The organism is Methanolobus sp., from assembly GCF_016278385.1.
Taxonomy (GTDB): Archaea; Halobacteriota; Methanosarcinia; order Methanosarcinales; family Methanosarcinaceae; genus Methanolobus.
Genome location: NZ_JADQBY010000009.1, coordinates 1 through 42,705 on the forward strand (window position 1 = coordinate 1; position 42,705 = coordinate 42,705).

Annotated in this window: 32 protein-coding genes and 3 pseudogenes; 23 read left to right on the plus strand and 12 right to left on the minus strand. The window is 38.4% G+C overall.

Annotated elements, in window-relative coordinates; translation table 11 throughout:
- Positions 1 to 723 precede the first annotated feature (723 nt).
- Together QZZ23_RS04460 and QZZ23_RS04465 are read right to left on the minus strand one after the other, a co-directional pair.
- The gene (locus QZZ23_RS04460) at positions 724 to 1,257 is read right to left on the minus strand and encodes a tRNA (cytidine(56)-2'-O)-methyltransferase (RefSeq protein WP_292467209.1); all 534 of its coding nucleotides are present in this window, start codon (positions 1,255 to 1,257) and stop codon (positions 724 to 726) included.
- Positions 1,258 to 1,262: 5 nt separating this feature from the next.
- Positions 1,263 to 2,783 (minus strand): AMP phosphorylase, encoded by a 1,521-nt coding sequence (locus tag QZZ23_RS04465; protein ID WP_292467210.1) that lies wholly within the window; start codon positions 2,781 to 2,783, stop codon positions 1,263 to 1,265.
- Positions 2,784 to 3,190: 407 nt separating this feature from the next.
- Here QZZ23_RS04465 and QZZ23_RS04470 point away from each other — a divergent pair, with 407 nt between their 5' ends.
- Positions 3,191 to 3,517: a hypothetical protein gene (locus QZZ23_RS04470; protein ID WP_292467211.1), complete on the plus strand. Its 327-nt coding sequence runs from the start codon at positions 3,191 to 3,193 to the stop codon at positions 3,515 to 3,517.
- Positions 3,518 to 5,100: 1,583 nt separating this feature from the next.
- On the plus strand, positions 5,101 to 5,547 hold the full coding sequence (locus tag QZZ23_RS04475; protein WP_292467212.1) for a nucleoside deaminase: 447 nt from the start codon (positions 5,101 to 5,103) through the stop codon (positions 5,545 to 5,547).
- A 186-nt stretch (positions 5,548 to 5,733) separates the two neighbouring features.
- Here the strand turns inward: QZZ23_RS04475 and QZZ23_RS04480 are convergent, their stop codons facing one another.
- The gene (locus QZZ23_RS04480) at positions 5,734 to 9,849 is read right to left on the minus strand and encodes a GLUG motif-containing protein (RefSeq protein ID WP_292467213.1); all 4,116 of its coding nucleotides are present in this window, start codon (positions 9,847 to 9,849) and stop codon (positions 5,734 to 5,736) included.
- 480 nt (positions 9,850 to 10,329) lie between these two features.
- Here QZZ23_RS04480 and QZZ23_RS04485 point away from each other — a divergent pair, with 480 nt between their 5' ends.
- From QZZ23_RS04485 to QZZ23_RS04550, 14 genes and pseudogenes are all read left to right on the plus strand, one after another.
- Positions 10,330 to 11,508 (plus strand): mechanosensitive ion channel domain-containing protein, encoded by a 1,179-nt coding sequence (locus QZZ23_RS04485; RefSeq protein WP_292467214.1) that lies wholly within the window; start codon positions 10,330 to 10,332, stop codon positions 11,506 to 11,508.
- 36 nt (positions 11,509 to 11,544) lie between these two features.
- Positions 11,545 to 12,420 carry a prephenate dehydratase gene (pheA, locus tag QZZ23_RS04490; protein ID WP_292467215.1) on the plus strand — a complete coding sequence of 292 codons (876 nt, stop codon included), beginning with the start codon at positions 11,545 to 11,547 and terminating at the stop codon, positions 12,418 to 12,420.
- Between the two features lie 17 nt (positions 12,421 to 12,437).
- On the plus strand, positions 12,438 to 13,355 hold the full coding sequence (locus QZZ23_RS04495) for a hypothetical protein (RefSeq protein ID WP_292467216.1): 918 nt from the start codon (positions 12,438 to 12,440) through the stop codon (positions 13,353 to 13,355).
- A 64-nt stretch (positions 13,356 to 13,419) separates the two neighbouring features.
- Positions 13,420 to 14,376, plus strand: coding sequence for a MoxR family ATPase (locus QZZ23_RS04500; RefSeq protein WP_292467218.1), 957 nt, complete (start codon positions 13,420 to 13,422; stop codon positions 14,374 to 14,376).
- Between the two features lie 39 nt (positions 14,377 to 14,415).
- A complete protein-coding gene (locus QZZ23_RS04505) occupies positions 14,416 to 15,300 on the plus strand; it encodes a DUF58 domain-containing protein (protein ID WP_292467220.1) in 885 nt (294 codons plus the stop codon).
- On the plus strand, positions 15,300 to 17,174 hold the full coding sequence (locus QZZ23_RS04510; RefSeq protein ID WP_292467221.1) for a BatA and WFA domain-containing protein: 1,875 nt from the start codon (positions 15,300 to 15,302) through the stop codon (positions 17,172 to 17,174). The genes QZZ23_RS04505 and QZZ23_RS04510 overlap by 1 nt, the downstream gene beginning before the upstream one ends.
- A complete protein-coding gene (locus QZZ23_RS04515) occupies positions 17,174 to 19,624 on the plus strand; it encodes a VWA domain-containing protein (RefSeq protein ID WP_292467223.1) in 2,451 nt (816 codons plus the stop codon). Before QZZ23_RS04510 ends, QZZ23_RS04515 begins: the two co-directional genes overlap by 1 nt.
- A gap of 201 nt (positions 19,625 to 19,825) precedes the next feature.
- Positions 19,826 to 20,299, plus strand: a pseudogene (locus QZZ23_RS04520) (PAS domain S-box protein); the annotation flags it as partial.
- A complete protein-coding gene (locus QZZ23_RS04525; RefSeq protein ID WP_292467254.1) occupies positions 20,282 to 20,527 on the plus strand; it encodes a PAS domain S-box protein in 246 nt (81 codons plus the stop codon). The pseudogene QZZ23_RS04520 and the gene QZZ23_RS04525, both read left to right, overlap by 18 nt.
- 188 nt (positions 20,528 to 20,715) lie before the next feature.
- Complete coding sequence (locus tag QZZ23_RS04530; protein WP_292467224.1) at positions 20,716 to 21,300, plus strand: GTP-binding protein; 585 nt, start codon at positions 20,716 to 20,718, stop codon at positions 21,298 to 21,300.
- 281 nt (positions 21,301 to 21,581) lie between these two features.
- A complete protein-coding gene (locus QZZ23_RS04535) occupies positions 21,582 to 22,886 on the plus strand; it encodes an O-acetylhomoserine aminocarboxypropyltransferase/cysteine synthase family protein (protein WP_292467256.1) in 1,305 nt (434 codons plus the stop codon).
- Positions 22,883 to 24,355 carry a homoserine O-acetyltransferase gene (locus QZZ23_RS04540; protein WP_292467226.1) on the plus strand — a complete coding sequence of 491 codons (1,473 nt, stop codon included), beginning with the start codon at positions 22,883 to 22,885 and terminating at the stop codon, positions 24,353 to 24,355. Before QZZ23_RS04535 ends, QZZ23_RS04540 begins: the two co-directional genes overlap by 4 nt.
- Positions 24,356 to 24,473: 118 nt before the next feature.
- On the plus strand, positions 24,474 to 24,836 hold the full coding sequence (locus QZZ23_RS04545) for an HTH domain-containing protein (RefSeq protein WP_292467227.1): 363 nt from the start codon (positions 24,474 to 24,476) through the stop codon (positions 24,834 to 24,836).
- A gap of 75 nt (positions 24,837 to 24,911) precedes the next feature.
- The gene (locus QZZ23_RS04550; RefSeq protein ID WP_292467229.1) at positions 24,912 to 25,526 is read left to right on the plus strand and encodes a 4Fe-4S binding protein; all 615 of its coding nucleotides are present in this window, start codon (positions 24,912 to 24,914) and stop codon (positions 25,524 to 25,526) included.
- Positions 25,527 to 25,998: 472 nt separating this feature from the next.
- Here QZZ23_RS04550 and QZZ23_RS04555 read toward each other — a convergent pair whose 3' ends face one another.
- The 5 genes from QZZ23_RS04555 to QZZ23_RS04575 form a co-directional block, all read right to left on the minus strand.
- Positions 25,999 to 26,493, minus strand: a complete 495-nt coding sequence (locus tag QZZ23_RS04555) for a DUF2115 family protein (protein ID WP_292467231.1) — start codon at positions 26,491 to 26,493, stop codon at positions 25,999 to 26,001.
- A 388-nt stretch (positions 26,494 to 26,881) separates the two neighbouring features.
- Complete coding sequence (locus tag QZZ23_RS04560; protein WP_292467233.1) at positions 26,882 to 28,330, minus strand: saccharopine dehydrogenase C-terminal domain-containing protein; 1,449 nt, start codon at positions 28,328 to 28,330, stop codon at positions 26,882 to 26,884.
- A gap of 464 nt (positions 28,331 to 28,794) precedes the next feature.
- Entirely contained in the window at positions 28,795 to 29,208 is a 414-nt protein-coding gene (locus QZZ23_RS04565) for an ATP-binding protein (protein ID WP_292467234.1), read from the minus strand.
- A gap of 20 nt (positions 29,209 to 29,228) precedes the next feature.
- Entirely contained in the window at positions 29,229 to 29,876 is a 648-nt protein-coding gene (locus QZZ23_RS04570) for a histidine kinase dimerization/phospho-acceptor domain-containing protein (RefSeq protein WP_292467236.1), read from the minus strand.
- Between the two features lie 1,169 nt (positions 29,877 to 31,045).
- Complete coding sequence (locus QZZ23_RS04575; protein ID WP_292467237.1) at positions 31,046 to 31,606, minus strand: YkgJ family cysteine cluster protein; 561 nt, start codon at positions 31,604 to 31,606, stop codon at positions 31,046 to 31,048.
- Positions 31,607 to 31,687: 81 nt separating this feature from the next.
- Here QZZ23_RS04575 and QZZ23_RS04580 point away from each other — a divergent pair, with 81 nt between their 5' ends.
- The 5 genes and pseudogenes from QZZ23_RS04580 to QZZ23_RS04600 all read left to right on the plus strand — a co-directional run bounded on the left by QZZ23_RS04580 (position 31,688) and on the right by QZZ23_RS04600 (position 34,963).
- Entirely contained in the window at positions 31,688 to 31,969 is a 282-nt protein-coding gene (locus tag QZZ23_RS04580; protein WP_366931316.1) for a CRISPR-associated endonuclease Cas1, read from the plus strand.
- Between the two features lie 271 nt (positions 31,970 to 32,240).
- Positions 32,241 to 32,864: a DUF998 domain-containing protein gene (locus QZZ23_RS04585; protein ID WP_292467238.1), complete on the plus strand. Its 624-nt coding sequence runs from the start codon at positions 32,241 to 32,243 to the stop codon at positions 32,862 to 32,864.
- Positions 32,865 to 32,945: 81 nt separating this feature from the next.
- Positions 32,946 to 33,083 (plus strand): annotated as a pseudogene (locus tag QZZ23_RS04590) (CRISPR-associated endonuclease Cas1); the annotation flags it as partial.
- Between the two features lie 352 nt (positions 33,084 to 33,435).
- Positions 33,436 to 34,497 carry a M12 family metallo-peptidase gene (locus QZZ23_RS04595; RefSeq protein WP_292467239.1) on the plus strand — a complete coding sequence of 354 codons (1,062 nt, stop codon included), beginning with the start codon at positions 33,436 to 33,438 and terminating at the stop codon, positions 34,495 to 34,497.
- Positions 34,498 to 34,546: 49 nt separating this feature from the next.
- A complete protein-coding gene (locus QZZ23_RS04600; RefSeq protein WP_292467242.1) occupies positions 34,547 to 34,963 on the plus strand; it encodes a hypothetical protein in 417 nt (138 codons plus the stop codon).
- A gap of 330 nt (positions 34,964 to 35,293) precedes the next feature.
- Here QZZ23_RS04600 and QZZ23_RS04605 read toward each other — a convergent pair whose 3' ends face one another.
- Entirely contained in the window at positions 35,294 to 35,485 is a 192-nt protein-coding gene (locus tag QZZ23_RS04605; RefSeq protein WP_292467244.1) for a hypothetical protein, read from the minus strand.
- Positions 35,486 to 35,888: 403 nt separating this feature from the next.
- Here QZZ23_RS04605 and QZZ23_RS04610 point away from each other — a divergent pair, with 403 nt between their 5' ends.
- Positions 35,889 to 36,251, plus strand: a complete 363-nt coding sequence (locus QZZ23_RS04610; protein WP_292467246.1) for a nucleotide pyrophosphohydrolase — start codon at positions 35,889 to 35,891, stop codon at positions 36,249 to 36,251.
- A 2-nt stretch (positions 36,252 to 36,253) separates the two neighbouring features.
- The gene (locus QZZ23_RS04615; RefSeq protein WP_292467248.1) at positions 36,254 to 37,921 is read left to right on the plus strand and encodes a DNA polymerase domain-containing protein; all 1,668 of its coding nucleotides are present in this window, start codon (positions 36,254 to 36,256) and stop codon (positions 37,919 to 37,921) included.
- A 78-nt stretch (positions 37,922 to 37,999) separates the two neighbouring features.
- Here QZZ23_RS04615 and QZZ23_RS04620 read toward each other — a convergent pair whose 3' ends face one another.
- The 3 genes and pseudogenes from QZZ23_RS04620 to QZZ23_RS04630 all read right to left on the minus strand — a co-directional run.
- Positions 38,000 to 39,346: a serpin family protein gene (locus tag QZZ23_RS04620; protein ID WP_292467250.1), complete on the minus strand. Its 1,347-nt coding sequence runs from the start codon at positions 39,344 to 39,346 to the stop codon at positions 38,000 to 38,002.
- Positions 39,347 to 39,578: 232 nt separating this feature from the next.
- Complete coding sequence (locus QZZ23_RS04625) at positions 39,579 to 40,994, minus strand: SEC-C metal-binding domain-containing protein (RefSeq protein WP_292467252.1); 1,416 nt, start codon at positions 40,992 to 40,994, stop codon at positions 39,579 to 39,581.
- Positions 40,995 to 41,071: 77 nt separating this feature from the next.
- Positions 41,072 to 42,705: pseudogene (locus QZZ23_RS04630) on the minus strand (hypothetical protein); the annotation flags it as partial.

Consider the following 42,705-nt stretch of genomic DNA (forward strand, 5'->3'; position numbering starts at 1 on the left):
ATCGATTCAAACAGAACTAAGAACACTTTTATTACTTTTGACTGTCAAACTTGGGATCTAACAGAATAATAAAATTGTTAGATTTTAAAATTTGGGTTTTTAGAGACTGTCGGAAAAGTCGTCTAGTATGAAAATTAGAAGTAATTATAGCAACAATAGCTAAGAACACACCCTTTCTATTTTTCTTTAAGGTACTCATTGATACTGGTTCCATAATTGGTTATAACTATTTAATTCGACACGCATTGCAAAAATTGCCTTGTACTGGGACTTTTCCGACAGTCTCTTTTAAGTTATAAAAGTTCAAAATCAGAGGATTTTTATAATCATCTTCGTTAGATTTATTATGTAATAGGAATGTTGAAAGAAATACTTAATATAACCTCAAAACAATAAAATGAAGTATCAATATTAAAGGTGGTGAAAAAAGATTATCACAGAAGAAATGTTAAGGGAAATTGTTGGAGCAATAACCCTGTACATATCCGTTAATGCAATTGTGCATCTATTAGATGTCGTCAATCACCTAACATAACGTAACATTTTATGATTAGGTATTGACAATATATAAATTTTGCCGGATTCATTTTTTCCGGTACTTTTTTTTTCAGTTTACTATTAAAATAGTGAAATTAAATTCTTATTTATATCTACCATTCATATCTATGGTAAAGGTACTTATGTTTCTATTCCTTCTGTGAAGAGGGACCCTTGATCCATGATTTATTCACGATTGTCAATAACCTTCTTACCGCATCTCTCAGGAACTATTGTTAATTCCCCGCCTTCGAACTTCGAATCCAGAGGGTCACTTTCGGCGATCCTGTCCAGAGTGATAGCTACAGCAGCTACCTCTGAATGAGGCTGGTTGCCAACAGCAACATTCCAGTCAGCCATTTCATATATCTCAAAGGGTACCTTTTCAGCACCCACAACTACCATGAGCTTATCGTATTGCTTTATCTCAGGAACCGCATCGGGTAGATTAATTCCGTACATGGACAAATGACAGACTTTTCCACCATCTTCTTTCCATTTCCTGATCTCTTCCTTCCAGCTGACATTATTCTTAACGTAGAAATCCCCGCCCCATCTTGTTGAAACATCGGCTATATTATCAGCAAGTTTCTGGTCTTCAGATGCCAGAAGCATACCTTCGGCACCAAGGGCCCTTGCTGTCAAACCTACATGAGTTGTTATTCTCTTGTCTCTCTGTGGACGGTGGCCAAGTCTTAATATGACTATTTTTTTGGGCATAGCTATCAGACTTCTTTAATATCTGCTACCCGCTCAAGAAGCATGCCTTCAACAACAATTGGGAGATCTTCCCTTGCACTTTTGATAGCCGCGTTCAATTTATCCTCTTTTTCGGCATATATTGTCAAAACCGGCTGACCTTCTTCAACTGCTTGCCCACGTTTCTTGTGTATCATAACACCTGCTCCCTTATCATTCGGTGCACCTGCAAGCCTTGCTATCTGAACGATGCGCTTGTTATAGAACTCAAGAATATAGCCATTGGTCGGAGCCTTTAGATCAGCCGTGAATTCGCCCACTTTAATATCCTTGTGAGTTACATCCGGATTGCCACCCTGGATCTCTATTATTTCTTTTAGTTTTGCCAGTGCTTTACCATTCTTCAGTGTCTCAATTGCAAGCTCACGACCCTGTCCTTTTGCAGCCACTCCACCCATCTCAAGCAGCATACCTGCGAGAACAGCACTCTTTTCGATAAGACTATTCGGACCTTCCATTGTTTCAAGAACCTTGAGAGCTTCTATGACCTCAAGTGCAGGACCAACTGTTCTTCCCACAGGAGATGCACCATATGTGAGTGCACAGTCAACTTCCATACCAAGACGTTCACCAAGACTTATGAGATCCCTTGCAAGTTTTCTTCCGGCCTTTACATCAGGTAGTTTAGTACCTGCACCTGTAGGGAGATCCATAACTACTTTCTGAGCGCCAACTGCACCTTTTTTAGCCATTATGGAAGCCAGCAGCTGGCAATGTGGATCAATGGAGAGGGGATACTCAATTCTAATGAGCTTGTCATCAGCAGGTGCAATATTTGTAGCTCCGCCCCATACAATGACACCACCTACCTTTTCTGTCATCTCTTTTATCTGTTGGGCAGTGAATTCCACCGGAGCCAGTATCTCCATAAGATCAGCTGTGCCACCAGCACCGGTTATTGCACGGGAACTGGTCTTTGGTATAAGCAGTCCATTGGCTGCAACGATTGGAACAATGAGCAGGGATATCTTGTTGCCAGGCACGCCACCTATTGAATGTTTGTCCATTATAGGAGAAGTGCTGAACTCTATACGCTCACCGGTATCGATCATTGCCTTTGTGAGCCATACAGTTTCGTCTTCGCTAAGATCCTTGATGTAAGTAGCAGTGAGGAAAGCTGCAAGTTCGATGTCATTGAGATTCTCCTCAACTATGTCCTTTACAAGCTCATATATCTCGTCCCTTTCAAGCTTGATACCATCCATCACTTTCCTGATGATATGGATGGATGTTGGTTTTTCTGCAGGTTCAACTTCCACAGTTTCGGTCCATTCCTTCTGTAGCTGTTCCTGTACCTCGTGATACAGCCCAACCATTCCCGGAGAGATCATATCCTCTGTAAAATCAACAATTGCTGTAAGGGTTGTGTGGTTCTTAATTCTCACCCTATCGCCTTCGTTAACTCCCATTTCCTTGGCGTCAATTGTATTCAACACCACTTTATATTTGCCGACTTTGATATCAATAGGCTGTACTTTTAGCTGCATTGTTCCACCTTTTATTCTTATACTGTCAAGAGCACTATCGGATAAATAGGTTAACCTCTGGTTAATAGGGAATATAACCCAAACCCTTTAATATGTATAAAAGTAGAGGTTCGAGTTTAGAAATGCGCATTTCTACCCCCTATAAAAGAAACACCACGAGGTAAATATGTGAGTAACAAAACAAATACAAAAAACGAACATACATCCTCTTTAGTTGAATGTTCCTTGAAATCAATAACTGAATTACCATTCAATGCATAAAGGCCGAAGGAGTTTGCTTTTAGCCTGGTTGTGTTTTTGAAGATAACGGGGTTGCATTGTGCGAAACACTTAAATAAACTCAACATTCATATCATAAAATGTAAAATGAATAATATCATATCTAAAATAAACGTGGAGTGATAGTTGTGAAGGATAAAAGTAAAAAATCCAACAGTTCAGAGTGCATTAAGGGTGAAGGCGATACTCTTGAAAAACTTGGGTGCGTTGTAGACGAAGGCAAAACTCTTGAAGGTCTTGGGGGCATCAAGAGCGAAAGCAAGACTCTTGAAGATCTTGGGGACATCAAGGATAAAAGAGAAATTTCCAAAAGTTCAGAGTGCATTAAGGGCGAAGGCGATACTCTTGAAAAACTTGGGTGCGTTGTAGACGAAGGCAAAACTCTCGAAGATCTTGGGGGCATTAAGAACAAAGGCGGGACAGTCACGTCACCCAACCGGGGCTCAGATAAGTAGGCATTTGGGTATATTTCCCAGGCAAAACTATTCTTAAACCTTGTTTTTGAAACCGATTTGATCTTTCCAACATAACCTTGGCAAGTATACCAAGGTTATACTTGTTATTTAAAAGAGGATTTCTACAGAACTGAATACTATTTTTTCAGAAGAATTTCCTAATCTGGTGATGATATCCTTTGTAGAATATGTAAAGAAATAGTCGATTTTAATAAGAAAAAAAGAATTTCAATTCAAAAGAAGTAAAAAAAGCATTAACAGAGACATTATGTTATTTCAAGTCTTAAATCAGAGATTAGATTCTCCTCTGGCATATAGTGAACAACTGTTACACATAATCAATTATAAAGAATCAAAAATCGTAGTTATATTTCTAAAATCGTTTGTCAATTATATCACATAATTTTTGACCAGGTACGCTGATTTTATTATGAAAATTCAGGAAAAGTTAGGCTTATTGGGCAATAATAGGCTAATATATTTTATCCATAAATAGTACAAAGTAATGGTTGTTTGGAGTGAACTGAATCTATAATTCCTAGATATTTAGAAAGAATATCAGTTATAATCATATTTTCCTAATCAGTAGAAGCTGGAATCTAATAACAGGTACAAACTTTTTATGATAAGTAATAACAACCTCATTCATTTTTGTGTCGTCACCTTGCAAGTGCCGAAGGCACAACCCTGCCTTACACTAAGAACCAACAAAACCCTAGGAATATGCTTATGATTTTAGTGCTTTCTTTTTCATAGGCACTATGATTTGAATCCCATTCCTCAGTTTATTAAGATGTGACTCCTGGTTTTTCGAACCAGATCAATGAAACAAGAAAATAAGCAAAATAAATCGGTATGATATTCATAAACACGTTTTATGAAACTGGGAACTTATAGAGAAGAGATATAATCTCTTTCGATGAGTGTAGTAAAAAGCAAATATCTAATTGGAGAAAAGCTTTACTTAATAGAGCGGACGGAGTATCTGTGGAAATACTCCTAAAATCTTCACAAATCACCTTCAGATTACTTTTAGCTGTAGTTGCGCCATCTCTCCCATCCTGTGTACATCAGACTAACAGAACTAATGTATAGAGGTTGTAAAAGGATTGAATTGATGATACATGATTTATATTTGAATTAAATTTGTTAAAAACAGTTAAATCACTCCTTTCTTTCCATTGGAACTTAAAAATGAATCGGATATGCTTTAGAGTACCGAATATTAGGTAGTTACTTAGCTTTAAAATGGCGTCTCAGTCAGTTACATTATAATAGTAAGTTGGGACTGATACACGTATAATCCCTCCTTCAGAATCCGTTATAAAGCCTCCATTGAATTTTCAGGGTTATTGATGTTGATACATCTTCATTTCTTAATTCACGGCAGAAGTCGTTATTTTAATATGGAAATGATTCTTTTATTTACACCTTCTATTTCTTCACTTATTGATTTTGGAATGTTTTGAAAATATAATAGGAATATTGAACTCGGAAACTTGCTTTTATGCCAAGCCTTTACACCCACCACTGTACTTAAAACCCATAAATTATGATATTGCTTCATGAACGCCTTTATGCAAATGGCAATAAAAGAAGCACGTCACGGCATGGAACACAATCACGGAGGACCATTCGGGGCAATTATCGTGAAGGACGGCAAGGTATTGTCCAGAACCCATAATGAAGTACTGAGAAGCAATGACCCTACTGCCCATGCAGAGATACTCGCCATAAGACAGGCATCTGCGGTCCTGGAAAGATTTGACCTTTCGGACTGTGTGATATATACGAGTTCGCAGCCATGTCCCATGTGTCTTGCAGCAATTTACTGGGCACGCATAAAGACCGTGTATTACGGCTCCGACAAAGATGATATTGCCCTTGTTGGTTTTGATGACAGTCTATTTTATGAGTATGTTCGGGGAGAAAGTCAGGATAGTGGACTGAAGCTGATTAATATTGAAAGAGATGAAGCTCTTAAGTTGCTTAAGGACTGGTCTGAAAAGGAAGATAAACAAATGTATTGATCAGTACATCCTAAAGTAGCATTCTGTGATAAGTTACAGCTCACTTATACCCATTTTCATATTGTTGATGATTTTTAATGTAATCTACGCAATATAATGCAAAGACTATGAGTCTTAACATTCAACAACAAAAAGAACACATAAAATAAAAATAAAAAAAGTAAAAAATGCCGTATCAATACGGCATTACTCCTTCTTCTTTACCTGTGTAATATAGTACCCGGCTCCTCCGACAATCACCAGAAGTAAAAGGACCCACAGCCAGGACATGGACATACCCTGCTTATCAGTATCCTGAGTTTCTGTCACAGTTTCTCCGGTGTCATCACCAAAGAGTGCATACGTACTGAAATGGGATACCTGGATGGTAATGGTCCTTGTACCGGCATCTGCTGTTCCCTGAATGATCTCCCATTCACCGGTATCATCATTGTACCAGCCGACCTTTGCGCTTTCTCCGTATTGCTTCCATTCTTCCTCACTTAGTGTAAATGTAAGGCGAATAGCCGGAGAGAATATTGTACCGTCAGGTGTACATTTATAGGCATGCAAGGCCATCGCATCATCCATCTCAGGAACATCCCTTGCTGCCGGAACATCAAATACAGGAATATCCACTATTCTTATACTGCTGCCAGAATTACCTGAAGCATCAGTGACCTTTGTGCCGGTGCTGATACTGATATATGCGGTCTCTTCACTTGACCAGACAGTTACATCACTCAGGGTTTCGCCGTTTGCGTCTGCTTCAAAACTCACGGATTCGATATGTTTTGTGCTTTTTTCTTCTGTACTGTCTTCACCTTGACTCTCAGCAGATTCGTCCGTATCTGTTTCACGGATGACTAGACTTCCAGAGCTTCCACTTCCTCCTGAACTTGATGATCCTGAACTTGGTGCTGTTGTCACTGTGATGGTCATGTTACTACTGAGATTGCTTCCAGCAAAATTGCTTGCATTCAGGTTTACATTATAGGTTCCTGTTGCACTGTAGGTATGAGCAGGATTCTGCAGAGTGGAATTAGCTCCATCTCCAAAGTCCCAGAACCATGCTGTTGGAATGTTGCTGGAGTTGTCAGTGAACACCACACTCAGAGAAGCATAACCTGATTCAGTGCTTGCAGTGAAGTTGGCAACCGGAATTATGGTGTCGTTTATGGTGATTGTCATTACCTGAGAATCGACTGATCCATAACCATCACTTACATTGAATTCAACGTAGTAGGTTCCTGCATCACTGAGATCAGTGACCCATAAACCTTCACCAGTGCTGGTGTTGAAAGTATCGAACAGAGCACTATTGTTGCAGCCAAATACCTCTGTATCGCCGTCTGCATCTGTGGAGTTGATGCTAAAGGTGACATTTTCTCCTTCATAGACTGTGATGTCAGTTACATTGAGAATGCTGACAGCGTTGTTAGAAACCTGAACGTTGTCACTGACTCCTGCTGAAAGTATGGAATCAGTGGCATTGTATGCATAGACTGTGATGTTGGACCATGCATGAGCAGTGAGTCCGGTATGATTGAAACTATCTGTTGTACCGTTCAGCCAATTTTCGTTATAACTTACGTTATAGGAATCGCTAACATCTCCTGTACCTGCATTCCAGCTATGGTTCACCCAGAAATTACCGGTTGTGTTTGTGAAACTTTCTGGTGTTCCTGGTATGAAAAGTGATTGAACTGTAAAGTTCTTCGCTATTGAGGTCTGTCCGTCCGGGTTGATGACATACAGTGACCAGTCACCTGCAATAGCCTGTGTAAGATCAAATATAGTGTTGATCGTGGTATAAGTAATACTATTAATTGTTCCATTTATCGGAGTTTGACCAGCAATTGTCAGGTTTACAAAGACAGTGTCTGTGATGTTAAAGCTACATCCTGTGACGTTGAGCAGGAATGACATACTACCGGCACTGTTGTTGATACCACTACTTGACGATATGGACACAACGTATGGTGCAAGTGGAGCAGGTATATCCTGATACTGGAAGTACGGAAGAGTATAGCCATCTATTATTTTCCATACAAAGTCTGAGTCATCGGTTGTTATGATGATGTTGCCACTTTCATTCCAGTTCAGACCGGAGCTTCCTGAAACGAATGCAAAATTGGTGAAATTGGCATAGGAAGTAGAAATACCACCATTAGTATCAGCCGGACTGCCGGAATAATAACTGTTGGTCACATATACAGTGCTGAACATAGCAGAATTTCTCCCGACAAGACCGCCGACAAAACTAGCGCCACTAACATTGCCAGTGGCAAAACAATTAGTTATAGATGCCTCGGCCATCTCGGCATGATTATACCCGACAAGACCGCCGACAGTAGAACTACCAGTAACAGTACCAGTGGCAAAACAATTAGTCACAGATGCCTCGACCGTACTACCCTCATTCCACCCGACAAGACCGCCGACAGTAGAACTACCAGTAACAGTACCAGTGGCAAAACAATTAGTCACAGATGCCTCGACCGTACTACCCTCATTCCACCCGACAAGACCGCCGACAGCACTACTACCAGTAGCCGTGCCAGTGGCAAAACAATTAGTCACAGTGCCAGCATTATTACACCCGACAAGACCTCCAACCCAATCACCACCTGTAATATTACCAGTAGCATAACTGTTGCTCACAATGCCGCTATTCCACCCGACAAGACCGCCGACATCATTACCACCAGTAATATTGCCAGTGGCATAACTGTTGCTCACAATGCCTCTATTATACCCGACAAGACCGCCTACATAATTTGTTGTTGAAAAAACACCATCTGAACTGATTTCTATTCCAATATCATGGATGTTAGCACCAGAACCTGCATAACCAAAGAATCCGGCATAGTAAGTGGTCTGATAAACAGTCAGGTTCTTAATGGTAAATCCGCTTCCGTTAAAGTTACCTGTGAACTGTGTGCTGAAATTACCAATTGGAGTGTGATTGCCTACAAGTGTGATGTCCTGTGTCAATATAAAATACTTGTTCCAGTCAGCAGAAGTTGCTGACAGGTCATCAATGTCGCTATCGGTTGAGAGAAGATAAGGATCAGCTTCTGTACCACTACCGCCGGAGTAAGCTATATCCTGATACTGGAAGTACGGAAGAGAGGAACCATCATCTATTTTCCATATGAAACTTGAATTAACTTCCGTTGTGATGATGTTGCCACTTGCATTCCAGTTCAGACCAGAGCTTCCTGAAACGAATGCGAAACTGGTGAAATTGGCAAAGGAAGTAAAAGTACCTTCACCGGCATCCGTACTGCCGGAATAATAATTGTTGGTCACAGTGCTGCTTTCATCATACCCGACAAGACCGCCGACATCAACACTACCAGTAACAGTGCCAGTGGAATAACTGTTTCTCACATTGCCATAACGAGTATACCCGACAAGACCGCCGACAGCAACACTACCACTAACATTACCAGTGGCATAACTGTTGCTCACAGTACCCCCTGAATTATTCCCTACAAGACCGCCGACAGAATTACCACTACCAGTAACATTACCAGTGGCATAACTGTTGCTTACAGTGCCAGTATTATACCCGACAAGACCGCCGACATTACCACTACCAGTAACATTGCCAGTGGCATAACTGTTGCTCACAGTACCCAAAGTACTGAAACCGACCAGACCGCCCACAGAATTACCACTGCTAATAACAGTACCATTGGCATAACTGTTGCTTACAGTGCCGCCATAATTAGACCCGACAAGACCGCCGACTTCATTACCACTACCAGTAACAGTGCCAGTGGCATAACTGTTGCTTACAGTGCCGCCAGTATTATACCCTACAAGACCGCCGACAGCATTACCACCAATAACACCATGTGAGCTTATTTCTACTCCAAGGTCATGGATGTCAGCACCGGAATTTGTATAGCCAAAGAATCCAGCATAGTCAGAGGTTTGATAAACGGTCAGGTTTTTTACTGCAAATCCGCTTCCGTTAAAGTTACCTGTAAATTTGGTGCTTGAATCACCGATCGGAGTGTGATTGCCTACAAGTGTAATGTCCTGTGTCAGTATGAAATACTTGTTCCAATCAGCAGAAGTTGCTGACAGGTCATCAATGTCGCTGTCAGTTGAGAGCAGATACGGGTCTCCACTTGTACCACTGCCGCCGGAGTAAGTGGAAGCTGATGCAGGTATGCTGAGAGATAAACAAAGCATCAGCAAAATTGATATTTTCAGAATGCTGTGCTTGAATTTTGATGTGTGAATATTGCTTTTGTGTGTATGAGAGTTTGTTGATGCTGCTATCATGATCTTGCCTCGGGATTTCATTCGGGCGATGTTTACTGGAATACGATAATATGATCGATTTATCTGGAGACTGTATTTGTTTTTTATAATGGCCGTGTATATATAAAAATATAACTATGATAATAAATTAAATATTTTGAAGAATATGAATATGGGTTCTGCAGAACTCTTATTTTAAGAATAAATACAACCTTGATAGATCTGTCAAGATTGCGTATTAATGGTTTGATCTTCGAGTTCTAAGATATTGCATTTTTGTATCGGGTATAGCTTTGCTGGAAACGTTAAAAACAGGTGCAATGAGATTATCAACATTAAAAGAAATACTTACTTTCAGATATAGCACGCACTGATCATTCCTGATATGTCTACTTTTGGATGTACTGATGACATTAACAGTAAAGGAGAATTAATCATATTCATAAATATCGTCTACTCTATATATATGATGAGATATCATTTATCAGTCAGAAGTGAAAATTATCAACCGGGAGGGCAAAAGTGGATATAGAGCAATTCATACCAAGTATCATTTCACTGATTGTAACACTTTCACTTGTCCTGTTGTTTGATTTTCTGTTCCGGAAAAGAAAGTTATTTTCAAGAGAAAAGATGATACAGCAAATTATTTTTGTTGTAATTTTAGTCACTGGAATATTGTTTATCATTTTCACCCTGCCAATTACTGTTGAAGACAAGAACCTGATCCTTACCTTCGTAGGTCTGATAATCGGTGCCATAATCACATTTTCATCCACCACCTTTGTGGCAAACGCCATGGCCGGCATCATGCTCAGACTTATAAATCCCTTCAGAGTGGGAGACTACATTAAAATTGATGGTACTTTTGGGAGAGTGACCGAAATGTACTTCCTGCACACGCAGGTACAGTCCATGGACAGGGACCTTATAACGATCCCAAACATAAAACTGGTTTCTAACCCACTAAAGACCATCAGATCATCAGGAACTATTATAACTACAACTGTATCACTGGGATACGACATATCCCGAAAAGAGATTGAAAAAGGTCTATTAAAGGCAGCTGAGATAACAGGACTTGAAAATTCATTTGTTCATGTTGAAAAGCTTGGAGATTTTTCAATAACTTATAAAGTAGGAGGCCTGCTTAAGGATATTGAAAGCCTCATTACAGCGAGATCTGATTTTAAAAAGAACGTCATGGATACACTGCATGATTCAAAGATAGAGATAGTATCCCCAACTTACATGAACCAGAGAGTTTTCAGTGAAGACTATGTGTGCCTGCCACCAAAGGAACCAAAGCATGACATTATTGAAATTGAGCCAGAGATAAAAACCGAGGAAATCATCTTTGATAAAGCCATCACGGCACAGATGCTTGACAGGATATACATTACCGCAGAAACCCTTGCTCCGCGCAGAAAGGAAATGGAAGAAAATATCAAGCAAATTGTTGATGAGAACACCAGAAACGATTTAAAAAAGCAACTTGCTCAATTGACCATAAAAGAGAAAGAAATCAAGCCTCTCATACAGGAACTTAAAACTCTTCCAGATATTACTGCAAAGAGTGATGAAAATAAGGATGTGGATGTGGAAGGCATGGTAAAAACAGATAAATATGTCGTGGAACTTGCCGAACTGCACATTGATGTTGAGAAAAAAATAGATCAGGCCCTGGAAAAACAGCAATGAAAAGATTTTTTAATTTTGTAGTTATTGGAGAACAGAATGATAATCGGTGTACTTGGCCCTAAAGGAACCTATTCTGAAAAAGCGGCAGAGCAATGGATAGAGAAGACCGGACGCAAGGGAGAAGATGTTCTTGAATATTGTGCAGACATACAGGATGTATTTTCACTTCTTGAAAAAGACGGATGCGATATAGGAGTGGTACCCCTGGAAAATTCCATTGAGGGTTCAGTTGGAATCACACTTGATAGACTGATGGAAAATGACGTGCAGATAATAGGGGAAACGATTGTCACTGTCGAGCACTGCCTGCTTTCACGGGGTAAAAAAGAAGATATTAAAGTGATACTTTCGCATCCACAGGGCCTCGGCCAGTGCAGGCAGTTCCTGAAGGAACAATTTCCTGCGGCCGAGCTGAGAACCACAGGGAGTACATCTCACGCAGCAAAACTCGCTACCGAATTTGAGGAAATGGCAGCTATAGCCTCACCTGAGACTGCAGATATGTATGATCTTAATATTGTCATGTCAAATATTCAGGACAGGAGGTATAACCATACACGTTTTATTACAATCACAAAAAAAGATACTGGGCAAAAATTCATAAAACAGTTACAAGGAAACGATCCTGAATGTTCCTACAAGACTTCTATAATAGTTTACCTCGACCGTGATCGTCCAGGTGCACTTTACAATATACTGGGAGAATTTGCCAATAGCAATATTAATCTAACCCGAATAGAATCGAGACCTTCAAAAAAAGTACTTGGAGACTATGTGTTCTATATTGACTTTAAAGGAAACATAAGCGATGCTATTATAAAAGATGCTCTATATAACATAGAGCCGAAAGTAGGGATGTTGAAAATGCTTGGTTCATACTCTGAATTTGATTCTTATTGCGAATCTAATTAGGTGTAGTTAAAAACCAGATGCCAATTGCAGGATTAAAAAGCGGTGCAGTCATGGATGTAAGGGAGTTCGTAGAAAAACAGGAAGCTTCACTTAAGCGGTATCGGATGATATACAAGCTCCTTGATTTTGCGGCAATAACCATTGTTTTCTATTTTTTACTGTTCTATCTAAATGTAGACAGGGTTTTTCCCTTATTGAACAGTTTTGAGGTCAAAGCCGGGACATCTTATAATGTACTGGGAATAAGTATCGCCTTTGAAACTGTTGCTTTAACGCTCATAGCAGCCTTTGTTGCATTATTACTGACATTAACCCTGCATCTGCGGGATAAGAAAACAAAAGCATTGTTCATGATAGAAAATATCTATCCAGACCTGCGTGAAAGGCTGCGTACAGCATATGATAATGCCAGTATTGATAACCTTGTAGTAGCAGATCTGCTTCATTCAGTATCATTAAAAATAAAGAGTATTGATCCTTCTGCATTGTTTATAAAAAAAAGAGTAGTATTCGGGCTTATTTTAATATTGCTTTCCAGTGCGATGTTGGTCTATGTCGTTCATAATGATGTCCGTACAGGTCTGGTTTCCCCTGAGGATATGGCAGGCCTTATAGACGGACGTAATAACGATGGATCAGAAGAACTTTTAGAGTTTAGTGATGAAAACAGTAATATTACCAGTTCAGGGACTGAAAACCTGACAGGTGAAATTGCTATTATTGTTGTGGACGGAACTCCGGTTGACCTGACACTTCCACCTGGAACAGGTGTTGGTTTTGAGGACTCAGGAGATTCAAATGAATCAGACACAGGCTTTGATAAATCCTCACCGTATGAGATAAGCGTCATAACATCACAGGCATATTATGAGCAACTTCCCGAAGGATATGAAAGTGTAATTAAATCTTACTTTGAGGAAATGGCTCAAAGCTAAAGCACAAAAAGATAATTAATATTCATCAATTACATTTACAGGACAAAGATAAAGGAGATAATAGATGGCTAGCGACCTGTCCCAAACATATAAAATGGCCGGCGATATGTTTGCAACCCTTTCCAATGAGATTGGAAAAGTAATTGTCGGCCAGAAAGCTTCAGTGGAACAGATATTAATTGCAATACTCTGTAACGGGCATGCACTGGTGGAAAGTAACCCTGGTCTTGGAAAAACACTTACCATTTCAACTATATCAAAAGTAATGGACCTGAATTTTAGCAGGATACAGTGTACACCAGACCTTATGCCTGCCGATATCACAGGAACACATATTATAGAGGAAAATGACGGACACAAGGAATTCAAGTTTGAGCCCGGACCCATATTTGCCAATATCGTACTTGCCGATGAAATAAACCGTGCGTCTCCAAAGACACAATCCGCATTGCTTGAAGCGATGCAGGAAAAGCAGATCACTGCTGGTAATGACACTTTCATGCTAGAGCAGCCATTCTTTATTCTGGCAACCCAGAACCCTATTGAGATGGAAGGAACTTTCCCTCTTCCGGAAGCACAGCTTGACAGATTCCTGCTTAAGATACTTATGGACTACCCTAACTATGAGGATGAAATCGAGATTGTGAACCGCTATACTAAATCTATTATGCCCGCTGTTAATAAGGTACTCAATAAGAACACGCTTCTTGACCTGCAGAAACTTACAAGGGATGTACCTGTTGCAGATGATATCAGAAACAGGGCAATTCGGATTGTTATGTCAACCCGTATCAAAAGTGAATATATTGAATACGGTGCATCTCCAAGGGCATCGATCGGACTTATTCTTGCAGCAAAGGCACGCGCACTAATAAGAGGACGTAATTTTGTCAGTGCAGAGGACATAGATGCCATGGCATATCCGATACTCAGGCACAGAGTGGCGCTCACCTTTGAGGCAGAAAGAAGAGGAGCAACTACTGACCAGATAATCAAGAGCATACTTGAGAAGACAAAGTAAAAAGGCAGCTTTGCCGGGTACTCACGCAGGGCATTTGCAATGAGCAACAAGAGACATAACATCGACGTTGATTTTTTCAGGCAGCTTGACCGCTTTACTTTCATGGTAAGGAAACGAGTCTCAACTGCATATGCTGGTAGCAGACGCTCCATACGCATCGGGAAAGGACTTGATACCAGAGGATACAGGGAATATAACCAAGGAGATGAGCTCAGGGCAATTGATTGGAAAGCCTATGCCAGAACTGAAAAACTCTATATCCGCCAGTTCGAGGAAGACAAATCCCTGACAACACACATCCTGCTAGACTCCAGCAAGAGTATGGATTACACCGGAGGGGATGCCCCGAGCAAGTTCGAATATGCAACAATGCTCGCAGCAGGGTTTGCATATCTTGTTACCAAGGACAATGATAAGTTTGCTATATCCACATTCTCAGAGGAAGTCGATTTCGCAAAACCACGAAGAGGAAGAAGACATCTTCTAAGTACGATCGATAGGCTTGAAACAGCAAAAGTCGGCGGAAAAACAGCAATCAACGAGTGTACTATCCAGTATGGGAAAGCCATACACTCACGCTCTCTTGTCATTATCATCTCTGATTTTATGCAGGACCCTAAGGAAATCGAATCTGCCATCTACCGTTTTGCTGACCATGACCTTATACTTGTACAGGTACTTGACAAAACAGAAAGTTCCCTTGTTATCCATGGCCACAGCCGTCTTATAGACCTCGAGTCAGGGATCAAATTAGACACGTATATCAGCGATGATCTGAAAAATGAGTATCAGGAAAAACTCACAAGTCATATTAATCATATCGGGGATACATGCAGCAGAGTAGATGCCGAGTTCTATACCTTTACAACTGACATCCCGATATTTGATGCTTTCTTCCACACAATAGGCCGGAGGAGATGGTAATGGCCTTTGATACTCCTATTGCACTGGTAGCACTAATAAGCGTAATTCCACTTATTATTCTGTACCTTCTCAGACCAAAGCCACTTAATGTACAGGTACCATCCCTTATGTTCCTTCTTAATATAAAAGAAGAGAAGAAACGTTTTTACACATCCATTACAAAACTCATCAAGGACCCGCTTTTACTTGTGCAGTTACTGGTACTGATATTGCTGGCACTGGCTGCAGCCGCACCATATTTACAGACACAGGAATCACTTAGTGGCGAACATACAGTCCTTATCATTGACGCGTCTGCAAGTATGCAGACCGATAACAGATTCAGCGATGCAATATCACAGGCTGAGGATTATGTCAGTAAGAAGAACAGCATCATACTTGCAGAGAGCACTCCGGTAACAATTCTTGATGGAGAAAGCTCTGAGGCGACCTATGAAGCCCTTAATTCACTTGAAGCAAAGGCCACCGTTGCAGACATTTCCGGTGCTATTTCAGCAGGAATGAGAATGCTTTCAGAAGAAGGCGGCAATATTATTGTAGTATCTGACTTTGCCAGCTGGAACGGGGATGATCCGGTAAATGCCATGAAACTTGCAGAATCATACGGACTTACAGTCCAGTTGCTGCGAGTTGGCAAGGAAGCAGACAATACAGGTTTTATCCAGGGAAATATTGAGGCTGTTAATGGAACTTATACTTATACCGGAGTTGTAAAGAACTACCGGAGCAGCCGACAGGTAGTCGATCTTGATATTGAGAACCTGGACAGCGGCAGGACAAATGCAGTTTCACTCAATATCCCCGCACGTTCAACAAAACAATTCCAGCTTAAAAATCTTGGAACCGGTATCACCGAGGTCAGAATAACAAATGATGACAGCCTGATGGCCGATAACATCGCATATATTTCCATCCCGAGGATCTCTGACAGACAACTACTTTATGTAACAGATGTTGATAACCTTCCATCGCAGATCGGACTTTCACTTATACCGAACATTAATCTTAAACAGAATGAAGGGGTGCCTGATGACCTTTCGACTTACAGTGTAGTTGTGATTGCAAATAAGGAAAGAGCACTTCAAAGCAATGAAATCGCGACTCTCGCAAGTTACCTCAATAACGGAGGCAGAGCTGTATTCATAGCCAGTGATGCACTTTCATCAGATAGTGCGAAGACAGAATTGCAGGAATTGCTTCCTGTAAAAGTTGGAGCTGTTGAAAATGCTGGCGATGGTGTTACCCTTGAAGTTGTACAGGAAACAAGACTTAGCGAGGATATCAAATACGAGGAAGTTGCCATGTATCAATTCCTTAACGTAACCGGCAGGATAGATTCCACTACGCTTGTTGCTACTGAAGAAGATGTTCCGGTACTTGTATATGGCTCCTTTGGAGACGGCACAGTTGTATATCTGGGCATAAACGATATGACTGGTGAAGATGCCTGGAATAACTTCCATAATCTACCGGAGTATCCGGTATTCTGGTTCAAGCTTGCAGGATGGCTTGGAGGTACTGGCAGTGTGCAGGACTATAACCTGAACACAGGAACAATCTCTGCACTGGCAAAAGAGCAGGAAATTACTACCCCCGGAGGAACAGAAACCGTAAGTCGTGTGCTTTATGATGAAACCGGGGTCTATAAAGTAGCTGGAAAGGAAATAGCTGTGAACCTCTACAACGACAGGGAATCTGATACAACACTCGAAGGAAATGATGTTATAGACCGCTCACAGGCAAACGATGGACCCAACATCGTACGTGCCAGCTCCTATACAGCAAAGAACTATCTGGATACTTATATGATAATCATTGTTTTTGCACTGGTAATACTCGAACTGCTGATAATAAGAAAAAGAGGTGAACTCTGATGGTCCAGTTCGAGAATCCCGCAGTTCTGTGGCTGATAATCCCTGCTGTTATTGCAGGGCTCTACATGCTGAAAAAAGTAAAAAGGAAAGAGCTTATTATTTCCCGCATAATTGTTGTCGTACTGCTTATCACAGCCTTTGCATCACCATTTATACTGGTGCCAAGGGTCACAATTGATGACAGCCCTGATCTTGTGATAATCTCAGATGAGACTGAAAGTATGGCACTGTTTGCAAATGGAACTGCATCTGAGCTTTACGAAGCTTTGACTGCAAAAACGCCCGCAACACTTGTAAAGCTCACCGGGGACAGCACTTCCCTTGGAGATTCCATTGTACAATATTCCACTGGAGATAACCAGATAGTGCTGGTTACTGATGGTAACAGCAATACCGGGCAGGATGTCGAAGATGCCCTGCAATTTGCACAGGAAACAGGCACATCGGTTTATTTAGTCCAGCCAGAACTGGAGAATAACGACCTCACCGTGCAAATCGAAGGTGACAAGACTGTCATACAGAATAATGAAAACCAGTTCAATATTGTGGTATCCCAGGCAATGGAACAGCAAATTACGTACAGTTATGAACTGTATAACGATGACACTCTTATAAGAAGTGCTACGGTTACACAAACAGAACGTGAAAAAACAATACCTATAACTCAAGTAACCTTTTCCAAGCTTGGAGCACATACCCTAAAGGTTGTTATAGTACCTGAGGGTTCTGACGTTGACGAGATCAACAATGTATTTTACAAGTCAGTTTACGCTGTACCAAAACCAAAGATAAGTGCTATTAACCTTGATACCACATCACCACTTGGTGGCATATTGTTGAACCTCTATGATGTTTCAACAGTAAGAGGACTTGAAAACATCGATAACAAAAAAGTCATTCTCATCGATAATACTGCAGCAAGAACGTTCACAGATGATGATGTTCAGCAAATGAAAGAATACCTCAATGAAGGAAGGGGTATTATTGTAGTTGGAGGAGACGGTTCATATAACTTTGGTAACTATCTTAATTCGTCCATCGAGGAAATACTACCTGTTCTTTCAAAACCTACAGACTGGAGTGGTGGCAGGAATATAGTACTTGTACTGGACATATCACCCAGTTCAAGAGATCATCAGACACTTGATGACATACTGGCAAATGCTCTCGCTATACTCGACGATAAAAATCTAAGGGACTCAAATTTAGGTGTCATTGCTTTTGGAAGTGAAGGTACAGACGTATCTGGCGGACTATTGTTCCTTGGTACAGCCTCAAATATGGAATTCCTGGATTCTGAAATCAGAACCCTCACACCAGGATCTGCAAGCGATACATCACTTGATAAAGGACTTGCGATTGCACAGGAATGGCTCCAAAACGAAGCGGGAGAACTTCAAATAATTATCATTTCTGATGGTGGTATCAAATACTCATATGATGATAGCTTGGCCATCGCAGAGAATATAGTAGGTGAAGGTGTGAACCTCTATTACGTGCATATAAGTTCTAGTGCGCCATCACAGGTTGATGACTATGGGAACTTGTATGCAGAAAAATTGATGAATGAAGTAGGAGGCACTTATTTCCATATAGAACAGGAAGAAAGAGCAAATATAAAGTTCGATAAACTGCCTCAGGAAACAAATGACAATGAAACGGATGATTCTGGAACCTATCCTCTTATCGAACTCAATACCAAGCATTTCATCACCAAGGATATCGACATAAATGGCACCATCACCGGCTACAACGACGTTACCCCAAAAGCAGGAGCTGATCGTCTTATAATTACCAGCACCGGAAAGCCTGTGCTCACCACCTGGAGATACGGACTTGGAAGGGTTGCTGCCCTTACAACCGATAACGGGAAGGGTGGAGAGAATATGTGGGCTACACAATTGTACTCAGGCAATAACTCAAAGCTCATATCCTCAACCGTAAACTGGGCAATTGGAAATCCAAGAGAAGAAACCGGAGCTGTTGTGGATGCACCAGACACATGGTATGGCACACCTGTAACTATTGAACTGACAATGTATGATGAAGGCATTCCCACTCTGAAACTTGACAATGCGGAAGTTGATCTGTCACTTACAGGGACAAATGTCTATGAAGCTGATATTAACCCAAGCCCCATAGGTATACATGACCTCTCAGGGTATCCTGTAGCAGTAAACTATGCACTTGAGTACCGCGATGTGGGAATTAATGAGGATCTTCCTGTACTTATCAAGGCATACGGCGGAAGTACCTATACTGTAAATGAAGCAAGGGCCAACTTGCTTGAAGAAGCAAAAGGAAACTCCGAAAAGCTTGTACGTGACAGTGTGAGCCAGAAGATATACTTCCTGATCGCTGCTCTTATTGTATTCCTTGGAGAAGTCATCCTGAGAAGAATAAAAGAGATAAAGGAAATGAAGAAACTGGAGCAGGAGATCAGGACTTAGATCAAATGTTCTGATTTTCTGTTAAATCATATAGTCCGCTGATGTTGAACTATTGTAGACTTCAAGCAGGGCTTTTTTCTTTTTTATTTGCTTCCTGAATTTGATGGTATGCGAGCTCTGGAAATTACTCTTACTTACGATAACACTATTCACTTCATCATTCTAGCAGGTGCGGCCAATGAGGAGATAATAATCGATGCTATGAAATCCGGAGCAAACGACTACATATTAAAGGAACACATCAATAGGCTACCTTTTGCTATACAGGAAGCTATCAAAAAAAGAAACATTCTTCAGGAAGGCAAACAAACAATAGAATCCCTTGAGTTTCTCTCACAAATTGTGGAGCAATCACCTTATTCTATCATTTCGACCGACATGGAAGGAAGGATAACAAGCTGGAACAAGGGAGCTGAAAATATTTTCGGATATTCTGCCAGGTAAGCTTTAGAACAACATATATCCCTGGTTTACCATGATAATGACCGCCTAATTCTGGAAAAGGATGTTATTAAACCCCTTATTTCAAAAGGGCATCACCAAAAACATGTTCGTATGAAACGCAAAAACGGGAATTCATTCATGGGTTCTTTGTCCCTCTGGAGAATTAACGATAAGGCGGGTAAACCTGCAGGAATGGTAGGTTACACACTTGATATCACTGAAACGGTAAAAGCAGAAGAAGAGGTACTTGGAAAGAGTGCTGAAGATTTCTTTTTTACTGAGTATGAAAAAAATGAAATCATGGAAATACTGAAAGACAAAGGATTCAAAAGTGAACGACGTGCCAGAAAAAAAGATGGGACTATGCCTGTATGGTTATCAACATCTATCATAAAAGACTCTGCGGGCAAACATGTAGCATATATGGGCTCTGTCATAGATATTATTGAGAGAAAATAAAGAATACCTGGAAATATAAAACGGAACAATATGAGTTGAAAGTGAAACAGGAAAAAGTAGAAAATTCACTTTTAAAATACCTGTTAATCCTTAGAGAAGAGAATGCAATATATATGAACATGAATAAAATAATACCAGAGATTCCCGTTCAAGATTTCTGAATTACCAGATAAAAGGTGGAGTGTAACATGAAAGTCAGCATAATAGGTGGAGCAATAGGTAGCGGTAAAACAACAATGATACTTGATCTTGCAAAGTATCTAACTGAAAAGGGAGAAAAAGTAGGAGTTATTGTGCAGGAGACCGGGGAATTGGACTATGATGAAAAGACACTTTCAGAACTGGGAATTAGGACAAAAGAAGTGAACAGTGTATGCATCCCATGTTCTCTTGATACTGATATAAGAAGTGACCTATTGACTTTAAAAGAAGAATTCAATCCCGATACGGTTTTCATAGAGACTGAAGAAACTGTGCTTCCGCATAAACTAAAAATTGACATTGAAAGAATGGAGCTTTCAGAGATAGAATTGCTCCCTGCTTTAATACTTATCAATTCATCCGAGTTTGAAACAAAAGCAGACCAGCTCATTGAATATACCAAAAAACAGGTAGAAGGTGCAGAAATAATCTGTATCAACATGACAGAAAAAGACAGAACAGAACATGTTGCTGATGTTAAAAAACTGGTTTCTGAGCTGAATCCAACTGCAAAGCTGCTTGAAGGTCCAAAGCTTAGGGAAGAGGCATTTCTTAAAATGCTTCTTGTTTAGTTTTCTTTCGAATGGAGGTGAAGAAAGCTATAAATGCTGCACCTCCAAAATATCTTTATTCAAATTCTATTTTTCTTTTTTAAATAGTGATTTATTTGTTACTACATTAATGAAATACGGAGGTAATAAACGAAATTATTCAAAAATAGTAAACTAAGAACAATATTTCAATAACTCTTAGTAATATTCTCTTTGTGAATTATGCAAAGTTATATGTAAAACTACGTTAATTAGGTAATAGCGCAACAAAGGTATGAATGAAAAAAACAAGAGGAAACAACATGGACAAGAAAAAATTCGGATTTAACACACTGGCCTTGCATGCAGGGCAGGAACCTGACCCAGTAACTGGATCACGTGCAGTACCAATCTACCAGACAGCATCATATACGTTTAAGGATGCAGAACATGCAGCAAATCTTTTCGGACTGAAAGAATTTGGCAACATTTACACAAGACTCATGAACCCTACAACAGATGTTCTTGAGAAAAGAGTAGCTGCAATTGAAGGTGGTACTGGTGCACTTGCTGTTTCTTCCGGAATGTCCGCTATAACTCTTGCAACACTCGGTGTGACCGGTCCCGGAGATGAGATAGTCGCAGCCAACAACCTCTACGGAGGAACATACCAGTTATTCAATAACACATTCCCAAACCTTGCAAGAAAAGTAGTCTTTGTGGATTCTACAAAACCTGAAGAGTTCAAAAAAGCGATCACACCCAGGACAAAAGCGATCTACGCAGAAATAATCGGAAACCCGAAGCTTGATGTACCAAACCTTGAAAAGATATCAAAAATAGCACATGATGCAGGCATCCCGCTCATAGTTGATAACACAGTAGGCATAGGCATTACCAAACCAATCGACTTTGGGGCTGATATCGTTGTACTTTCAGCAACCAAATTCCTTGGAGGACACGGTACATCTATTGGCGGAGTAATCGTAGATTCCGGCAATTTCAACTGGGGTAATGGAAAATTTCCCGGACTAACAGAACCTGATCCAGGTTACCACGGTCTCAAATATTGGGAAACATTTGGAAATTTCCCCGAACTTGGAAACATTGCTTTCATTATAAAAATGAGGGTTCACCTCCTCCGTGACCTCGGACCTGCACTTAGTCCGTTCAATTCATTCCTCTTCCTTCAGGGACTGGAAACACTTCCACTGAGGGTTGAGAGACATAGCAGTAACGCACTGAAGGTAGCTGAATTTCTTAATGGGCACCCTGATGTTGAATGGGTGAACTATCCGGGACTTAAAGATCATCCAAGTCACGAACTTGCAACGAAATACCTGAACGGTAAATACGGAGCGATCCTCGGATTCGGTATAAAGGGCGGTCTGGAAGCAGGAAAGAAATTCATCGACAGTGTCGAACTGCTCTCACACCTGGCAAACATAGGTGATGCGAAAACCCTTGTGATCCATCCGGCTTCAACGACACACCAGCAACTGACTTTCGAAGAGAGAAAATCCACAGGTGTAACCGATGATTTCATCAGAATGTCCGTAGGGCTTGAAGATGTTGAAGATATTATAACAGACATAAGCCAGGCACTGGAGAGGTCGCAGGAACTATGAAAAAAGAAAACATAGGCATTGTTGAAACTCAGGTTTTCAACCTGCCTCAAGAACTTGAACTGGAAAACGGTGAAAAGCTTCGGGATGTGCAGTTAGCCTATGAAACCTACGGAAAACTGAACCCTGAAAAAAGCAATGCCATCCTCATCTGTCATGCACTCACAGGAGATGCACATGCAGCAGGGTTGCATAAAGGAGATAGCAAGTCCGGATGGTGGGACATAATGATCGGGCCGGGCAAGACCATTGATACCGACCGGTACTTCGTTATATGTTCCAATGTACTTGGAGGATGTAAGGGTTCTACAGGTCCTTCATCCATAAATCCTGAAACAGGTAAACAGTATGGAGTAGATTTTCCGTTCATCACTGTAGCCGACATGGTAAAAGCACAGAAAGAGCTTGTGGACCATTTTGAGATACAGAAACTCTTTGCGGTTATCGGCGGCTCAATGGGAGGAGTACAGGTACTCCAGTGGTCGATCACATATCCGGATTATGTGACAAAAGCAATAGCTATTGCAACTACAGCCCGTTCATCACCTCAACAGATAGCATTCAATGAGGTCGCCAGGATAGCAATATTGTCCGACCCTAAATGGAATAACGGAGACTATTATTCGGGACCAGCACCCACACACGGACTGGCACTGGCAAGAATGATAGGACACATAACATACCTGAGCGATGCTTCAATGCACCAGAAATTCGGGCGGAAACTGCAGGATAAGGAAAAATATGATTACAACCTTGGTTTTGATTTTGAGGTAGAGAGTTACCTGCATTATCAGGGTCAATCATTCACAAGACGCTTTGATGCAAATTCTTATCTTTACATAACCAAAGCATTGGATTACTTCGATCTTTCCAGGAAAGGGTCACTGATAGAAGGAATGAAGACTGCAAAAGCAAAATTCCTTATAATTGCTGTCAGTTCTGACTGGCTGTATCCACCCTACCAGTCCAGAGAAATGGTATCTGCATTAAGTGCAAATGAACTGGATGTAACTTACAGGGAGATAGAGTCCAATTACGGACATGATGCATTCCTGCTTGAATCCGGTCAATTAAGTTATCTGTTAGGTAATTTCCTTTCACATACAATTGTCTCCGATGTGATGAGAAGTGATGCAGTATCGATCAGACGGGGTATCAGCATAGAGGAAACAGCCAGAGTAATGTTTGAAAAAGGAATCACACATCTACCGGTTGTCACTGAAAATAATGAACTGGCAGGAATTGTTACCTCCTGGGATATTTCCAAAGCAGTTGCACTTAAGTGCAAAACCCTTGATGGAATAATGACGAAGGATGTTCTCACAGTAAAAGGAAATGAGGATATTGAAAGTGCTGCAAAGAAGATGGAACAGAACAATATTTCAGCGCTTCCAGTTGTCGATGATGATAATAAGATAATAGGTATCATTGGCAGCGAGGAGATAAACCGCCTGATAGGCGGATACAGGTAAGTTCCATTTTAACTATTTTTTAAGTACTTCTGTTTTTTTGCAGTTTTCTCCAGTACTCGCAACCATTTATATATGACTGATGCTTTGATACAGTACTGTGAAATAATAGAGGTATTATATGGTTGACTTTGCCTGTAAAGAGTTTGAAATCGAAGCTGTCATCAAATGTGGTCTGAACCTGACAAAAGCCGAACTTCAGATATTGAAATATTTCCTTCAATATGGCCAGGAATGGCTTACAACAGAGGGTATAGCCGAAGAGCTGGATCTTAACCTTTCAACTGTTCAGAGAAGTGTTAAGAAACTCTATGAAAGGAAGATACTCATTCGCTCCCAGAACAACATGGACGGTGGCGGATATTTCTTTGTATACAAGATACGCAGCAAGAAAGACATCCATGAACTTATCATGGAGATCGTTAACAACTGGGTAAAAAGAGTTGATAGCGAACTCAAGTCATGGGCAGATGAAAACCAGTGAATCAATTGAATTTAACATACTAATACCGATTTCAATCAATAAGATTAAAAATATCATCAATAAAGGGTGAAAAATGTGCTAAAAATTACTCCATACCTTGGAATTCTCGTTATTATCGTATCAATTGCAGGACTCTGGTTCCCGCTACTGGGATATTTCCTTCTGCTTGTATTCGCAACACTTATGGTCACAAGTTACTTCAGAGGACGATGGTTCTGCGGAAATCTCTGCCCCAGGGGAAGTTTCAATGATTTCTGGGTTGGAAAGATAACACGCAATAAAAAGATTCCTGCAATCCTTAGAAGCTACTGGATCAGAATACCACTGTTCCTTATGATGATGGTATTCATGGGTTACAGACTGCTCAACACACACGGACTAATCAACCAGATAGGAATGGTCTTTGTTGTCATGTGTCTTGTAACTACAAGCATCGCACTGATTACTGGAGCAAGCATCAGTCCACGTACATGGTGTACCTTCTGCCCCATGGGAACAGTCCAGAATCTCATTGGCGGAAGCAAGTACCAGCTGAAGGTCGATGACGTGAAATGTGTTAATTGTAACAAGTGTGAAAAGAGCTGCCCAATGCAGCTTGAAGTCCACAACAACAGTAAGAAACCGGACTGCATCAAGTGCGGAAGATGTATCACCGCATGTCCCACAAAGGCACTGACGTTTAAAGCCTGAACTAAGGTCCAGGCAGTATTTTCTATTTTGCTATTTTAGTAAACCACAGATAAATGTGGATAAATCCCAGATGAGAATTATCTGCGGTTGAAAATAAATGGCTCTGTAGAGAAACATCTCTATTTTTAATAATCAGTATGATGGGAAAGAGTTTAGCAACTGATTATTTATTCATCTTTTCGTATCTTGCCGGCTTCGCCGGGACCCTCCGGGATGGTTTAAGCTATTCCTGACTTCAGATCAGTAAACTTATTGTTCCTTTGCCCTATGTTTCTGATAGTTCCGCAAAAGGTCATTGACAACAAAATAATGTGACCACCCGCCGCAGGCGGCACGTTTCTTCGATACCGTTCTGAAGACTTACGAAATAGTGAAGTTATTGAAAATTGCTGAGTTCAAAGTTGTAATTAACAGGACTTCTACAAAACCAAATAAACTATAAACAGTTTTTCTACAAAATCATTCTGTCCACTCATTCCAATTCTGAACTGTCCTTACAGATGCAGAACTCACAAAATGATATACCTGTTTCTGACTGTTTTTCCTTAACAGGACAATAGTAATGCAGCTCTTTCTGAGTAATTCTCTGACCACCCGGAAAAACCATACCAACAGGATGCAGAGGTTCTTTCACTATGAAGATCTGATATGCAAATACAAGACTGGTAAACCTGCTTAAAACGTCTCTTTTTCGGCCTTCTGAATCATTTTTGTCCTTTATGCTATCAAGAAGTGAATCATATTCCTCTGCATCAATATCTTCGTCTGCCAGGACCGGACCATGTCTTTTCAACTTGAGAAAACAGTCGTAAAGGAAAGTGAAATAATCCGATGAATATATGGTCTTGTAAGGTTCAGGAACGTGTTCTACAGCATCCATGATGGCTGCACGGGCGAGGCTCAGGTCTTCATTGGAAATGTGCCGCCCCTCTTTTTTCAGTTCACTTAGCAGTTCTGATCGATCCATTATTTCAGAATTAAATATTCGGTGAAAGTACATAAGTGTTTATTCAACAAAAGAACCGGAACAAGAGGTTATCTAATTAGCTCCAAACCTTTATTTTCCAATTAGGCAACAATTTTTAAAAGAACCTCTCAAATGAGTTTCTTTTTCTGTATTCCTCTCTGTAATTCTAACATTGGAATATTTAATCCATATCAGTATTGGCTTTTCAAGCTAATTAGATCGAGTTGCAGACAATTGACCCAGGGTTGACAGTCAAGAGTAAAAATTTATTCTTAATTTTGTTTGGATCGACTAAAATGCAGACAAAACTAAGAACATACAATATTATTCCTAATGACAATATATCCTGCAGTCCAAATGGTTTGAATTCTACGACGCTCTCTTAAGTTTAGCCTATGAAGAGGAAATTCTCGAATTGCCACGGATCTGGATCGTGTTCTATGGCTGGATTTTCCTTGAAGAATATCCTTCTATCATTGAGCGGTGTCCAGTCCGACGGCGTGGAAATGAATTTTCCAAGATACGGTCTGGCAATATCCAGGACAAAATCATGAGGTAGGTCTTCAGGTGTCTTAAGACCCTCTCGTGGATTTTCCAGCATCCAGAGGATAGCAGCAACAATGCCTGCAGCTACCTGTAGAGTAGTAGCATTCTGACTGGGAGCAAGGGTTCTGGTCTCGTCAATACCCAATGCGCTGCCGGTCCACCAGGAATTATAGGAATGGCCCATCAAGAGTGCCCCTATTATATCCTCTCCGGAAACAATCTCATTTGTCATGATCCTGAGTTTGGGCTGAAGCTCATAATTGCGACCTCGCAGTTCGAAAAGTGAGGAAAGTGTATCATGACAGGGCATGTACGCATAATGAACAGTAGGTCTGAAGACCGCCTCGGCATCTTCCCAGACTGTCAACAGTTTTGAAAGACCATATGATTCACCATGACGAATCGCCATACCTACTATTTCTTCGTCGGGTATCCATGATCGGACCCATGTGTTCATACCCATCTGGGGCATGAAAATCACATTTTTAGGTCCGTAGTCCGGTACATGTGCCAGTGGAGGCAGTTTGTTCTCATGTGTTCCCCAGGCGATTTCAACGGGAGCAGTTCCTTCTTCCCTTAAGCCTTCAATACTCCATGTCCCTACGAATTCGTTGACTTCCTTTGCCCGGTTTGCGACCTGGGTATCCCGCTCGCTGCAATGGATCACCCTGACACCCAGCTTCTGGGCAAGCCGGGCGAAATCCCTGTTCTCTGCAAGGAGGTTGATTTCCTTTTCATCCTCGGAAGAGACTTTCTTGTCAGCACATGTGCGGGCGGCAATATCCAGCAGACCCTGCTTTACGAAATGAGTTATCAGGCCTGGATTCGCTCCATGATCGACAACAGCAGTCGGTGCATTTTTCCAATCATGGGAAAGTTCGAGCAATCTCATTTGCCGCAAATAAAGTGATTTTTCCAGTAGACTTCGGGTCATAAAATCCTTGTTAGGATCCCATACTTCAACCGAAGTGTTAATGTACAATACATCGTGCTCATGGCACCATGTAATGATGGAATTGGCATCAATATTCCACGAAAGGTCAATGATCAGGCCTTCATTTTCCATGTATTTTGACAAAACCTGATCCAGATTCTTAGGGGTAATCTTTTCACAGACAAATGTTAATCCCTGATTGGTATATTTTTTAAGAGATCTCGATTTGTCTTCAAAATCAATTAAGGTAATGTTCTCTAGAGGAATATCGAGTTTGTCCAGTAAAAGTGGTAAGGTGCATTGTGAAACTGAACCATAACCGATGATGAGAACCTTATTGGAAAACACTTTTTTCATGGCTTGCGTACACGTATCACAGACATATAACTTTTTTGTTTATGGCCAGATTTCTCTCAAAATGCAATATTCACAGTATTTAGAATCTAATACCTGCTGAAACTAGAAAGAAAGGAATTAATTACAGGTGTACACTGAGAAAATTGAAGGATAGAGTCAGAGAAGATGACTTCAATCGGAATAGGAAGGAGATGGGGAAAATATTTAATTTTGCAGTATCAATGGAAGAACATTATTACTTATTTCAATTCTAATATAAAGTAACACATAAAAATAGTCGAACTTATGTATTATTGTCTAATATGTTTACTGTGTTATAATTTGATTGAACCATAATTTCTCTTTTAGTGATATCAAATTATGAATACTGAATATGATAAACCATTTACACTTAATAATCACGTAAGAGAAAGGTTGGAAATGTGGGAATTATTCTAAGATATCTAAAAATATTTAAATTAAGATCAGGAACTCATAGGTATTGTGAATGTGAATGTACTTCCTTCTCCTACTTCACTTTGAACCCATATTTTTCCACCATGCATCTCAACATAATGTCTGGCAATTGAAAGCCCTAATCCAGTTCCACCGCATTCACGACTAACAGATGAATTGACTTGATTAAAAGATTCAAATATCGAGTGCTGCTGATTCACAGGGATGCCAATACCATTATCAGACACAGAAAATTGGATGTTGTAATTGGCGATTTTTGAATCAAACCACACTTTGCCATTTGCAGGTGTGAATTTAATTGCATTGCTAAGAAGATTGCACATTATTTGTTTGAGCTTTATTTTGTCGGCATATAGTTCCTGAGTTTCAAAATCTGATCTGCATTTAATATCTATAGATTTCGCTTTAATCATAGGTTCCATTAAAACTATAGTTTCATCAATTAGTTCGTTAACACTAATGGTTTCAGGTTCAAGTCCATCTTGCCGGATTCAATTTTAGAGAAATCGAGTATATCGTTGATTACCTCTAGTAAATGATTCCCACTTTTTTGTACATTTGAGATATATTCGATTTGTTTTTCATTTAGATCGCCATATTCTTTGTCAATTAAAATTTGGGAAAAACCAATTACGGAGTTAAGAGGTGTCCGCAATTCATGACTCATATTTGCAATAAATTCAGATTTGACACGATTTGATTCTTCAGCAATATTTTTGGCTTCAATAAGTGCCTTTTCAGCTTTTTTACGCTCAGTTATATTTCTGACAACAATTAGAGCAGCTGGAACTCCTTTGTAATTAATAGGGCGAACATTAAGTTCAATTGGTACTAATAAATCATCTTTACATTTGCACAGAGTTTCGATTATTCCATTTCCCATCTTTAATTTTTCAGCTACTTGTTCCCGTAATTCTTCTCTTAATTCTAAAGGAATTATATCTGCTACATTCATTTGAAGCAATTCCTTTTTTGTATAACCTAGATCATCACAAGTAATTTGATTCATTTCTAAAAAACGACCATCTAAACTGTTTATAACAATTCCATCGTTTACAGAATTGAATATTATTTCAAAAATATCTTTCATTTTTTTGCCCCATAAATGTTGATTACTAAAATTACCAGGAACCTATTATCTTCTTTGAAGTTACATATATTATCCATCGTGTACAGGCTTTATTGTATATGTTAAATACAATATATAAATAATGCTAGCAAATGTACACAATTTTAAAAACAACATTTGCAAATGGTTTAAATGTTCTTTATTAATCTCAGTTTTTGATACTTCAAGAGCTACAAAATGGTTCACAAAAGAAAATTAGTGTGGGATGTTCTTTTCAGAAAAAGTTGCCTGACTGAATGGTTTATTTTAATTTCCGGGGCACTCTTATTATATATCTCATAAAATAAATATCTCAGTGCGTTCAAACACGATTTTAATACAAAATAAGCACCAATTGCCATAAATAAAGTAAATATGATAGTTTTATATACATTGTATACATATTATGTTTTAGATTGATTAAAAACTCACGTAGGGTATGTTAATCAATATATTACGTCCGATAACAGCTTTATATAGTTAATAGCCATTTGAAAGATGGTAAAAACGTATATGGCTTATCGAAAGTCCTTAAAAATCATATTAAGGCATCTTCATGGGAGGTGAAATATAATGGCACCAAAAGAGCAAAAGAAACCTGATCAGAAGGTAGCACCAAAAGCACCTGGTAAGGATCAGAAGAAGAAGTAATTTTATGTACTAGGTCTTATTTGTTAAGGAGTTCAAACCTCCTCTTTTTTTGTGATGCTAACCCGTTTTATTAGTGTCATCGTTTTGATCAGATTATTTTCAGGATACACAAATACAAACTCGTTGTTGATCATGAGTATGCACAGGAGATCAGATACTATTTCCGCCCACTTAATCCATATAGCTTTGATATTGATCTGTTGAAGGCTGAAAAAGAAGATATGTGGAATTATGTTATCTCTTCAAAACGTTATGCTCTTTACACTTATGTGAATGGATATATCTACTTTATGGGAGGAGAGCGGTCTTTTAAACGTCATGGACCTGAGCATTTAAAGAATCCATTTACAAAGGCTGTTGGTGATTGGTAGGTAGAGATGGAAACCTAACTCTTGATGCTGTTAGATAATGAGTGTTTACGAATTAATACTCTCACAAAAAACATAAGGCAAGAATAAGCCATTTTCATGTGTGATTTCTCATCTGTAAATTAAAACAAATTAAACATGGATTTCCGGGTTTCCCTGAAATCTCCTGATTGAACCAAGATATTCTTTAAAAGGTAATAGCTGATCGATTTTAAGAACTAACATAGGAATAGACACTCCTTCTTTCAGTTTGATGGCAAAGGAACAATGCGATTGTTCAAAGGAATCGATCGTTTTTGCTGGAACAGGTTGTTTCAACATATTGTTTGAATATTCGACATAGTCTTTGAATATGCTTGCCCCCAAATCACATGGAAACAGTAGCAACACATCTGGCATGTCGCAGATGTTGAACGGAAACGTTCGGCAGATGTTCGGTCTCCTTTCATATACGCTGCACCTATTAAATTCCAGAAAGGAACATGGAGGACATATTTTGTAATGATGTTCTCTATCTTTATGGCAGGATACGATCTTATCGGCGTCATATTTTGATGCCTGCCTTAATATTTCCAGTTCATTTTCATCCAGATTGATATCTGCAATTTTGCAGCAGATTGCAGGACAGGTAGATGGACATGTATAGTGTGAATGTATTTCCTGAACAGTTTCAAAAAAAGGCAAACTACTCAACTTTCCTTTTCAGTGCTTGATAATTAATAATCAATGGTTGTCTATACAAATATTTTTAAACTATCTTTTCAAACAACGGAAATGAACCCAAGTAAGAATAGCTTAGCCTATGATTTGCAAGAGCCTTTCAGATTCCTTGTTGATTTGGTTGTAATCAGCTTGATTGAGTCGGATAAAGTGGAGAATAAGGACTTCAGAATGGCAGATTCAGACGAAATCAGACCGAAGATATTGAGTATTTCTTATTCAGAATGGAAAAAGATGAAATTTTCGAATGTTATTCTCTACTACATGAAGAAGAACGCTATGAGCGATAAACCGTTTAGTTTGAATGAACATGTAAGGGAAAGGTTGGAGATGTGAGAAGGGTGTAAAAAAGGATAATATGTTTTTGGTAAAAATAATAGAATGTAGCTGAAGAAACATAATTTAAGGTTCATTTTCAAGTTATTCAGCTATTAAAAACAATAAATAGTTTCTTTTTCTTACTTCGATCAACAGAAATACGCTTTGATTGAAGTAAAACCTCAGCTTGTTTTTGAATGCCAAGAAATTTTGTTCTTCTTCCTGTTTTTAAGACGGAGAAAAAAAGCATGCATTTTTATATATAGAATCATAGGAACAATAGATTTTCATGAGCGAAATACAAAATCATAGTTTCAAGTACAGAAACATTGCAGGGGCACTGCTGTTTATTGCAGGTGTTGTGATATTTCTGGGAATTACAAGCGCTGAAACATTTTATCCTGATTACAATACCGCACAGAATATGATAAGTGACCTTGGTGCTACCGAACCGCCTAACAGCATTATAACCCAGCCTTCTGCAACCATCTTTAATTCCACGATGATAGTTTGTGGTCTTTGTATAATCCTAGCTGCCTTTTGTATACACCGATCATTCAGTGAAATCACAGTTACAGTACCTTTATTATTGTTCGGGTTTGGCGCACTTGGGGTCGGGATTTTCCCTGGAAATTATGGCGTAGTACATGGATTATCTGCACTGCTGACATTTATTTTTGGCGGCGTGGCAGCAATTGTAAGTTTCAAGATTGTAGCATCACCATTCAGATACCTCTCAGTGATTCTCGGGTCCATAGCACTGCTGGATCTGCTGCTCTATTATATTCTCGGCCAGACAAGTCCTTTTGCTGTATTTGGGATAGGAGGACTTGAAAGATGGATAGCATACCCTGTCGCATTATGGGTGACTGGATTTGGAGGCTATCTTATGGGAAATTCTGAGGAAGAATGATGATTTCTACTCTGATTGGAAGAAGATGGGATTCTCAAAAGGCACTCTGCATTACATGAAGAAGAATGCTGAAGCAGATAAGCCATTAATACGATTGGTCTTGATGCTCATGTAGGCTTTTTGCATGAGATTAATCCTAGTAAGAACAGCCTTGCTTACTATTTACAAGAACCTTTCAGGTTTATTGTGGATATTGTTGCCATCAATTTGATTGAGAAAAATCAATATACTATAATTTCATTCTATTATTCATCACAAAAGTTCTGTTGATCTGGGGGATTTAAATAGAACGAGAAGAAATACTTGCAGATTATGAATCTGGTCCAGAAGCAGTAGTAGAACTTGTAACTCGATTACTTGGGATCATTGATTAATATTCACTTGGATGATAGGGCTATAAGTATTTAATAAGTAGCAGTTTTTTTATAACTATCACATAAAAAATGTGATCTGGGCCAAATCAAAACTATAGTATTAGCTTGGATTCTGGATTTCTTGGGGTCGGGTAGCAGTAACTTTAAAAGTTTTAAATAGTGCAATCCACTTTGTGACAAAACAGTGAGGTGAATAAATGAACAAGAAATCAGTACTAAGTACTTTATTTGTCATTGCTACATTGCTGAATGTTGCAGTCATGCCGGTATTTGGTTCGAGTGCAGACCATACATTGAACAATGAAAATGGTATTGTTTACACGGAAACACAGTTAAATGCGCTTTATGCGAAGTATAGTATCACTGAAAATGATATTAAATTTGCAAAAGGTGAATTGCCTAACATGTTGAAAGGAACAATTCTTTGCAGAGAGAAAAGAGTCATTGTAACAGAAGATGGAAAACCGCTTGAGGGCATGAAAAAGGGCGTAGACTATGATATCATTATTAGTGAATCTAAAATGTTGAATATCATCGAAAAAGCAGAGGCCACATATATAAATAAATGGGGTGTCGATCCTTCAAATCCAAAGATTGATATTGTAGATGGCATTGCCATTCCAACGGAAGAAGTAAAGAAACTTGTTAAAAGCAATCAGATTAAAGTTTCCGACTCTCCGGTGGAATCAGCAATCAATGATAAACTGGTTAGCATAACTAGCGTTTCTTCAAATCCAAAAGCTGTAAGTAATGTGATATATTTGCATGTATATCCTGCAAAGGATAGCGGTCATACTCCTGGTTCGTCTTCGAATTATTATTCATATACCATTGATGCAAGTGAAAGGTTTGAAAATTTTGGTATCGCTATAAATAGAGTGTGGCATTATAACTTCTGGGATGCAAGTGATGTCGCGTCCGCAGATAGTTCTTCTGATCTCCTTGCAGATTTAAAGGATGATTCTTCATATGTCCGAGACAGCTCTAACGATATTGTTCTTGGCTGGGTTGACTACATGGATAACAACGGAAGAGCATATTTGAACGGAGCTTACAGCGTATGCGCAACTTCAGCAGCTGGTGTCGATTGGCCACATGATAGTATCGTTCAACATGAGATATCCCACAATTTCGGCGCAAATGATCAGAATTCACTGTTTCATCCTACTTGCATAATGAACTATGTATATGCATATACAGGCACTGATGTTTGGTGTACTTCATGTGCCAACACCGTACGTTATGGAATATTCCATTAAGACCAAATACGAGAATAGAGACTAATATGAGTTAGGAGAGAATAAAACAATGCAAAGGTCAAGTTTGATTCTTGTTGTTGTAGCGGTGTTTGCATTAATAGTGATGGGTCTGTTTGCCATGCCTTTTGTATTTATGGGCACTCCCTCTCCTCTTTTTTCTCTTGAGAACAAAGATATTAATGCGCACGACGTTACAATCGAAATCATGGATTTTAATAATAATTCTATTTTCATTAATACATATGCACTAGAACCAGATACAAGAATATCTCAGGTAAAATCAAATGAATTAATCAGACAACTTTCTATTCCACCGGGAAACAGTAAGGAAACCATTGTCAAAGTCACGTTGGGCAATAATATCACAGAAAGTCGTTCATTCAATTTGCAATTTGGGACTACAGTTGAAATAAGATTATTCGAGAATTACGATTCACCAATCTCAATTGAAGTATCCTCTGCTTAACTAGATATTATTTTGGCTTTGAAGAATACCTAGTTAAATCACTATCTATAACTCAAATTCAGCAAAAATAATCACCATCCTTGCCAACATATAATAGTTTTATTTTTTACTTTAGCAGAATAAGTCAACAGTTGCTATTTTTTTAATTAAAGTTCTGTTACCCTCTTCAATCTCTATTTTATATAACCATGAATTTATCTTAAAATATAGTGCCATATGCACCGAACTTACGGCTGCTATAAGTATTTTTATTCCGGTAACTATGGTTTTGAGTATCCAGACGGTTGGGAAATTTCTATTGAGGAAGTATAGTTTGACATTTTGATTCACCTATACTACATTTACATAGTTTTTGATTATTTGAAGGGCATAGTCTGAATTTTTAGCTTCAGACCTGATTTTAGCAATCATTTCTTTAGCTTCATGTGGGAATCCTGCACATTTAAGGGCATTAAATGCATATCCCATTAATGAATAAATATTTCCTTCACTTTCTACAAGTTTACATTCTGGTTTTGTCATAATTATTTCTCCTTATTCTTTAATTATTGTAGTCCATTCCTTTTCTAAATAAATAGCATCTAAAGCAACTGTTTTGAAAATTTCATCTTTACAATTAAGATATCCATTTACAATACTCAATGGGATCCTAAATGTGCAATATTCAACTGTATAATCATATTCTGTAAAATTAAATGTTATACAACATTCATCATTTTCAAATTCAATTACTTTTCAATTAATATATCTTTTATTAATATATAAGTAATCATTATATATATATATTTCTTTTGAATTTTTCATGGCGCACTTCATGATAGGATATAGGTAACTCGGGAAAATGCCACCTTCGTAAATAGTAATATATTTTTTACATATTTTACCTTGAAAAGAATATGATACTATTAATTTCTTTTAAGTAGGTATGGATTCTGAAACCACAATTCTTGGGCTTAAAAATCAGGTAAAACAATTCTGTGATGATAGAGAATGGGATGAGTTTCATAATGCAAAAGAGTTTTTTATAGGTATTATCACAGAAGCTTCTGAGCTTTTAGAACAATTTCGGTTTAAGTCTGAATCTGAAATTGAAGAGATGCTCAAGGATTCTAACAAAAGAGAATCAATTGGCAATAAGCTAGCAGACGTTTTTATTTCTTTATTGAGATTTGCTCAGAGATACGATTTTGACTTATCAGATGAACTATCAACAAAAATTACAATCAATGAGATAAATTATCCCATAAGTAAAGCTAAAGGTTCAAGCAAAAAATATACGGAGTTATAATTGTGAGACTATTCGAAGGGACTATTCAAGATTTTAAAGACCCTGTTGATATTTATAAGGCTCTTGATAAGGATTCATGGAAACTAATGAATATCCTAGTAGAAATTGAGCCCGATAACGATATTTTCCCTATACGGACTAAGTATACCGAAAAAGATAGCGAAAAAGATAGCTATAATATAGGTATAAATTATGTAACCTATAAGGGTAGTTTATACTACTTTTTACCTGATATCCTAGCCTCAAAATTACTTACAGGTAAGACTCCTAAGATAAAGAGTGCAATAAGGTTCATTCCTGAAGGCATACAGGAAGACCTAACAGAGACAGAGATTTATGGCGTTCATGTAAATCCCAAAGAAGATAACCTTATCAAAGTCCTTGTTGAGAGAAGACAGGAAATCAAACAAGAGATGAAGAAAGTCTCAAAAGATTCTCATGAATATGATGTTCTGGATGCTCAACAGAAAGCCTTAAAGATTCTCAATAACTCTACTACCTACGGAATTTACATTGAGATGCATCCAAAGGACAAAGAGGAATTGAATGTTTACAGCACAGAGGAATTTGAGACAGAAGGAACATTTGAGAGTACAGGTACTTTTTTCAATCCAATAATCGGAGCAAACATAACAGCAGGAGCAAGGCTATTACTTGCTATTGCTGAGAAGTTCGTGATGGATAAAGGAGAAGTACATGCTTACATGGATACGGATTCAATTTTTGTTCCTCCACATCTTGCAGATGAACTAAGCCATCTCTTTGATCCTCTGAATCCATATGACTTTGATAAGCCTATCCTGGAAATAGAGGATGGCATGGAAGATATTTGGTTCTATGGTATCAGTTCTAAAAGATATTGCTTGTTTAGAAAAGAGGGAGACAAAATTGTAATTCCAGAAGGGAAGAAGCTCTTCTATAAACTGCATGGACTAGGGCACATCACCAATCCATTTAGCATGGAGTTGAAGGAAGGAGATCAATGGCATAAGAGATTATGGGAAGATATTCTCAAAGTTCATTTCCATCCTGAAGAGTTACCTGATATATTGGAGAAATATGAAAACTATGCAGTTATCTCTAAACTTGCTGTTTCAACGGGAACTATACTGAAACGATTCAAGAAAGTGAATGAAGGAAAGGAGTTAGATGAGCAAATAAAACCTTTCAATTTCATGCTTGTTGGTAATGGTGCTAAAGTTGGCAAGGATGGAGAGATAGTCAAACCTATTGCTCCTTTCAACAAGAATCCACAGGTAGCTGTTGAGAATCCCTTCCTAGATTATAATACAGGGAATATGCTTCAAGGAAGAGACTACTGGAAGCCATTAAGTGAAGTGTTCCTTGAGTACATTGATCATCCAGAGGCTAAGTTTGAAGGGGATGTTGGAATTCTACAAAGGAGACATCTGAAGCCTAAAGGATGTGTTTACATTGGTAAAGAAGCCAACAAAGTTGAAATGCAGGAGCTTGAGAGAAATAAAGTTGAAACATACCTTGACATCAAGAAGTTTCATGAATGGGTGCTTTCTCTAGAACCTAAAGATTCACGGGCAATGGGAATCAAGGATAGGAGTACACTGAAGAGGATTAAGGATAAAATAATGCAAGGAGAGAAGCTAAACTACAAGCACGGAACGGTGAAGGTGTTAGTTGATAATTTTACTTAAACGCTTATGTTTAAGAAAGGGTGCTAATGTGGGATGGATGCTGATAAAAAAATAGAAGAATAAATGCCGTTATGGCATTTACTCATATTCTGGTGATTCCACTTTACCCATGAAGAGTATGCAGCCTGTTCTTTTGTCTTCTATAAAGAACATGAAAGGATGGTCTGCTTTAAATTCTCTAATTGGAACGGGTTTTGGTTCAACATATTCATCGGGTACACACATCTCCACATATGTAGCTGCTGCTGCTTCTGTTCCTTCTTCTTGTACATCTATAAAGGCTTGATGAATTACTTGAGTTATGTAGAGTGCTTTTTCATTGGGGTCTAAAATTTTGTCTGCATCATATATTCCAGAAAAGTTTGCAGATGAAAAATCAAACGCATCCACAGCCCCCATATTTTTAAGTGATTCTGATAAATCTGTTTTGGTTTCGAACTTGAATTTTGGAATCCATGTTTTGACCTCATATTTAGAATCCATATTGGATTTAAGTTTTTCATAATCTTTTACAGAAAAACCATTCTCAAATTTATCAATATCATTTTCATCGGGAAGGACTACATACATAGACAAGTCGTTACCTTTGTATGATAATTCGACAATTTTTGCGTTCGAACCTTCACCATAGTTAAAATACTGTTTTGTGTACATCACATCTACAAGAATTTCATCGTCCTCAGAAGGATAGAAATTTCGATCTTTTGTATCTTGTTTATCAAATTCTGTTTTCCATTTTCCATTAAAATAAATTGCATTTGTGATGATTAAACGAGTCTTATCGTTGATCGCACTACTTGGAACTAAATCTTTAATCTTATCTTTAGTCCTTTCTTCTACCCAATCATTAATTGTATTTCTTGAGTTTTCAGGCTGACCAACAAAATCTAGTTTCTCTACTTTCCCAAAATAGTAATTATCAACATTGGAAATGTACTGTTCTTTCACGGGATATTTTTTCTGTATCCATAATGCATTTGCAGTTTCCAGTTCATAATCATCAGTCTCTGAGTTTATTTCATCAATCATCTTTCCTAGACTTACTTCTAAAACTGGTTTGTCAAGAGGAAAATAAAATACATTTGCAATTTGCTCTTTAGTAGTACCTTCTGCACCATCATAGCAAATTGCTATTGCTGTGAATATACTGTGTGGAGAAAAAAAGATGTTATCATCATTGTTTTTTACCATTGAATACATGTCAAAGGCAAAAGCATTGTTTGCCGCTGCAATATCATAATCTTCAACAGATTTCGCGTTTAGTGTAGATTGTGTATTGGTCATGCCATTTTTGAATACATCCGTATTAATTATTGTGGAAATTGATTTTTGGGAAGTATCCGAATTTGAGTTTTCAACACAACCTACACAAAGCAATGATAATGAACAGAAAAACATCAATATAATTATTTTTTTGCGATGCATAATTTGTATAAAATTTAAAGCTATTTAATATTTTTTAATTTATTCTCAAAAATGAAATACAACAATTTTAAAATAATCTTTTTTGGTTATGCACCTAGTCTACAAAAGCGTTGCCAAAATTTGAGTTGTATATATCCCAAAAACAAAGTGCGGGGTAATAGTAATAACCAAAAAACGCAACGCTATTTTTATTGAGGTTTTGCAAATCTAAAAAATTAATCAACTGAATTTTTTAAAAGATCACTTTTGCTCTTTCATCTCCAGGAACAAGAGTTATATCAATACTCTTTTTTTGAGAACACTCTCTTTTAAGTATTGATGTATTCTCTCTAATGAATGCTTTTTTAAAAACAACTCGCCCTTTACCCAAGTCAATTTTATTTCCAAAGATTTCATAAGATATTGTTATTTCTGTCTCAAGGTTTTCAATATACCCTTTTTCTTCATACTTTTCTATCTCTCGACTCAAAAATTCTGAATCCACCCTTAGCGTTATGCTATCAACATAAAGTTGTTTAGTTTCAAGAAAAACAACAATATTATTAACTATTTTAATATCTTCATCTGTGATCTTTTCAGGATAATTAAAATTTGTATGATAATAAGTATCTATAAGAGCAAGTTTTCTAGTAAAGTCCACTACCGCTTTATTGATTTCTATAGATGGGAAATTGCATGTTTCTAAAAAGATTGTTCCTCTTTTTGAATCCCTAATCGTTAATTTGTCGCTTTCATTCAATGTAGATAAAAACTTCCAATATTTATTCAAGTCAAGAACATTATTGTTTTCTACTTTTGCATGAAACTTGATTGTAACCTCTTGACCATTTTTGCATATCTTTAGTATCATCTTAAAAGGTAAATTTGTGGTAACAAACGTGATTATGTTCTCATCTTGAAAGATGATTCCCATTTTTACATTATGATAAGCCATTTCTACATTTTCTGTCATTAAAGAAAATTCAGCTGGTATATCTACTATGTGGGGCATAAATTTTAATTCATCAAAATTAGACTGAGTACTCCAAAACTGTCTAATTTCATCATCCAAAAAAGTAAAAGACTCGATTTCATCTTTAGTAAAAGTTATAGATTCACCGTCTTTTATTTTACTATAAATTAATTCTTCTAAACTAGAAATACCTTCCAACCTTTGTGAAGATGATTTAAGTTTAGCGTTTATTACAATGTTATCTTTTTTAGGTGCAATCACTAGTTCTGTTCTACTTTGATCAGTGTTAATTCTAACATCATATTTTTTGTTATCTATTATTGTAGAACTCAGAATATTTGCGAGACCATGAATTTTATTTAATGTGGGCTCTTGGGATAAAATCGGCAATGACTGTTCAATAGAGGAAACAATGTCAGAGGTAGCAGAAATCTTATCGTCAATTAGACTTAATTTAGCACCTAATTTTTCCTTTTCTTTTTGGTCATTAATATCTTCATACGCATTTACAACGCTGTTTAAAATAGGTACATTATCACGAAGAAGATTTTTTCCGAGTGCTGTACCAAATTCAGCTACCTCTTTTATTTTTAAATTTTCTTTACCTATACAACATTTTTTGTATTTTTTTCCACTACCACAGGGACAAGGATCGTTTTTTCCAACCTTTTTAGGCTTTTCCTCCTCAAATGACATATGTAAAAATTAAACTACAAAGAATATATAGATGCTTAATAAATTACTTGGAGATGAAATGAATAAAAAGGTAAGCATCAAAAGACACTTACCAACTTCTTCACCCATTGAGATCCAAATTTGAATTTATCGTTCAATATCCGGTCTTTCATCCTCTTTAGAGTGCTCCTGTGCTTAATCCCAAATTCCCTTGCCTCCTTTGGAGTCAAAGCCAATACCCACTGCTTAAAGCCTTCCTCATCAATGAATGTCTGTGCCCTCTGAAGTTCCAATTCCTCTTCATCAATGTTGTTAGCTTCCTTACCGATGTAAAGAATACCATCTGCATGAACGTGTTTTCTTTCCAAAGTGCCAATATCACCTTCAAATTTATGCTCTGGGTGCTCTGCATACTGTAATATGGTTTTACTTAACGACTTGAAATAATGTGATCCTTGCATGATCTCTCCAATTTCATAGTCAATGAATGGCTCATGAACTATCCTTTGAGGATCGTCACAATAAGGTGCTAGAGGTTTTATCGCTCTGCCATCCTCCTCCACTGCCTGAAATCCCACCATACAGAAATTGGAGGGCTTGATCTGCTCCTTCCAAGGTTTACCCTTGTTGAGCTTCTTGAACCTGTTCCATACATTAGGAGTGCTAACAGCAAGCTTTGAAATGGCATACATATTAGCATATTTCTCTTCAATATCTCTGGAGCTGATCATACCATAATGCAGTTTCAGGATGTCACTCCATACTTCCTCATGCCAGTCTCCTCCATCTTTTGAGAATGGATTTGTCAGATGTCCTAATCCATGCAACTTAAAGTCCTTGAATATGATTTTATCCTTGTTGAATTTGTATATTGCATATCGTTTCGATGAAATCCCATAAAACCAGTAATCCACTTTTTCAGGCTTCAACAAAGGAATATCAAGGTTGTATGGGTTTAGTGGTTGAAAATATCCTATAATCTCCTGAGCATGTTCAGGAGGAACAAAGATTGAATCTGTATCCATATAGGCGTGTGTAGCTCCTAATTCTTCTACCTTTGCTTCTGCCATAGCCAAGAACAGCTTTGATCCTGAAGTGATTATGACAGCCAATAGAGGATGATAGAAGTTACCCGGCTTTTCAAACCTGTTCTGCGAGGTACTGAAAGAATCAAGCCCATAGACCTCAATATCGCTTTTCCTGTCTTCTGGATTAAGCTCAATAAATATCCCATAGCTCATGGCATTAACAAGAATTTTGATAGCCTGTGCTCTACTGTCTAGCTTTTGGTACTCTTGGCTTTCTTGATCAATACCTTTCATTTCAATCTTGATCTTCTGCCTTTCCTCAACAAGCATCTGCACAAGATTATCTTTTTCAGGATCAATATCAATTCCAAGTATCTGAGACTTTCTTAATCCATCCTGAATGCCCATTGGAACAAATCTGACAGCTTCAATAATCTCTGGAGCTTTGCCAGTGAGAATTACGGAAGCTATGACATCAGGTAATGCATACCATAATTCATGATCAGAGGAAAGATAATTTACTCCAACGTTGAATGATCCATTATCTCCTTTATAATCCATCCTTACAGGCAATATATCCCCATCTGGACGAAGCTTAACCATTACAACAAGGTCTTTCCAGTTGTCTTTATTTTGTAGATATTCAAGATTGATTATTTCTAGTAACTCTCTGATTTCCCCTGTTACATTCTCTGTTTCAATGA

Coding starts and splice junctions, on each gene's coding strand:
- QZZ23_RS04480 (WP_292467213.1), bottom strand. CDS start 9,849: ATGAAATCCCGAGGCAAGATCATGATAGCAGCATCAACAAACTCTCAT.
- QZZ23_RS04610 (WP_292467246.1), top strand. CDS start 35,889: ATGGATTCTGAAACCACAATTCTTGGGCTTAAAAATCAGGTAAAACAA.
- QZZ23_RS04530 (WP_292467224.1), top strand. CDS start 20,716: ATGAAAGTCAGCATAATAGGTGGAGCAATAGGTAGCGGTAAAACAACA.
- QZZ23_RS04625 (WP_292467252.1), bottom strand. CDS start 40,994: ATGTCATTTGAGGAGGAAAAGCCTAAAAAGGTTGGAAAAAACGATCCT.
- QZZ23_RS04600 (WP_292467242.1), top strand. CDS start 34,547: ATGCAAAGGTCAAGTTTGATTCTTGTTGTTGTAGCGGTGTTTGCATTA.
- QZZ23_RS04545 (WP_292467227.1), top strand. CDS start 24,474: ATGGTTGACTTTGCCTGTAAAGAGTTTGAAATCGAAGCTGTCATCAAA.
- QZZ23_RS04560 (WP_292467233.1), bottom strand. CDS start 28,330: ATGAAAAAAGTGTTTTCCAATAAGGTTCTCATCATCGGTTATGGTTCA.
- QZZ23_RS04475 (WP_292467212.1), top strand. CDS start 5,101: ATGGCAATAAAAGAAGCACGTCACGGCATGGAACACAATCACGGAGGA.
- QZZ23_RS04505 (WP_292467220.1), top strand. CDS start 14,416: ATGAGCAACAAGAGACATAACATCGACGTTGATTTTTTCAGGCAGCTT.
- QZZ23_RS04555 (WP_292467231.1), bottom strand. CDS start 26,493: ATGGATCGATCAGAACTGCTAAGTGAACTGAAAAAAGAGGGGCGGCAC.
- QZZ23_RS04515 (WP_292467223.1), top strand. CDS start 17,174: ATGGTCCAGTTCGAGAATCCCGCAGTTCTGTGGCTGATAATCCCTGCT.
- QZZ23_RS04595 (WP_292467239.1), top strand. CDS start 33,436: ATGAACAAGAAATCAGTACTAAGTACTTTATTTGTCATTGCTACATTG.
- QZZ23_RS04585 (WP_292467238.1), top strand. CDS start 32,241: ATGAGCGAAATACAAAATCATAGTTTCAAGTACAGAAACATTGCAGGG.
- QZZ23_RS04535 (WP_292467256.1), top strand. CDS start 21,582: ATGGACAAGAAAAAATTCGGATTTAACACACTGGCCTTGCATGCAGGG.
- QZZ23_RS04460 (WP_292467209.1), bottom strand. CDS start 1,257: ATGCCCAAAAAAATAGTCATATTAAGACTTGGCCACCGTCCACAGAGA.
- QZZ23_RS04605 (WP_292467244.1), bottom strand. CDS start 35,485: ATGACAAAACCAGAATGTAAACTTGTAGAAAGTGAAGGAAATATTTAT.
- pheA (WP_292467215.1), top strand. CDS start 11,545: ATGATAATCGGTGTACTTGGCCCTAAAGGAACCTATTCTGAAAAAGCG.
- QZZ23_RS04570 (WP_292467236.1), bottom strand. CDS start 29,876: ATGAAAGATATTTTTGAAATAATATTCAATTCTGTAAACGATGGAATT.
- QZZ23_RS04495 (WP_292467216.1), top strand. CDS start 12,438: ATGCCAATTGCAGGATTAAAAAGCGGTGCAGTCATGGATGTAAGGGAG.
- QZZ23_RS04500 (WP_292467218.1), top strand. CDS start 13,420: ATGGCTAGCGACCTGTCCCAAACATATAAAATGGCCGGCGATATGTTT.
- QZZ23_RS04465 (WP_292467210.1), bottom strand. CDS start 2,783: ATGCAGCTAAAAGTACAGCCTATTGATATCAAAGTCGGCAAATATAAA.
- QZZ23_RS04620 (WP_292467250.1), bottom strand. CDS start 39,346: ATGCATCGCAAAAAAATAATTATATTGATGTTTTTCTGTTCATTATCA.
- QZZ23_RS04510 (WP_292467221.1), top strand. CDS start 15,300: ATGGCCTTTGATACTCCTATTGCACTGGTAGCACTAATAAGCGTAATT.
- QZZ23_RS04540 (WP_292467226.1), top strand. CDS start 22,883: ATGAAAAAAGAAAACATAGGCATTGTTGAAACTCAGGTTTTCAACCTG.
- QZZ23_RS04565 (WP_292467234.1), bottom strand. CDS start 29,208: ATGGAACCTATGATTAAAGCGAAATCTATAGATATTAAATGCAGATCA.
- QZZ23_RS04580 (WP_366931316.1), top strand. CDS start 31,688: ATGAACCCAAGTAAGAATAGCTTAGCCTATGATTTGCAAGAGCCTTTC.